This window comes from Streptomyces sp. NBC_01549 (assembly GCF_026339955.1).
Taxonomy (GTDB): Bacteria; Actinomycetota; Actinomycetes; order Streptomycetales; family Streptomycetaceae; genus Streptomyces.
Genome location: NZ_JAPEPW010000001.1, coordinates 7,385,421 through 7,441,853, shown reverse-complemented (window position 1 = coordinate 7,441,853; position 56,433 = coordinate 7,385,421). Strand labels below are relative to the sequence as shown.

Annotated in this window: 49 protein-coding genes and 2 pseudogenes (2 of these 51 running past the window's edge); 17 read left to right on the top strand and 34 right to left on the bottom strand. The window is 71.6% G+C overall.

Going from position 1 to position 56,433, the window contains the following annotated elements:
- Nucleotides 1–373: pseudogene (locus tag OG819_RS33300) on the bottom strand (CBS domain-containing protein) (its annotated part extends 8 nt beyond the left edge of the window); the annotation flags it as partial.
- A 148-nt stretch (nucleotides 374–521) separates the two neighbouring features.
- Between OG819_RS33300 and OG819_RS33295 the strand changes: the two are divergent.
- Nucleotides 522–1,463: a pyridoxamine 5'-phosphate oxidase family protein gene (locus OG819_RS33295; protein WP_266638583.1), complete on the top strand. Its 942-nt coding sequence runs from the start codon at nucleotides 522–524 to the stop codon at nucleotides 1,461–1,463.
- A gap of 164 nt (nucleotides 1,464–1,627) precedes the next feature.
- Nucleotides 1,628–2,551, top strand: a complete 924-nt coding sequence (locus OG819_RS33290) for a nitroreductase family protein (RefSeq protein WP_266638778.1) — start codon at nucleotides 1,628–1,630, stop codon at nucleotides 2,549–2,551.
- 56 nt (nucleotides 2,552–2,607) lie between these two features.
- On the opposite strand, the gene OG819_RS33285 is transcribed toward OG819_RS33290, so the two are convergent.
- From OG819_RS33285 to OG819_RS33245, 9 genes are read right to left on the bottom strand one after another with little or no spacing between them, the layout of a single operon-like run.
- The gene (locus OG819_RS33285; RefSeq protein ID WP_266652319.1) at nucleotides 2,608–3,279 is read right to left on the bottom strand and encodes a V-type ATP synthase subunit D; all 672 of its coding nucleotides are present in this window, start codon (nucleotides 3,277–3,279) and stop codon (nucleotides 2,608–2,610) included.
- A gap of 5 nt (nucleotides 3,280–3,284) precedes the next feature.
- Nucleotides 3,285–4,667, bottom strand: a complete 1,383-nt coding sequence (locus tag OG819_RS33280; protein ID WP_266638585.1) for a V-type ATP synthase subunit B — start codon at nucleotides 4,665–4,667, stop codon at nucleotides 3,285–3,287.
- Nucleotides 4,664–6,487 carry a V-type ATP synthase subunit A gene (locus OG819_RS33275; protein ID WP_266652317.1) on the bottom strand — a complete coding sequence of 608 codons (1,824 nt, stop codon included), beginning with the start codon at nucleotides 6,485–6,487 and terminating at the stop codon, nucleotides 4,664–4,666. The genes OG819_RS33280 and OG819_RS33275 overlap by 4 nt, the downstream gene beginning before the upstream one ends.
- Nucleotides 6,484–7,008, bottom strand: a complete 525-nt coding sequence (locus OG819_RS33270; protein WP_266652315.1) for a V-type ATP synthase subunit E — start codon at nucleotides 7,006–7,008, stop codon at nucleotides 6,484–6,486. The genes OG819_RS33275 and OG819_RS33270 overlap by 4 nt, the downstream gene beginning before the upstream one ends.
- Entirely contained in the window at nucleotides 7,005–7,217 is a 213-nt protein-coding gene (locus OG819_RS33265) for a V-type ATP synthase subunit F (protein ID WP_266652313.1), read from the bottom strand. The genes OG819_RS33270 and OG819_RS33265 overlap by 4 nt, the downstream gene beginning before the upstream one ends.
- A gap of 11 nt (nucleotides 7,218–7,228) precedes the next feature.
- Nucleotides 7,229–7,651, bottom strand: coding sequence for an ATP synthase subunit C (locus OG819_RS33260; RefSeq protein ID WP_266638589.1), 423 nt, complete (start codon nucleotides 7,649–7,651; stop codon nucleotides 7,229–7,231).
- Nucleotides 7,648–9,069, bottom strand: a complete 1,422-nt coding sequence (locus tag OG819_RS33255; RefSeq protein WP_266652311.1) for a V-type ATPase 116kDa subunit family protein — start codon at nucleotides 9,067–9,069, stop codon at nucleotides 7,648–7,650. Before OG819_RS33255 ends, OG819_RS33260 begins: the two co-directional genes overlap by 4 nt.
- Nucleotides 9,056–9,964, bottom strand: a complete 909-nt coding sequence (locus tag OG819_RS33250; protein ID WP_266652309.1) for a hypothetical protein — start codon at nucleotides 9,962–9,964, stop codon at nucleotides 9,056–9,058. Before OG819_RS33250 ends, OG819_RS33255 begins: the two co-directional genes overlap by 14 nt.
- Before the next feature lie 5 nt (nucleotides 9,965–9,969).
- Nucleotides 9,970–10,425, bottom strand: a complete 456-nt coding sequence (locus OG819_RS33245) for a hypothetical protein (RefSeq protein ID WP_266652307.1) — start codon at nucleotides 10,423–10,425, stop codon at nucleotides 9,970–9,972.
- 207 nt (nucleotides 10,426–10,632) lie between these two features.
- On the opposite strand from OG819_RS33245, the gene OG819_RS33240 reads away from it, so the two are divergent.
- Both OG819_RS33240 and OG819_RS33235 read left to right on the top strand, forming a co-directional pair.
- The gene (locus OG819_RS33240; RefSeq protein WP_266652305.1) at nucleotides 10,633–11,478 is read left to right on the top strand and encodes a CBS domain-containing protein; all 846 of its coding nucleotides are present in this window, start codon (nucleotides 10,633–10,635) and stop codon (nucleotides 11,476–11,478) included.
- An 18-nt stretch (nucleotides 11,479–11,496) separates the two neighbouring features.
- On the top strand, nucleotides 11,497–12,648 hold the full coding sequence (locus OG819_RS33235; protein WP_266652303.1) for a site-2 protease family protein: 1,152 nt from the start codon (nucleotides 11,497–11,499) through the stop codon (nucleotides 12,646–12,648).
- A 234-nt stretch (nucleotides 12,649–12,882) separates the two neighbouring features.
- On the opposite strand, the gene OG819_RS33230 is transcribed toward OG819_RS33235, so the two are convergent.
- From OG819_RS33230 to OG819_RS33215, 4 genes are all read right to left on the bottom strand, one after another.
- Entirely contained in the window at nucleotides 12,883–13,764 is an 882-nt protein-coding gene (locus tag OG819_RS33230; RefSeq protein ID WP_266652301.1) for a universal stress protein, read from the bottom strand.
- 129 nt (nucleotides 13,765–13,893) lie between these two features.
- A complete protein-coding gene (locus OG819_RS33225; RefSeq protein WP_266652299.1) occupies nucleotides 13,894–14,718 on the bottom strand; it encodes a universal stress protein in 825 nt (274 codons plus the stop codon).
- A gap of 28 nt (nucleotides 14,719–14,746) precedes the next feature.
- A complete protein-coding gene (ppdK, locus tag OG819_RS33220; protein ID WP_266652297.1) occupies nucleotides 14,747–17,377 on the bottom strand; it encodes a pyruvate, phosphate dikinase in 2,631 nt (876 codons plus the stop codon).
- Between the two features lie 22 nt (nucleotides 17,378–17,399).
- Nucleotides 17,400–18,308, bottom strand: a complete 909-nt coding sequence (locus tag OG819_RS33215; RefSeq protein ID WP_266652295.1) for a universal stress protein — start codon at nucleotides 18,306–18,308, stop codon at nucleotides 17,400–17,402.
- 198 nt (nucleotides 18,309–18,506) lie between these two features.
- On the opposite strand from OG819_RS33215, the gene OG819_RS33210 reads away from it, so the two are divergent.
- From OG819_RS33210 to OG819_RS33200, 3 genes are all read left to right on the top strand, one after another.
- A complete protein-coding gene (locus OG819_RS33210) occupies nucleotides 18,507–18,971 on the top strand; it encodes a Crp/Fnr family transcriptional regulator (RefSeq protein ID WP_266638598.1) in 465 nt (154 codons plus the stop codon).
- Nucleotides 18,972–18,999: 28 nt separating this feature from the next.
- Nucleotides 19,000–19,698 (top strand): CBS domain-containing protein, encoded by a 699-nt coding sequence (locus OG819_RS33205; RefSeq protein ID WP_266638599.1) that lies wholly within the window; start codon nucleotides 19,000–19,002, stop codon nucleotides 19,696–19,698.
- 131 nt (nucleotides 19,699–19,829) lie between these two features.
- On the top strand, nucleotides 19,830–20,531 hold the full coding sequence (locus OG819_RS33200; RefSeq protein ID WP_266638600.1) for a response regulator transcription factor: 702 nt from the start codon (nucleotides 19,830–19,832) through the stop codon (nucleotides 20,529–20,531).
- A gap of 95 nt (nucleotides 20,532–20,626) precedes the next feature.
- Here OG819_RS33200 and OG819_RS33195 read toward each other — a convergent pair whose 3' ends face one another.
- From OG819_RS33195 to OG819_RS33180, 4 genes are all read right to left on the bottom strand, one after another.
- Nucleotides 20,627–22,387, bottom strand: coding sequence for a GAF domain-containing protein (locus OG819_RS33195; protein ID WP_266652293.1), 1,761 nt, complete (start codon nucleotides 22,385–22,387; stop codon nucleotides 20,627–20,629).
- Nucleotides 22,388–22,621: 234 nt separating this feature from the next.
- Nucleotides 22,622–23,131, bottom strand: coding sequence for a flavodoxin domain-containing protein (locus OG819_RS33190; RefSeq protein WP_266652291.1), 510 nt, complete (start codon nucleotides 23,129–23,131; stop codon nucleotides 22,622–22,624).
- 22 nt (nucleotides 23,132–23,153) lie between these two features.
- On the bottom strand, nucleotides 23,154–23,885 hold the full coding sequence (locus tag OG819_RS33185) for a CBS domain-containing protein (protein WP_266652286.1): 732 nt from the start codon (nucleotides 23,883–23,885) through the stop codon (nucleotides 23,154–23,156).
- 12 nt (nucleotides 23,886–23,897) lie between these two features.
- Complete coding sequence (locus OG819_RS33180) at nucleotides 23,898–26,591, bottom strand: bifunctional GNAT family N-acetyltransferase/acetate--CoA ligase family protein (protein WP_266652284.1); 2,694 nt, start codon at nucleotides 26,589–26,591, stop codon at nucleotides 23,898–23,900.
- A 170-nt stretch (nucleotides 26,592–26,761) separates the two neighbouring features.
- Here OG819_RS33180 and OG819_RS33175 point away from each other — a divergent pair, with 170 nt between their 5' ends.
- Nucleotides 26,762–27,493 carry a universal stress protein gene (locus tag OG819_RS33175; RefSeq protein WP_266638605.1) on the top strand — a complete coding sequence of 244 codons (732 nt, stop codon included), beginning with the start codon at nucleotides 26,762–26,764 and terminating at the stop codon, nucleotides 27,491–27,493.
- Between the two features lie 15 nt (nucleotides 27,494–27,508).
- Here OG819_RS33175 and OG819_RS33170 read toward each other — a convergent pair whose 3' ends face one another.
- From OG819_RS33170 to OG819_RS33155, 4 genes are read right to left on the bottom strand one after another with little or no spacing between them, the layout of a single operon-like run.
- The gene (locus OG819_RS33170) at nucleotides 27,509–29,887 is read right to left on the bottom strand and encodes a glycosyl hydrolase family 65 protein (RefSeq protein WP_266652920.1); all 2,379 of its coding nucleotides are present in this window, start codon (nucleotides 29,885–29,887) and stop codon (nucleotides 27,509–27,511) included.
- A 2-nt stretch (nucleotides 29,888–29,889) separates the two neighbouring features.
- The gene (locus tag OG819_RS33165; protein ID WP_266652282.1) at nucleotides 29,890–30,633 is read right to left on the bottom strand and encodes an HAD-IA family hydrolase; all 744 of its coding nucleotides are present in this window, start codon (nucleotides 30,631–30,633) and stop codon (nucleotides 29,890–29,892) included.
- Nucleotides 30,630–31,646: a type I glyceraldehyde-3-phosphate dehydrogenase gene (gene gap / locus OG819_RS33160; RefSeq protein ID WP_266638607.1), complete on the bottom strand. Its 1,017-nt coding sequence runs from the start codon at nucleotides 31,644–31,646 to the stop codon at nucleotides 30,630–30,632. Before gap ends, OG819_RS33165 begins: the two co-directional genes overlap by 4 nt.
- 53 nt (nucleotides 31,647–31,699) lie before the next feature.
- The gene (locus OG819_RS33155) at nucleotides 31,700–34,099 is read right to left on the bottom strand and encodes a phosphoketolase family protein (protein ID WP_266652280.1); all 2,400 of its coding nucleotides are present in this window, start codon (nucleotides 34,097–34,099) and stop codon (nucleotides 31,700–31,702) included.
- Nucleotides 34,100–34,196: 97 nt separating this feature from the next.
- On the opposite strand from OG819_RS33155, the gene ppk2 reads away from it, so the two are divergent.
- On the top strand, nucleotides 34,197–35,000 hold the full coding sequence (gene ppk2, locus OG819_RS33150; protein WP_266638609.1) for a polyphosphate kinase 2: 804 nt from the start codon (nucleotides 34,197–34,199) through the stop codon (nucleotides 34,998–35,000).
- Between the two features lie 5 nt (nucleotides 35,001–35,005).
- On the opposite strand, the gene OG819_RS33145 is transcribed toward ppk2, so the two are convergent.
- The 5 genes from OG819_RS33145 to OG819_RS33125 form a co-directional block, all read right to left on the bottom strand.
- Nucleotides 35,006–35,887, bottom strand: coding sequence for a universal stress protein (locus OG819_RS33145; protein WP_266638610.1), 882 nt, complete (start codon nucleotides 35,885–35,887; stop codon nucleotides 35,006–35,008).
- Nucleotides 35,888–35,892: 5 nt separating this feature from the next.
- Nucleotides 35,893–36,927, bottom strand: coding sequence for a zinc-dependent alcohol dehydrogenase (locus OG819_RS33140; protein ID WP_266638611.1), 1,035 nt, complete (start codon nucleotides 36,925–36,927; stop codon nucleotides 35,893–35,895).
- A 54-nt stretch (nucleotides 36,928–36,981) separates the two neighbouring features.
- Nucleotides 36,982–37,902, bottom strand: a complete 921-nt coding sequence (locus OG819_RS33135; RefSeq protein ID WP_266652278.1) for a universal stress protein — start codon at nucleotides 37,900–37,902, stop codon at nucleotides 36,982–36,984.
- 195 nt (nucleotides 37,903–38,097) lie between these two features.
- Complete coding sequence (locus OG819_RS33130; RefSeq protein ID WP_266638613.1) at nucleotides 38,098–38,727, bottom strand: hypothetical protein; 630 nt, start codon at nucleotides 38,725–38,727, stop codon at nucleotides 38,098–38,100.
- 493 nt (nucleotides 38,728–39,220) lie between these two features.
- A complete protein-coding gene (locus tag OG819_RS33125) occupies nucleotides 39,221–40,960 on the bottom strand; it encodes a SulP family inorganic anion transporter (RefSeq protein ID WP_266638614.1) in 1,740 nt (579 codons plus the stop codon).
- Nucleotides 40,961–41,254: 294 nt separating this feature from the next.
- On the opposite strand from OG819_RS33125, the gene OG819_RS33120 reads away from it, so the two are divergent.
- The 5 genes and pseudogenes from OG819_RS33120 (at nucleotide 41,255) to OG819_RS33100 (ending at nucleotide 47,810) form a co-directional block, all read left to right on the top strand.
- Nucleotides 41,255–41,527: a DUF1876 domain-containing protein gene (locus OG819_RS33120; RefSeq protein ID WP_266418646.1), complete on the top strand. Its 273-nt coding sequence runs from the start codon at nucleotides 41,255–41,257 to the stop codon at nucleotides 41,525–41,527.
- 68 nt (nucleotides 41,528–41,595) lie between these two features.
- Nucleotides 41,596–41,764 (top strand): annotated as a pseudogene (locus tag OG819_RS33115) (CBS domain-containing protein); the annotation flags it as partial.
- 201 nt (nucleotides 41,765–41,965) lie between these two features.
- Nucleotides 41,966–42,667, top strand: coding sequence for a CBS domain-containing protein (locus tag OG819_RS33110; RefSeq protein WP_266638780.1), 702 nt, complete (start codon nucleotides 41,966–41,968; stop codon nucleotides 42,665–42,667).
- Nucleotides 42,668–42,846: 179 nt separating this feature from the next.
- Entirely contained in the window at nucleotides 42,847–45,294 is a 2,448-nt protein-coding gene (locus OG819_RS33105) for a SpoIIE family protein phosphatase (RefSeq protein ID WP_266652276.1), read from the top strand.
- A 257-nt stretch (nucleotides 45,295–45,551) separates the two neighbouring features.
- A complete protein-coding gene (locus OG819_RS33100; protein ID WP_266638781.1) occupies nucleotides 45,552–47,810 on the top strand; it encodes a PAS domain S-box protein in 2,259 nt (752 codons plus the stop codon).
- Nucleotides 47,811–47,856: 46 nt separating this feature from the next.
- On the opposite strand, the gene OG819_RS33095 is transcribed toward OG819_RS33100, so the two are convergent.
- The 5 genes from OG819_RS33095 to OG819_RS33075 form a co-directional block, all read right to left on the bottom strand.
- On the bottom strand, nucleotides 47,857–48,312 hold the full coding sequence (locus tag OG819_RS33095) for an SHOCT domain-containing protein (protein ID WP_266638616.1): 456 nt from the start codon (nucleotides 48,310–48,312) through the stop codon (nucleotides 47,857–47,859).
- 116 nt (nucleotides 48,313–48,428) lie between these two features.
- Nucleotides 48,429–49,091, bottom strand: coding sequence for a DUF308 domain-containing protein (locus OG819_RS33090; RefSeq protein ID WP_266652274.1), 663 nt, complete (start codon nucleotides 49,089–49,091; stop codon nucleotides 48,429–48,431).
- A 151-nt stretch (nucleotides 49,092–49,242) separates the two neighbouring features.
- Complete coding sequence (locus tag OG819_RS33085) at nucleotides 49,243–49,440, bottom strand: hypothetical protein (protein ID WP_266418638.1); 198 nt, start codon at nucleotides 49,438–49,440, stop codon at nucleotides 49,243–49,245.
- 22 nt (nucleotides 49,441–49,462) lie between these two features.
- Entirely contained in the window at nucleotides 49,463–49,981 is a 519-nt protein-coding gene (locus OG819_RS33080; RefSeq protein WP_266579363.1) for a hypothetical protein, read from the bottom strand.
- Between the two features lie 260 nt (nucleotides 49,982–50,241).
- Nucleotides 50,242–52,914 carry a LuxR C-terminal-related transcriptional regulator gene (locus tag OG819_RS33075; RefSeq protein ID WP_266652271.1) on the bottom strand — a complete coding sequence of 891 codons (2,673 nt, stop codon included), beginning with the start codon at nucleotides 52,912–52,914 and terminating at the stop codon, nucleotides 50,242–50,244.
- 676 nt (nucleotides 52,915–53,590) lie between these two features.
- Here OG819_RS33075 and OG819_RS33070 point away from each other — a divergent pair.
- On the top strand, nucleotides 53,591–53,938 hold the full coding sequence (locus OG819_RS33070) for a hypothetical protein (RefSeq protein ID WP_266638620.1): 348 nt from the start codon (nucleotides 53,591–53,593) through the stop codon (nucleotides 53,936–53,938).
- 63 nt (nucleotides 53,939–54,001) lie between these two features.
- Here the strand turns inward: OG819_RS33070 and OG819_RS33065 are convergent, their stop codons facing one another.
- Nucleotides 54,002–54,139 carry a hypothetical protein gene (locus OG819_RS33065; protein WP_266638621.1) on the bottom strand — a complete coding sequence of 46 codons (138 nt, stop codon included), beginning with the start codon at nucleotides 54,137–54,139 and terminating at the stop codon, nucleotides 54,002–54,004.
- 96 nt (nucleotides 54,140–54,235) lie between these two features.
- Here OG819_RS33065 and OG819_RS33060 point away from each other — a divergent pair, with 96 nt between their 5' ends.
- Nucleotides 54,236–54,508, top strand: a complete 273-nt coding sequence (locus OG819_RS33060; RefSeq protein ID WP_266638622.1) for a molybdopterin cofactor-binding domain-containing protein — start codon at nucleotides 54,236–54,238, stop codon at nucleotides 54,506–54,508.
- On the opposite strand, the gene OG819_RS33055 is transcribed toward OG819_RS33060, so the two are convergent.
- Nucleotides 54,481–55,170, bottom strand: a complete 690-nt coding sequence (locus OG819_RS33055) for a M24 family metallopeptidase (protein ID WP_266652269.1) — start codon at nucleotides 55,168–55,170, stop codon at nucleotides 54,481–54,483. The two genes, OG819_RS33060 and OG819_RS33055, sit on opposite strands and share 28 nt — an antisense overlap.
- 288 nt (nucleotides 55,171–55,458) lie before the next feature.
- Between OG819_RS33055 and OG819_RS33050 the strand changes: the two genes are divergently transcribed.
- Nucleotides 55,459–56,433, top strand: partial view of a cytochrome c oxidase assembly protein gene (locus OG819_RS33050; RefSeq protein WP_266652267.1) — the 5' portion only. 3 nt of this gene lie beyond the right edge of the window; the window shows 975 of its 978 coding nt (coding positions 1–975); it begins with the start codon at nucleotides 55,459–55,461; its stop codon lies beyond the right edge, outside the window.

The window sequence follows — 56,433 nt, the reverse complement described above, 5'->3', positions numbered from 1 at the left end:
CGTCCACCACGGGCAGTCGCTTGACGTTCTGGACCGCCATGAGACGGGCGGCCTCGACCACCGTCCACTCCGGACGGGCGCACACCCCGGGAGCCGACATCAGCTCCTCGGCCCTGGCCCCTTCGGCCTTGGCCCGCTCCCACGCCTCCAGGTGCGGGAGCGGGATCCGGCCGCAGGGATCGGCCTGGGTGGAGGCCTTGCGCAGCAGATCGGCCTCCGACACGACACCCATGGGGCGGTCCAGTTCGTCGACCACGGGGACGGCGGTGACATGGTTCTGCGCCAACAGTCTGACGATCTCCTTGAACGGCATGTCACGCGGCGCCCGGACGACCTCCCGGGTCATGAGCTCTTCGACCGTACGGTGGTGCATGTCGCCTCTCCCGTCCGAGCTGTTGAGGGGCCGGTCGGCCGGAGAACGGTCCGTTCGGCACCCCTGGTTCGGGCTGCCCGGGCCATGCGGCGGCGCTGTGCGCGTGGCACGTTGGGTACAGCACCATTCTGAGGAAGGGGCGGCGACCATGCGAGCTCACCTCGGCGATCAGATCGTTGTCGAAAGCCCGGCCACCGGCGCCACCAGGCGCGACGGCGAGATCGTGGGGCTCCATCACGAGGACGGAACCCCTCCCTACGACGTGCACTGGTCGGACACGGACGAGGTGACGCTCGTGTTCCCCGGGCCCGACGCGCACATCCATCACCTCGAACACAGGTCAGGAGAGAGCCCTGACCTGGTTTCCCCGCCGAGGACGGACGAGGCACGTCAGCAGACGGGGGCCCTGTCCGGCACACCACCACCGGACAGGGCGTCCCACCCTGGTGACATCGGCCGCCGCGTGGCTGCCGAACGCCGGCGGCAGGGACTGACCCGGGCGGAGACAGCCCGGCGCGCCAAGATGGCGCCGCAGTACCTGGCCTACCTCGAAGAGCGGTCGGCCGACCCGAGCCTGGCGACTCTCATCAGGCTGGCCGCCGCGCTCGGTACCTCCGTCGCCGCCCTGCGCGGGGGCGGAATCGATCTCCCGCCCGGCCAGGGCCAGGCACTCCTCGATCCCCAGCTGCGAGACCTCAGCCCGGAGGAATGTCGCGCCCGGCTCTCCACACACGGTCTGGGGCGGGTCTCGGTGTCGACTGCGGGCGGACCGGCGGTCGTTCCGGTGAACTACGAAGTCGTCGACGACGCGATCGTCTTCCGGACCGCGCCGGACTCAGCCCCGGCGGCGGCTGTGGGAACGGACGTCGCCTTCGAGGTCGACCATGTGGACGAGGCCATGAGTCAGGGCTGGAGTGTGCTGGCCGTCGGCCCCGCCCGGGCGGTCACCGAGCCCGACGCGGTGCGGCGGCTGGCCGGTCGCGCCCACAGCAAGCCATGGGCGGGCGGCGCACGCGAGCTGTGGGTGTCGATCAGGCCCACCCAGCTCACGGGCCGTCGTATCAGTCCGCCCGATCACAGCGGGCACTGACTGCGCTTCCCGGCGGGCATTCCACCGCGAGGATCCGCGACAACCGAGGAGCGGGCTCCGTCCAAGGGTTCGCCGACTCGTGAAGGGAGGCTCCGGTGAGCCAACGAGCACTCTCCCCGGAGCATGTGGCGACCCTGGTCCACGACGCCACGGCCGCGCCGTCGATGCACAACGCGCAGCCGTGGCGCTTCCGATACTTCCAGGGCAGCCGAACGTTCCATGTGCGCGCCGATCTCGGCCGAGCCATGCCCCACGCCGACCCCGACACCCGTGCCCTCCACCTCGGCTGCGGCGCCGCCCTGCTCAACCTGCGGGCCGCGGTTGCCCACGGAGGCTGGTACCCGGTGACGCGGCTGCTGCCCGACCTCGCCGACCCCGCTCTGCTCGCGACCGTGCAACTGACCGGGTTCGGAAGCGGCGAGAGCGACCTCGCCACGCTGTATCCGGCGATTCACCGGCGGCACAGCAGTCGTTTCCCGTTCGAGGAGACGGAGATACCCGAGTCCGTGCGGACGGCGCTCGGCGACGCCGCCCATCTGGAGGGGGCGTCACTGTCCTTCGCCACCGCATGGCATCTACAGGAGGTGCTGGAACTCGTCGAGGAGGCCGAGGCACGCAATCGGACCGACCGGGGCAGCGACGAGGACCTGGCCGCCTGGACCCGTATCGGCTCCCCGTCGGTGATGTCGGCCCCTGACGGGGTCCCGGAGTACGCGTTCGGGCCGCGCAAGCACGGCGGCAAGGCTCCGGTGCGCGACTTCGCTGGTACCAGATCAGTGTCGGGCCGCACCGCGACAACTTTCGAACGCTCCCCTCAACTCGCCCTCCTCGGCACATCTCGCGACCGCCCGGAGGACTGGCTGCGCGCCGGTCAGGCCATGGAGCACGTGCTGCTGCTGGCCACCATCGAAGGCCTGTCCAGCTCGTTCGTCACTCAGGCCCTGGAGTGGCCGGACCTGCGCTGGCCACTGCGGGACCCGCTGTCGAGCACCGCCCATGTGCAGATGGTGCTTCGCCTCGGCTACGGGCCCAAGGGCCCCGGCACACCACGCCGCCCAGTACCGGAGGTACTCGACATCGAGCCCTGAAAGGTGGCACTCGACGTCCATGACACGCTCCATGGCATGGACGAGGCACGCGGCGTTCAGCGCCGGGCACTCCGGTCTGCGGACGGCCCGTCCCGCTCGGCCGGCCGTTCCACCTCTTTCAGGACCTGAGCGGCCCACCGCCGCCGGACCGAGTCCTCGTGCTCGCTCTGTTCCAGAGCGAAGGCCGCGTGGGCGAGTGCTTCCTGCAGGCGCGGGATCCAGTGGCGCCGGAGCGCGCGGACCCGCCTGCTCGTGCTCGTCACCTCCGCGCCGACGATGCGGGCGGCGGTACGGGCGCAGGCATGGTCGGCGGCGGCCCGCACCGCCTGCTGGTAGGCGGCCTCGGCGTGGACCAGGGCGGTGTTGCCCGGTGTGGCGGCGCTCGGCGCGCGTGCGGGGACCGTGCACGAGACCCCCGAGGGGCGGCGCACCCCCATGGACGCGGTCCAGCCGACGGTGACGTCCGCCGGAGCGAGACCGGCCGCCGCCGAGTACAGGGCGTGCTCCCCACTCAGGACGAGCCCGCGCGACAGCCAGGTCTCGGCCTCCCTCAGCCGCTCCCGCCAGGCGGTGGAGCAAGCCTCCTCGGCCTGCAGGAGACGCTGGTGTTCCGTGCGCAGGATGCGGAGCTTCTTCTCCAGGAGATCGGCTCCGCGCGCGGCGACCGCCAGACGGTGCAGCAGGTGCTGCCGCCCGGCACGCCCGGGCCGACTACGGATGGTGGCCACCGCGTTCACCCCCGCTCCGCGCCGTGCGCGTCCAACAGTGCGGACGGCAGCATGGCGAGCTGACCTCGGGGCAGGGTGAGCAGCACCCGCCAGGCGCTTTCCAACGTCTCGTCGAGGGTGCGCAGTTCGTCGCGCCGCTGGTCCACGAAGCGCCTCAGGAAGGCCTCGTCGAAGTCGAGGTACCGGCGGTCGGCCGGGCTCAACGCGGTCTGCCCGACCAGATCGGCGAGCTCGCGTACCTGCCGGGCGCGGGCGAGGGCGGCGAGCATCTGCGCGGCGACGTCGAGGTGGTCGGGCCGGGTACGGCCGGGACCGGCGCCCTTGCGCATCAGGCGGGAGAGCGAGGACAGGGCGTCCACCGGCGGATAGACGCCCTGAGCGTGCGTCTCGCGGGACAGCACGATCTGCCCCTCCGTGATGTAACCGGTGAGATCGGGGACCGGATGAGTGATGTCACCGGCGGGCATGGTGAGCACCGGGAGGACGGTGACGGAGCCGGGTCGGCCGCGGATGCGTCCGCAGCGCTCGTAGAGGGAGGCGAGGTCGCTGTAGAGATAGCCGGGGTAGGCGCGGCGGGCGGGGATCTCGCCGCGCGCCGCGGAGACTTCGCGCAGTGCCTCGGCGTAGCTGGTCATGTCGGTCATGACTACGAGCACGTGTCTGCCCGAGTCGAAGGCGAGGTGTTCCGCGACGGTCAGCGCGATCCTGGGGGTGAGGATCCGTTCGATGACCGGGTCGTCGGCGGTGTTGAGCAGCAGCACCAGTTCTCCGGCGGCGGACCGCTCCTCCAGGGCGTCGCGGACGAAGGACGCGTCCGCGTGGGTGAGTCCCATTCCGGCGAAGACGACGCTGAAGGCCTCTCCGGCCGCTGTGGACTGGGCCGCGATCTGCGCGGCCAGTTCCAGGTGCGGCAGGCCCGCGACGGAGAACACCGGCAGCTTCTGGCCTCGTACGAGGGTGGTGAGCGCGTCCACGGCTCCGACGCCCGTGAGCACCGGGTCCGCGGGCGGTTCACGCCGCACCGGGTTGATCGGACTGCCGCCCGCTGCCGCGGTGGCGGATCCGAAGACCGGTGGCCCGCCGTCGATCGGTTCACCGCGGCCGTTGCAGACCCGGCCCAGCCAGCCGGAACCGACCGGGATGCGCAGCGGCCCTCCGGCGAAGGCCATCCTGACCCGCGCCGGATCCATGCCCGCGGTGTCCTCCAGGACCTGCACCACGGCGAGTCCGCGGTCCACCTCCAGCACGAGGCCGTGCCGCTGCTCCCCGGAGTCGAGCGTGATCCGGACGAACTCGTCCCAACCGACCCCGGTCACCCCGTCGACGACGGCGAGCGGGCCGCGCAGTTCGCGGATCGCCGTGTATTCGACCTCGCTCCAGCCGGTCACGCCCTCTCCCCTTCCGCCCCGTCTTCCTCCCCGTCCGTCGCCGTCCCGTGAAGCGCGGTGAGCCCGGTGAGCGTGGCGAGCATGGCCTTCCGTCGAGTCGCCACGACCGCGGCGTCGTTCGGTCCGGCGTCCTCGCGGGCGCGCAGCAGCGGTCCGAAGTCCACCTCCTCCACGACCGCGGCGGGCACGCCGGCGTCGACGAGCTCTCGGCACCGGTCGACGACCGCGAGCACCGCCTCGACGAGCGCCGCGCTCTTGTCCGCACCGCAGTAGGAGTCCTGGGCGGACAGCGCGCTCTGTTGGAGGACGCCCTCACGCATCAGCCGTCCTGCGAGCACGCTGACCCGCTCCTGGTCGGGAAGCGCGGTGATGCCGATCAGGTCGACGAGGTCGGCCAGCCGGTCGGCCTCGGCCAGCAGACCGGCGGCCCTGGCACGCCGGGAGGACCAGTCGGCGTCGCCGGCCGCCGTGTGGCCCGGGGCGAGGATCTGCGCGTCGCGCGAGAAGGATCCCGCCCAGGACACCGCCGGGTAATGGCGGGCGTAGGCGAGTTCACGGTCGAGGGTCCACAAGCAGCGTACGAACCGTTCGGTGTGGGCGGTGACCGGTTCGGTCATGTCGCCGCCGGGCGGGGAGACCGCGCCGATCACGGTCACTGAACCTCGGGCGCCACCGAGCGTCGTCACCGCGCCGGCCCGTTCGTAGAAGGCGGCGATCGCCGAGGCCAGGCCCGCCGGATACCCCTCTTCCGCGGGCAGCGCGCCGGTGCGAGAGGCGAACTCGCGCAGTGCCTCGGCCCAGCGGGAGGTCGAGTCGGCGATGACCACGACGTCGAGTCCCATGTCGCGGAAGTACTCGGCGACCGTGGCGCCCGTGTAGATGCTCGCCTCGCGGGCCATCATCGGCATGTTCGAGGTGTTGGCTATGGTCACCGTGCGATCGGCGAGTCGGCCCCCGGTCCGTGGATCCCCGAGCGCGGCCAGTTCGGTGATGACGTCGGCCATCTCGTTGCCGCGCTCTCCGCAGCCGATGTAGACGATGACGTCGGCGTCGCACCATTTGGCGATCTGCTGCAGCAGCAGCGTCTTGCCGGTTCCGAAGCCACCGGGCACGGCGGCGGTACTGCCCCGGGCCACGGGAAACAGCAGGTCGATCGCGCGCTGGCCGGTGTTCAGCGGCTGCTCTGCACCCAGACGTTCACGAACCGGGCGCGGACGGCGGATGGGCCAGTCCTCGGCCATCCGCACCTCGGTGCCTCCGACGACGGCCACGACCGCGTCCTCGGGAAGCACGTCCTCGGGGGCGATCCCCTCCACCGCGCCGCCGACACTGGGCGGTACCAGAATCCGCAAGGGCACCGGCCCGGTTCCCCGGATCTCGCCCAGGGTCTCGCCCTGCGACACCTGTTCCCCTACGGCCACCCGGGGAGTGAACCGCCATCGGCGCCCTCCGTCCCCGGTCGCGCCGGCACCGGGGAGGAGCCAGTCGCCGCTGCCGGAAAGCGGGCGCAGCAGACCGTCGAAGATCCCGCCGAGCAGACCGGGGCCGAGGCGGGCGGCCAGCGGCATGCCCCGGGGCCGAGCGCTGTGCCCGGGGGCCAGGCCACCGGTGTACTCGTACGCCTGGACCGTGACCACGTCCCCTTCGATCGCCACCACCTCGCCGGGCAGCCCGGCTTCGCCGAGGGAGACGACGTCGTACATGGCGGTACCGACCGCGTACTCCATTTCGACCAGGGGGCCGGCCACCCGCAGGACGCGGCAGGGGCGCTCCCGGCCGCTGCCGGGGGTGACGGTGGCCGCGTCGGTTGCGCCCTTCACGGTGCCCACAGTGTCTCCGTCTCCGCGCCGAGCCGGTCCAGCGCACGGACGGCCAGGGCATCCAGGGTGCAGTCGGCCCGGCGGCCCGACGCCCGGGCCACGATGCCTCCCGAGGGGTGCTCGGCGACCTCGCAGTCCGGTCCGAGGAGCTGTCGGGCACGTCGGGCCAGGCGGTTGCGCATGGCCGGGTAGTCGGGCCTGTGCCGCAGTCCCCCGACCCGTTCCGCGGTGCTGCGGCCCAGCTCCTCGTAGGCCTGCCGCCGGATGTCGAGTTCGCGGGCTCGGATGGTCCTGCGGACCCGGGTGAGCTCCGCGGCACGGCCTTGAGCCGCGTCGGCCTCGCCCTGTCGGCGGGCGTCCTCAAGGATCGTGGCGGCCTGGGCCCTGGCGCCCTCCAGCAGTGCTTCGGTCTCCCGGTCCGTGCGGGCGAGCAGTTCCGCTGCGTCCACGCGGGCCGAGTGCAGCAGCCGCTCCCGCACCGGTTCGAGGGCGGACGCCGCGGCGTTGGCCGGGGGCCTCATACCGGCAGCACCGCTGTGAGCGGTCGGGCGCCGTCCAGCAGGGCGGGGCCCAGAGTGTCGGCGGCGGCCGGGGTGACGATCACCAGGGCGACATCCGGCGGCAGGTCCTGCCATGCCCGGCGTACGGACTCCGGTTCCTCGGCGACCAGCACGGTCACACCCGCCAGCACCAGTCCCGCCACCCGGGTCCGTTCTCCGATGGCTGCCACGCGTCCCACGGTCACGCCTTCCCTATGAGGATGATCGCGACGACGAGGCCGTAGATGGCGATGCCCTCCGCGAGTCCGACGATGACCATCGCCCGTCCGAACAGCTCGGGCCGTTCGCTCAGTGCCGCCAGCGCGGCGGCTCCGGTGTAGGCGACCGCGATGGCCGCGCCGATCGACGCCCCGGCCACCGCGATCGCGGCCCCGATCAGAGCCGCCGAGCCGGAACCCGAGGCCTGGGCGGCGGCCTGGCTGCCCGATGCCTGCGCGGGGGCGTCGCTCAGGGCCACGGTCAGCAGAGCCAGTGCGCCGACGAGCAGGGCCGCGTCGGCGGCGACGATCAGCCGGACGGCGGCCCGGCCGCGCCGCCGCAGCAGCAGGCGGGTGCCGAGGAAGGCCGCCGCGACGACGGGCAGGACGATGAGCCAGGCGATCACGACGCCACCTCCGTGTGCTGTACGGGTGTCTGCTGTACGGGAACCTGCCAGGGACGGAACGGGCGGCCCTGGGTCTCGAAGACCCGCGAGAACAGTTCGTAGAACTCCAGCCGTAGCGCCTGCACCCCGGCCACCAGTGCCTCCAGCGCGAAGGCGAGGACGTTGCCGACGGTGAAGACGAACACGGCCAGGAGCAGTGCCACGGGTCCCCTGCCGGCCAGCTCCGTCGTGCCGTGCCACACGATCTCGCCCAGCGCGGCGTGGGTGAGTCCGAAGGCCGCCAGCCGTGCGAAGGAGACCACGTTCGAGCCGATACGCACGACGACGTCGAAAAGCTGGACGCCGGTCTGCACGGCCCCGCCGAACCCGCCCGCGGAAGCCGTGAACAGCCCGGAACCCGCCAGCGCAAGACCGATGAGCGCGAGCACGGCGCCCCCCACCGCGTAGGCGGCGCGACCCAGGTAGGCACCGGCGAGCAGCACGGCGAGACCGATGAAGAGCGCGGCACCGGCAATGCCCGACGCCGCACACAGGGCGTGCGCGGGGCCCCCCTCCCGCCAGCGGTTCACGGTCCCCATTCCATACGCCAGCGCCAGGAGCACGGCGCCGAGCGCGACCGCGGCGACAAGCAGCCGCATCGGCTGGTCCAGTGGGTTCAGCCACAGCACCGGCAGGACACCGGTGGGACCGAAGAACTCCCCGTAGGCGATGCCCGCCAGCGTGCTGGCCAGCCCGGCTCCGGCCACGAACGGCCACAGCCGCCGCAGCGGCGCCAGCCGGCGGGGTCGGCCGAGGTACAGCAGCAGGGCGGCGAGGAGCAACAGCGCCCCGTGCCCCGCGTCGCCGAACATCACGCCGAACATCACTACGTAGACGATCCCCGCGGGCAGGGTCGGATCGACGTCCGCGTAGGCCACGGTCCCGTAGGTGCGCACCAGCGGGGTGAAGGAGCGACGCAGCGGGCCGGTGACGCGCAGCAGCGTCGGAGGGTCGGTGCCGCCGGGGGTCGGCAGCGGCACCAGGACGCCGCCGATGTCGCTGAGCCGTGCGGCTGTGGGGTGCACGTCGGCGGCGGGACACCAGCCTGCGAGCGCGGCCACGGTCCCGCGTCGGACCGCGCCGGCGATCCGTTCCTCCAGCTGTGCCTCGCCCACCAGCAGGTCGGCACGACCGGTCTGTTCGAGAGCGTCGAGGTCCGGCGGGGTCGCGCACAGAACGGCGTCGACCGACTGGGTGCGCAGTCGCTCAAGGCGGCGGGCGGCCGGCCCCGGTGCCGCGTGCGTAGGGTCGTCGAGCCAATCGATCTCGACATTGCCCGCCTCGGCGATGCGGACCAGCGTGTCGCGAAGGGTCGCCTGCGGCGCGACGATCGCCACGCGCTGCATACGGACCGGCCTCGCGACCTCAGGCCGGGGCATCGAGCACCTCCATCGATCCGCCGCCCCGCGCGGCCAGTTCGAGAGCGGCCCGTACCCTCCACGCGTCGGCCGAGAGCACGGCGACGGCGCCCACGACCGGCGAGGAATCGAGGCTGGAGCCGTGGAGCAGCTCAAGGCCGTCCTGCCGCAACCTCGACCACCACCGGGTCTCCGCCCGCCACAGATCCGCGGGGGCGTCGATGCCTTCCACCGCCCAGCGCGCCGCGGCCGGCAGGTGTCGCAGGAACTCGGCGAACGAGGCCGCTCCCACGGCCTCGGAGCCCAGCACCCGGGCGGCGCGGCGTGCGGTCGGCAGCGTCAAGGTGCGGTCGGCGAGGAACACTTCGCGGCCCACCAGCAGGGCGACCCGGCCGGCCGCCCAGCGCAACGCGGGAGGCACGGCCGCCGCGGTACGCCCGGCGGCGGCGATCCGTATGCCGATGGCGACGGCGGCCGGGGAGTCGCCTCCCGGGTCGCCCCACGCGGAGCCGACCATGGCGTCCCGCAGCTCGGCCGGTGAGCGGGTGCGGGACAGCCTCGGCCACGCGGTCGCCAACGCACCCAGTCCGTAGGGGCGCCGCGCGGGCGGGGAGGGGGTCGCGTCCGACAGCGCGCAGGCGTGGTCGTCCACGTTGGCGATCTCGAATCCGGAGGCGAGGAGCCGGACGACGGTGGCGCCCGCGCGGGGCTGCCATCCGGCGAGCACCCGCAGATGCCACAGAAGGGTCGCCGACACCGCCCGCTGTGCGTCGGCCAGGTCGGCCTCCGAGCCGAGATCGTGCCCGTACGCCGTGGCACCGAGATACCTCAGCGCGTCGTCGAGTGTCGCGGCGCCGGCCACGTCCTGGGCCCCGGCGCCCAGACACCTGGACAGCATGGCCCTGGACCGCGTCACGCCCGCTACCCACCCGGCGCCCACGGTGGCGAGCCCCCTTCCTGGCGCTCGTCGTCCGGGGCCGTCAATTCCTGGACCAGAGCGTCCACGACACGGTCCACGAGTGCGGGCGTGCGGAGTTCAACCCGGCGACGCAGGGCATCGGCATCGCGCGCGGCGGCCGCGAGCAGCTCCGTGGCCTCGGCCTTGGTGGCGTCGCGCATCAGGGCGGCGCTCTGCTGCCGTACGACCGGTGCACGGACTCGGGCCTGTTCGACGATGTCCTGGGCGGTCCGTTCGGCCGCCCGACGGCGCCGAGCCGCCTCCTCGTCCGCCTGCTCCCGTACGGCTCGCGCCTCGGCCTCGGCCTCTTCCAGGAGTACGAGCGGCGGCTCCAGCTCGGCGGCGAGCTCGGCCGACCGGTCGGCGGGCACTCCTCCTGCGGCGGCCGGACCGGGCAGCCCCACTGGCCGGAACCGCATCAGGAAATCCCGAAATCCCGCCACAGCAGCGCTCCTACGAGTCGGTCGCGTCGCTCCCAGTCCAGTGTCCACGTTAGGGAGGAACGCAGCTCGCGGAGTAGGGCCGCCCGTCCCCGGCCGGGGGCCGACCGGCCCTGTGCTCAGCCGTTCCACCGGCGTGAGACTGGTCCTGTAAAGGGTTCGGCCCCGCGCTTCAGGGAGGCTGCCATGAGTGGACTCGAACGTGGTTCCGTGGAGCGGCAGGCGCGGAAGGTCGTGCCCGGACGCGGCTGGAGGCCCGGCGAGGAGAACCGTCAGGATCTGATGCTGCGCTATCTGAGTGCCGTGGCGACCGCTTCCGCGGCGCGCGCCGGCGAGCAGCCCCCTCCCCCGAAGGCGCCGCGACCCGTCCTCGACGAGGACAAGTCGGTCCCCATCACCCCGCGTGTGCGCGAGGTGATGAGCGTGCCGGCCGTCTCCGTACGTGGCGAAACATCCTTCCTTGAGATCGTCCGGACACTGTCCCGTGAGCACCTCGGCGCCGTGCCCGTGGTCGATGCCGACGGCCGGGTGATCGGCGTGGTCTCCGAGTCCGACCTGCTGGCCAAGGCAGCGGCGCAAGTCGCGGTCCCTCACCCCGGTCCGGTTCGCCGCCTCCGGGAGCACCGCCTGTACGAGAAGGGCCGCGGGGAGACCGCGGCCGCCCTCATGACCTCCCCGGCGATCACGGTCGCTCCCGGCACGAAGGTGGCCGACGCCGCCTGGCTGGCCGCGCGTTCGCGCCTCAAGCGGCTACCGGTCATCGATCACAGGGACCGTCTGGTGGGCGTGGTGAGCCGGATCGACCTGGTACGGGCTCTGGTGCGCGACGACACGAAGATCCGCGAGGAGATCGAGACGCGGATCATCCGTCAGGGCTTGCTTCTCGACCCCGGCGCCTTCGAGGTGACCGTGGAGAACGGCGTGGTCAGCGTGAGCGGCGAGGTGGACGGATCGCTCATCCCGAAGCTGCTCGAATCCATCGAGGAGATCGACGACGTGGTCGAGGTCTCCGAACATTTCACGGCGCGCTGACCGAGGGCGGCGGCACCAATGAACGGTTCGTTCCAGATCGGCCGGGTCTTCGGGGTGCCGCTGCGCATGCACTGGAGTGTGCCGCTGCTGGTGGTTCTCATCGCATACGGACTGGGGCACGACACGCTGCCCGCGTGGCTTCCCGGCCGGTCGACCACCGTGTACACGTTCATGAGTCTGGCCGGTGCCGTGCTGCTGGTGGCGAGCCTGCTGCTGCACGAGGCCGCGCACGCGGCCACCGCCCGCAGGAACGACGTCCCGGTGGAGGACGTGACCCTGTGGGCCATGGGCGGAATGACCCGCACGGGTAAGCCGGGCAGCGCCCCGGTGGCGCTGGCGGTGGCGGCGAGCGGACCCGTGACCAGCCTGCTCATCGGTGGCGTCGTCCTCGCCGCGGGGACGGGCCTGCACAATGTCTCCGGCTGGGCGGTACTCGCGGCCCTCCTCGTCTGGCTGGGCTGGGCCAACCTGCTGCTCGGCGTGCTCAACCTGCTGCCCGCCGTGCCGCTGGACGGGGGGCGGGTGCTGCACGCCGCGCTGTGGTGGCGCACCGGGGAGCGCGAACGCGCCGAGCTGGCGGCCGACCGCGGCGGTCAGGTCGTCGGGATGCTGCTGATGGCCGTCGGCTGGCTGGCCTTGCTGCGCGGGGCGACCGGTGGTCTGTGGCTGGCCTTCGTCGGCCTGTTCATCGCCGTCACCGCCGGCGCCGAACGACAACGGGCCGTCCTCACTGCGGCGCTGCGCGGGGTGCGGGTGGTCGAGGCCATGTCCAGTCCGGTGACCACCGCATCCGACTGGCTGACCGTGGACCGGTTCATCGACGAGGTCGCGGTTCGGGCTCGTCACTCGGCGATACCGCTGCTCGACCTGGACGGCCGCCCCACCGGGATCGTCCAGATGCGCACAATCGCCACCGTGCCGGCCGGCAGCCGGGCGACGGTGCGTGTACGCGACGTGGCCACGCCACTGTCGCAACTCACCCTGGCCGCCCCGGGCGAACTGCTCAACGACGTTCTCGGACGGGTCCACACACAGGCCGGGATGCGGATCCTGGTCGTCGACGGCGGGCGCCTCGTGGGGATCGTCACCCCGCACGACCTGATGCGACTGCTCCAGCAACACACGCTGAGCGACGCCACGCGGCGCTCCCTCGGTCAGCTGCCGGGGTGACTCAGGGGTGCGGCGCCACCGGCGTGGTGGGGCTCACCGCCCGGGACCATCGCCACGGGGCAGCCCGGTGCGAAGGAGGTCGTCGCCGTGGCTCCGCTGGACCGGTGGCGGGCAGGTGGCCGCTCCATCACGCGGACTGCCCGGTGGCGGTCGTGCCTCAGAGCGGATGACAGCGGCCGGGCCGGAACGCCTGAGTCCAGGCTCGCGCACGCCTGACCGCCGCCGTGTGCCCGGTCAGGCGTGCGGGACCACCGCCACCGGGGCGGCGGCATGGTGAAGCACCGCCTGCGTCACCGGTCCGATGTGCGGGCCGACCGGCGTACGGCGGTTGCGGCGCCCGACGACGACGAGTGCCGCGTCCCGGGAGGCGTCGACCAGGTGGGAGCCCGCGCTGCCGACCACGGCCTGCTCGTTCACCTCGATGTCGGGGAACTTCTCCCGCCAGGGCCGCAGTACCTCGATCATGTTGTGCCGGACCTGCGCGCGCAGTTGCGCGTCGAGGTCGACGTCGAAGACGCCGCCGTAGCCGTAAGAGGACGGCAGGCTCCATCCGTGGACGACACGGAGGGTCCGCCCGCGCCGGGAAGCGGCTTCAAACGCGAAGCCGATCAGGGAACCGTCCGGATGCTCCAGGTCGAGGCCGAGCACGACACCGTCCTTGAGGTGGTCGTCCGCGGCACGTTCGCCGGCTCGTACGAGGACGACCGGCCGCTCGGTCCTGGCCACGACGGCGAGTGCCACGGAGCCGACGAGGAACCCGGTGACTCCGCCCAGGCCCCGGGATCCGAGCACCAGGAGATCGGCCTCCTCGGCGGCACCCAGCAGCGCGGTGACGGGCTGCTCCGGGATCCGCTCGGCGATGACGTCCAGGCTGGGGTGGCGTTCGGCAAGCCGGGCGGCGGTCTCCCGCGGCAGACGCTCGGCCCACTCGCTCCGCGGGTCGTCCGCGGGCGGCACGCAGGCGCCCGCGAGCGGGGAGTACGTGTAGGGCTGCCACTGCCAGGCGTGCACGAGGCGCAGGGGCGCGTCGCGCAGCAGCGCCTCGTGGGCGGCCCAGTCTGCGGCTGCGAGACTCTCGGGCGAACCGTCCAGACCGACGGTGACGTTGCGGGACATGTGCGGACCTCCTCAGGGGGATGTGACTCAGTCTCCGGGTGGCAGGCCCACGTCAGGAGGGGCCGCAGGTCCCGGTCTCGGGCCGAACGGCCCATCCGGCACGTGCCCCGTTGCCCCACGAAGGTCCGTTCACACGATCGCGACCGGGCAGTGGGAGTGGGAGTGGTGCAGCAGAGTGGTGGTGACCGGGCCCGGGTACGGCCCGATGCGATGGGGGCGGCCGTGGGCGCCGACGACCACGACGGCGGCTTCGCGGGTCGCCTCCAGCAGTGAGTGCGCCCGGCCGGAGTCGACCGTGCGGACCGACACCTCGACCTCGGGGTGGCTCTGTCGCAGCCCGGCAACCGCACCGCGCGGTACAGCCTGTTCGGTCGGTACTCGCACAACGGCATCGTCCCGCGCCCGATCCGTGGGACTCAGGGCCGGTGGTGCGGGCTTCGGGCGTCGAGCGGCCGCGGCGTCCAGTACGCTCAGCCGGACCCCGCGGCGCGCCGCCTCCGCGAAGGCGTATGTCGCGGCATCCGCGTCGGCGTCGCTTTCCATGCCGAACAACACCTCACCGCGGCGGGCGGACCGGTGGTTCCCGCGTACGACGAGCAGCGGACCGCGCGTCCGTGCGGCCAGCCGCAGGCTCACCGAGCCGAACAGTAAGCCGGCAACACCGCCGAGCCCTCGCGTCCCGACCACGGTGAGCTCAGCGTCCCGACCGTGCTGAACCAGCGCCTGGACCGGTCTACCCTCGAAGGCGGAGGCCGTGACGGGCAGGCCGGGGTGCCGCTCGTGTACCCGGGCAGCTGCGGACGCCACTACCGGGCCGGCCTCGTCGAGGTCGGGCACGGCGTACACGATGTCCAGCAGGGCGCCGCGCAGCACCGCTTCCTCGGCAGCCCGGTCCAGCGCCCGTACGGCGATGAGCGTGCCTTCCACGCCGACGGTCACATGACGGGTGGTCATGTCTTTCCCTCCCCTTGGCCGGTGTCGTCTAGGTGGCCGCGGACGCCCCGTCCGCCCGGTTCGCCAGCGCCGCGCGGCCCGCTTCCAGGCGGGCGACGGGTACGCGGAACGGCGAGCAGGAGACGTAGTCGAGGCCGGTGTCGTGGAAGAAGCGGATGGAGTCCGGGTCTCCGCCGTGTTCGCCGCAGACGCCGATCTTCAGGCTCGGGTTCGTCGCGCGGCCCTCCTCGACGGCGATCCGGACCAGTCGGCCGACGCCGTCCCGGTCGAGGGTCTCGAAGGGCGAGGTGACGAAGATGCCCTGGGCGAGGTAGGCGGGGAAGAAGGATGCCTCGACGTCGTCGCGGGACAGTCCCCACGCCGTCTGGGTCAGGTCGTTGGTGCCGAAGGAGAAGAAGTCGGCGGCCTCGGCGATCCGGCCGGCGGTCAGCGCGGCACGGGGCAGTTCGATCATCGTGCCGATGGGGCAGTCGACCGTGAGTCCGGAGGCCTTCGACACCTCGGTGAGTACGCGCTCCGCAGCCGCCCGTACGATCCGCAGTTCCTCGACCGCGCCGACCAGCGGCACCATGATCTCGGCCCGGGGGTCTGCCCCGTCCCGCAGCCGCTCGACGACGGCTTCGGCGATCGCCCGTACCTGCATCTCGACCAGCCCCGGAACGACGAGTCCGAGGCGCACGCCGCGCAGCCCGAGCATCGGGTTGCTCTCGTGCGTGCGCTCCACGGCGGCCAGCAGGCGCCGGTCGTGCGCGGTGGGGTGGGTGGCGACACGGACGGCGAGTTCGGTGCGGTCGGGCAGGAACTCGTGCAGCGGTGGGTCGATCAGCCGGATCGTCACCGGCAGCCCGTCCATCGCGGCCAGGATGCCGGCGAAGTCGGCCCGCTGCAGCGGCAGCAGCGCGTCCAGGGCGGCGCGCCTCCCGGTCTCGTCCTCGGCGAGAATCATCGCCTCGACCAGACTCCGCCGCTCGCCGAGGAACATGTGCTCGGTGCGGCACAGGCCGATCCCCTCGGCTCCGTAGCGGCGGGCGCGGGCCGCGTCCTCGGGGGTGTCGGCGTTGGCACGCACCCCCAGGCGGCTTACGGAGTCGGCGTGTTCGAGAGTGCGGGCCACGGCCTCGGTCAGTACCCCGTCGCGTTCCCCGGTGTCCAGGAAGCGGCCCACCGGCGAGTCGGTCAGCGGCAGTGCCCCGAGGTGGACCGTGCCCGCCGTGCCGTCCACGGAGAGCACCGTGCCTTCGGCGAGCACGGTCCGGTCGGGTGCGGTGAGCGTCCGTGCCTCGACGTCCACCGTGAGTTCCTCGGCACCGCACACGCACACCTTGCCCATGCCGCGCGCCACCACGGCCGCGTGGCTGGTCTTGCCGCCACGGCTGGTGAGCACGGCCTCGGCCGCGACCATCCCCGGCAGGTCGTCGGGGGTGGTCTCCCGGCGTACGAGGATCACCTTCTCCCCCGTCGCGGCGCGGCGCGCCGCCTCGGCCGAGTCGAAGACGATCGCTCCGACGGCGGCGCCGGGGGAGGCCGGGACGCCGTGGGCAAGCGGCCTGGTCTCGGCGTGTGCTTCGAAGCGGGGGAACATCAGGCGTGCGAGCTGCGCGCCCGAGACCCGGGCGAGCGCTTCGTCCTCGCCGATCAGTTCCTCGTCGACGAGCGCCTCGGCGATACGGAAGGCGGCCTCGGCGGTGCGCTTGCCGACCCGGGTCTGGAGCATCCAGAGCGTGCCCCGCTCGATGGTGAACTCGATGTCGCACAGGTCGCGGTAGTGGTGCTCCAACGTGTCCATGTGGCCGATGAGTTTCCGGTAGGAGGGCGGGTCAAGGCGCTCCAGTTCGGCGAGGGGCACGGCGTTGCGGATGCCGGCAACGACGTCCTCGCCCTGGGCGTCCTGCAGGTAGTCGCCGTAGACACCCCGGGCGCCGGTGGCCGGGTCGCGGGTGAAGGCGACTCCCGTGCCGGAGTCGGGACCGAGGTTGCCGAAGACCATGACCTGGATGTTCACCGCGGTGCCCAGGTCGTCGGGGATGTGTTCTCGGCGGCGGTAGAGGCGGGCGCGCTCGCTGTTCCAGGAGCGGAAGACCGCCCGGATCGAGCGGTACAGCTGCGCACCGGGGTCCTGCGGGAAGACCTCGCCCGTCGCGTCCCGGATCACCTGCTTGTAGTCCTCGACGAGCCGGGCGGGGTCGTCGGTGCTCACGCGCCGGTCGAACAGTTCCGGGGCGATGCCGAGGACCGTGCGGCCGTACATCTGGAGCAGGCGGCGGTACGAGTCCCACGCGAAGCGCTCGCTACCGGTGGCCTTGGCGAGCCCGAGGACGGATGCGTCGCCGAGGCCGATGTCCAGGATCGTCTCCATCATCCCGGGCATCGAGAACTTGCTGCCCGAACGCACGGACAGCAGCAGGGGCTTGTCACGGCCGCCCAGCTCGCGGCCGGTGCGTCGTTCCAACTCCACCAGCGCGTGCGCGACCTGGGCGGCCAGTTCCCCCGGTTCCTCACCGGTGGCCAGGTACTCCTGGCAGGCGTCGGTCGTGACGGTGAAGCCGGGCGGTACCGGCAGTCCCAGCCGGGTCATCTCCGCCAGGTTGGCTCCCTTGCCGCCGAGCAGGTCCGCCATGTCACGGCCGCCCTGGGAGAACTCATACACGTACCTGGTCATCTCTCTGATCCTCCGAGGCTGTTCAGGCATGCGGGACGACGGCGACGGGGCAGGGCGCGTGGTGCAGTACGGCGTGCGCGACGGAGCCGAGGTGGGTGCCGAGCCGGGTCTCGCGCACCCGGCGTCCCACCACGAGCAGGGCCGCGCCGGCCGATGCGTGGATCAGCTCGCCGGCCGCGCGTGCTTCGGTGACGGTCTCGGTCACGGCGACCTCGGGGAACTTCTCGCACCAGGGGCGCAGCGTCGCGACCACGGCACGCTCGTGCTCGGCGAGCAGCTCGGGGCCGTTCGCCCGAGCGAGCCTGTCGACCGCCGCGAAGGCGGGCGGAGGGCTGAAGGCATGGATCACGCGCAGCGGGGTGGCACGGCGTCGGGCGGCGTCGAAGGCGAACTCGATCAGTTCGTCGCAGGGCCGGGCCGTGTCGAGGCCGAGCACGACCTCGCGGTACGGAGTCTCTGGTATCTCGTCGGGGGAGATTCCGTCCACCGCCGAGAAGTGCTCGTCGGCGGTGCATTCCCCCGCCCGCACCAGCACCACGGGGCGTGGTGACCTGGCGACCACCCGCTGTGACACCGATCCGGTCAGGAAGCCCGCGACACCGCTGATCCCATGGGAGCCCAGGACCAGCAGATCGGCCTCTTCGGCCGCCGCGAGCAGGGCGCCGACCGGTGCGTCGGCGACCGAGTGGCTGATGACCTGCAGGCCGAAATGTGCGGCGCGCATGCTGTCCGACGCCTGCGCCATCATGTCCTCGGCCCAGGACCGCTGCGACATGTCCGCGGGGACGCTCGGGGCCGGCCGCGGCTGCCACTCCCAGGCGTGCACCAGGCGCAACGCCGTGCCTCGGCGCATGGCTTCCCTGGCCGCCCAGTGTGCGGCGGCCAGGCCTTCGGGAGAACCGTCGATCCCCGCGGCGACGTGTCGAAGCATGGTCCGCACCTCCTGCGTGCATGCCGGTGGATTCCTCTTCTCCCATCGAGCCTGATACCGGGCCGTGCTCGGGTGCAGGGGCCGGGCAGGCCCTTCCGAGGGGCCCTTCGGCCCATGGTGGAAGGGCGGCCCGGGGAAGAGATTGGAGGTGGCAGGGTCGCGCTCCTGGAAGAGGAGCTCGAGGAAGAGGACACCATCATGAACGCTTCCCCCACTTCCAGCATGCTGCGAGCGCTGCCCGCCGAGCACGGCGAGCGGCTGATGCACATCGCCCGGGAGGTGTCGTTCCCGCTGGGAACGCGTCTGTTCGAGGAGGGCCGGCGAGCGGACCGGTTCTGGATCATCCGTACCGGCACGGTGGCCCTCGACATGCGCGTGCCCGGCCGCCGTGCGACCGTCATCGAGACCGTCGGGCACAACGAACTCGTCGGCTGGTCCTGGCTGTTCGGACCGCACACTTGGCACCTGGGCGCCGAGGCCACGAGCCCGGTGCGCGCGTACGAGTTCGAGGCCGAAGTCGTACGCGCCATGTGCCAGGCCGATCCGGCGCTGGGCATGGCCGTGAGCCAGTGGGTGGGAGACACGGTCGCCCGCCGACTGCGGTCGGCCAGGACCCGGCTGTTGGACATGTACGCGCCCTACGGCAGCGGAAGTCTCAGTTGACCACGTCGCAATCCACCTAGGAGTCACCGTGCACGGCACCCCGCACATCGTCAGCGACGTGATGACCCACACCGTCGCAGCCATCGGCCGCAAGGCCAACTTCAAGGAGATCGTGCAGTTGATGGAGCAGTGGAAGGTCAGTGCGCTGCCCGTTCTGGAGGGTGAGGGCCGGGTGATCGGCGTGGTCTCCGAGGCCGACCTGCTCCCCAAGGAGGAGTTCCGCGACGGCGACCCCGACCTCCCCCGGTCTCGACACCGCTCGACCGGGGGGACCCCCATCACGCAGTTGCCGGGGCCCTCCGATCTCGCCAAGGCCGGCGCCGTGACCGCCGAGGACCTGATGACGGCCCCGGCCGTCACCGTCCAGGCGAACGCGACTCTCGCGCAGGCCGCGCGGACCATGGCGCACGCCAAGGTCAAGCGGCTCCCCGTCGTCGACGAGGTGGGCCTGCTCGAAGGCGTCGTCAGCCGCGGCGACCTTCTGAAGGTGTTCCTGCGGGACGACGAGGACATCGCCGAGGAGGTGCGCCGCGAAGTGGTGTCGTATCTGTTCCGTGCGCCGTTGTCACCTGTGCGGGTACAAGTGCACGATGGGGTCGTCACCCTCGCCGGGCGTGTCCGGGACACCTCGTTGGTGCCCGTGGCCGCGCGTCTGGTGCGGGCCGTCGAAGGTGTGGTGGACGTGGAGTTCGAGCTCACGGGGCCGTCCCGCGGACCGGAGCAGTGAGCAGCGGCCGATACGACGACGCTCAAGTTGGGCCGGTCGGCCCTAGTGTGGTCGACCCGGGAGGGTGATGATCGTCGTCACAGCCAACTCGTGGTCCACAGTCCGCCACAGAAACTGAACAAGGGATCGTCATGGCCGAGGCGCGCACCTTCACGGAACAGAACCCCATCCGTGTCTTCCTGCTGGACGACCACGAGGTGGTGCGCCGCGGTCTGACCGATCTCCTGGACGCCGAGCCGGACATCTCGGTGGTCGGCGACGCGGGCAGCGTCGAGCACGCACTGGTGCGCGGCCCGGCGCTGCGGCCGCACGTGGCCGTCCTGGACGTACGTCTGCCGGACGGCGACGGGATCAGCGTCTGCCGAGAGCTGCGCAGCCAGATGCCGGAACTGGCCTGTCTGATGTTGACGTCCTTCGACGACGAGGAAGCCCTGCTCGACGCGATCATGGCAGGAGCTTCCGGTTATGTGCTCAAGCAGATCAAGGGCTCCGACCTGGTCGCGGCGGTCCGCACGGTGGCCTCCGGTCAGTCGATGCTGGACCCCACGACGACGGCCCGGTTGATGCGGTCTCTACGCGCGGACCCCACCGAGGCCCCGGCACTCGCTCCCGAGCTCGCCAGTCTCTCGCCCCGTGAGCGTGACATCCTCGCGCTGATCGGGGACGGTCTCACCAACCGGGAGATCGGCAAGAGGCTCTATCTGTCCGAGAAGACAGTGAAGAACCACATCTCCCGGCTGCTGGCCAAACTAGGCGTCCAGCGCAGGGTCCAGGCGGCCGTCCTGGCCAGCCAGTTGGAGCACCCCGACACCGCCGACCACCAGACTCGCTGACCCCGGGCAGTGCCCCTTCAGGCCACGGTGACCTCCGCGATCAGCCCCCAACACCCGCAGCCGAAGAACACCGGACGCACAGGTCACCGGCAGTCTCAGCCATTCGCGGGGCCGGGCCCCGGCCCCGCGCCGGGTGCGCCCACCGGTACCCGCCACACCAGCCGCGTGCCACCGCCCTCGGGCCGTTCACCGAGCGTCAGTACGCCCCCGAGGGCGACGGCCCGCTCCTCCATGTTCTTCAGCCCGCTGCGCCGTACGTCACCCGACACCCCGCAGCCGTCGTCCGTCACGGTGAGCGTCAACTCGCCCCCGGCGCACTGGAGTCGGACGTCGACGGCGTGCGCTCCGGAGTGCCGGGCCGCGTTGCTCAGCGCTTCGCCGAGCACCGCGACGGCGTGGTCGGCGATGTCGCCGGGGACATCGGTCTCTACGAGACCCTCGATCCGCAGCGCGGGCGCGAACCCGAACGACGTGGTCGCGGCGGTGACCGCCTCGGAGACCCGGCCGCGCAGGCCGTTGCCCTCCCGGCCGGCCCCGCCGTGCGTCCGCAGGCCGAAGATCGTGGACCGGATGATCTTGATGGTGTCGTCGAGGTCGTCGACGGTCCGCGTCAGCCGCTCCATGCCCTCGGCGTGTTCCATGAAGCGCTGGGCGCTCTGCAGTGTCATGCCGGCCGCGAAGAGCCGCTGGATGGCGAGGTCGTGCAGGTCCCGGGCGATGCGGTCGCGGTCCTGGAGCAGCGCGATCTGTTCCGCGTCCCGCCGTCGCTCGGCGAGCTCCAGCGCCAATGCGGCCTGGTCGGCGAACCCGAGCAGCGGTCCGGTGTCCGCGTCGCCGAAGGGTGCGCCGCCCTGGACACGCCCGAGCAGCAGCACACCCCGGGCCTTCCCGCTGGTACCGAGCGGCACCGCAACGACGGGTCCGAGCCCGGCCCACTGGGCTTCGCCCTCGCCCGCGCGGGCATCGTGTGCGATGTCGGCGCTGACCACAGGCTCCGCGGAGCTCAGCGCGGCTCCGACGAAACCGTCCCGGGTCGACATCACCAGGCCGCCGCGCTGCTCCGCGCCGAGTCCGACGGCCAGCGCGGGCCGCAGCGTCTCCTCGCCCGATACGCCCTCCGCGATCATTCCCATGTCCGCGGAGACGATCTTCCGGGCCTCGTCGACGATCAGCTCCAGCACCTCCGCGCTGGGTGCGCCGGTCAGCAGGACGCTGGTGACCTTCCCGCTGGCCCGCTGCCAGCGTTCGCGGAGCCTGGTCTCCTCGTACAGCCGCGCGTTCTCGATGGCGACGCCGGCGGCCACCGCCAGCGTCGACAGGACGGACTCGTCCTCCGCGTCGAACTCCCGCTCGTTGCGCTTCTCGGTGAGGTACAGGTTCCCGAAGACCTCGTCGCGCACCCGGATCGGCACGCCGAGGAAGGAGTGCATCGGCGGGTGGTGGGCGGGGAAGCCGTACGACTCGGGGTGCTCGGAGAGTTCCGGCAGCCTCAGGGGCACCGGGTGCCGGATCAGCTCGCCGAGGAGCCCGTGCCCACTGGGCAGCGCCCCGATCTCGGACCGCCACTCGTCGTCGATGCCGACGGTGATGAACGCGGACAGCTTCCGGTCGCCGCCGATCACGCCCAGGGCCCCGTACTCGGCGTCCACCAGGACCACGGCTGCCTCGACGATGCTGCGCAGCACCTGTGGCAGGTCCAGCTCCCGTCCGACGGACAGGACGGCCTCCAGCAGGCTGTGCAGGCGGTCCCGAGTGCCACGGACGGCGTCGATGCGTACCTGCAGCTCGCCCAGCAGATCGTCGAGGCGAAGCTTGGGCAGATGCTGCTCGGATCCCCCACGCGTGTCCGCGCCCATCGCTTCCTCCGGCCCATCAAGCGGACAAGGCCGCGCACCAGTTCGCCTGCCCTCACGGTACTGCCTGGGAGGCCTCGGCAGCACCACGCGCTGCTCCGACGGCAGGAGTTCTGAACACAGTTCAGGCCATCGGGCCGTCGTCGGGGTCCCGTCCGGTCGCATCACGCTTCAGGTCGGTTTGAGGGCGCAACCGAAAAGGTTCCGGTTGCGCCCGGTCCCGAAGTGGCGCGGGGTTCAACCCGACCGCGCTCCGGACACCAGTTCGGTTCCGATGTCCGTGGCCCACGCCTCGATCTGCCCGAAGTCACGGAAGTCCCCGCCCTTCCCGGAGGAAACGCTCTTCCGGGCGACGAATCCCTTGGCCCCTTCCTCCAGGCGGCCCCCGAACGTGACATGCCCACGGACATCAAGCCGGGTCATGGCCCGACGTACGCCGGAAACGGGCGGGATGTCCTTCTCCGTGGCCGAGGCGTCGAGCGGACCGCTGCTGAAGAACCACAGCGGACGCCCGGCGAGCACACGGCCGTGCCGACGGACGAAGCGGCGGGCGTCCTTGTGCCAGCGCCCCCCGTACAGTCCACCGCCCACGACCACGGCGTCGTACGACTCGACGTCCGTCACCGAGTGAGCGGGCACCGCCTCGGCGGGCACGCCCCCCTTGCGCAGCACTTCCGCGATGGTCTCCGCGATCCGCGCGGTCGATCCGTTCGTCGTCCCATAGGCGACGAGCACCTTGGTCGGCATGGCGGTACCCCTCCCCTCGCCCTCACAGCTTGCGCAGCCATTCCTCGGTCACACCGTGCAGAGCCGGCTCTTCCGGCCGCAGGTGCGAGTCGTCAAGCCGGTAGGTCAGCCTGTCGACCACCGCGACCACTCCGTCGATCCGGTCGGTCATGGAGACGGCGATCTCCGCCTCGCTCCTGCGCTCCACATGGCCGGTCAGCGTGACGACCCCCTCGTACACGGCGACCTCGACGGTCGAAGGGCCCAGCCACAGCGTGCGGACCAGCACCTCGTCGATCACCTCGCGGCGGATCACGCCGTCCGGCTGCAGGAAGACCTGGATCAGGTCGCGGCGGGTGACGATGCCGACGACCCGGTCCTCGTCGTCCACCACCGGCAGCCGCTCCACACGGCTGCGCGCCATGGTCCGGGCGGCCTCAGCGATGGTCACGTCGGCGTGCACGGTGACCGGTGGCACGGACATCAGCTGTCCGGCGGTACGTGCGTGCCCCTTCGCGGCCTGCCGTCGGGCTCCACGGGTCAGCCCAGTGAACCGGAAGCGGCGCGGCGTCTCGTAGGGGTCCGGTATACCCGCCTGCCGCACCATGAGGTCGGTCTCGGAGATCACGCCGAGGACCTTGTCGTCCTCGTCGAGCACCGGCAGGCCGCTGATGCGGTGCTCGGTGAGCAGCCGTGCCACTTCCTTGAAGGGGGTGCCGTACCGGGCCGTGACGACCTCCGTGGCCATCACCGATCCGACCTTGTTCTGCCTCATGTCCGTTCCTCCTCAGCGCAGTCGGCGCAGATAGGGGTCCTGGGCGCGGCGCGGCAGCAGGCGGACGCGTGCGTCGAGCACGGTGACCGCGGCGGGTGTCGCCAGGACGGGGTTGAAGTCGGCCTCGGCGAGCTGCGGCAGGTCGCCCGCCATGCGGGACAGCCGCAGCAGGAGCTGTTCGAGGCCCTGGAGATCGGCCGGCCGACTGCCGTGCGCGCCCAGCAGCAGCGGCGCGCAACGCGGCGCGGTGATCAGGTCGTGCACGTCGTGGTCGGTCAGCGGGGCGAGGCGGGCGGCGTGGTCGGCGAGCACCTCGGTCGCCGTGCCGCCGAGCCCGAACAGCACCAGGGGGCCGAAGACGTCGTCCTGCGCCACGCCCGCGAACAGCTCGGTGCCGCGCGCGGCCAGCGGCTGGAGGACGACTCCGGTCATGAGTCCGGCGAACCGGGTCTCGAAGTCCCGGAAGGCGGCGCGTACTTGGGCGTCGCCCTGGAGGTCGAGATGGATCGCGTGCTGTTCGGTCTTGTGGACCAGGCCGGGCCACTGGGCCTTCATGACCACGCGGCCGTCAGCACCGCGCAGCCGTTCCGCGGCGATGACGGCGTCGTCCTCGGTCTCGGCCCAGGCCCACGGAAGTTGCGGAATGCCGTAGCAGGCGAGGAGTTCGGCGCAGGTGCGCGGGTCGAGCCAGCCGCCGTCCGGATGGGCGGCGAGGTAGGTCTCGGCGACCGTGTGCGCCCGGGCCGGGTCCACCTCCACCAGCTCCGGGATCGTGCCCGCGGGCCGGTTCAGCCAGGTCGTGCGACGGGCGGCGTGCACCAGTGCCCGTGCCGCCGCGACCGGTTCGGCGTACGAGGGGATGGCGCCGCCGTCTCGCCCGGGCAGCAGTTTGACCGGCAGGTCCTGCTCCAGGCGTACGACGGCGACCGGCCGTTCCCGCCGTCCGGGGCCGTCGGTGACGGCGCGGACGAGGTCGTCGCCGGTCGCCACGGCGACGGCGGTGGGGACGAGGGCCAGTAGCACGGTGTCGATGCCCGGGTACCGCAGGAGCCGGTCCACACAGTCCCTGAGCTGGTCCTCCGTGACGGCCGCCGTGGCGTCGACGGGGTTGCCCACGGCGGCGCCCTCGGGCAGCACCGCAAGCAGGTCGTCGATCAGTTCGGGGGTGGGGGTGGGCAGGGACAGTCCGGCCTCGGCGCAAGCGTCCGCGGCGAGGACACCCGCACCGCCGGCGTTGGTGACGATCGCCACGCGGGTCCCGGCCGGGAGTGGCTGGGCGTGCAACAGGGCGGCGGTTTCGAGGAGTTCCCCCACCGAGCGGGTTGCGGTGATGCCCGCCTGGGTGAACAGCGCCTGTCGGGTCATGGTCCGGGTCGCGGCGGCCGCGGTGTGCGAGGCGGCAGCACGGCGACCTGCCTCGGTACGGCCCGCGTCGACCGTCAGAACGGGCATCCGGCGGGTCACGCGCCGGGCGGTGCGGGAGAACGCCCGCGGGTTGCCGAAGGACTCCAGGTGCAGCAGCGCGAGGTCGGTGCGGCCGTCGCTCTCCCACCACTGGAGCATGTCGTTGCCGCTGACGTCGTACTTGTCGCCGAGCGACACGAAGGACGAGACGCCGATGCCGAGCCGGGACAGCCCGTCGAGCAGGGCGATGCCCACGCCGCCGGACTGTACGGCGACGCCCGCCGTGCCGGGGCGCGGGTGATCGGCCGCGAAGGTGGCGTCGAGGCGGAGCCTCGGCTCGGTGTTGGAGACGCCGAGACAGTTGGGGCCGACCAGCCGCATACCGTAGGTGCGGCACGCGGTCATGAGCGCTTCCGCCTGGTCGGGGTCGAGCCCGGCCGTCACCACGAGCAGCGCCCGTACGCCGGCCTTGCCGCACTCTTCGGCCGTGGCTGGCAGGGCGTCCGCGGGTATCGCGAGGACCGCGAGATCGGGGACCTTGGGCAGTGAGCTGACCGACGGATAGGAGGGCACGCCGAGGATCGAGGAGACGTGGGGGTTCACCGCGAAGAGCCGTCGGGTGAAGCCCCCCGCGTGCAGATGGTGCAGGAGGGCCCGCCCCACCGATCCGGGCCTGCGTCCGGCGCCGACCACGGCGACCGCGTCGGGGCGCAACAGCGGTTCCAGGCTGGCGACGTCGGCGGCCCGGCCGCGGGCCTCGACAGCCGCGAGATAGGTGTCGTCCTCGTCGAGCGCGATGGTGCAGCGCACCTCCGGACCCTCGAATCGGCGTCCGGCGCGCAGGCCCAGATCGGTGAAGAGCCGCAGCACCTCGTAGTTCTCGCTGAGCGCGTCGGCGGTGAACGTGGTGACACCGTCCGCACGGGCGGCGGAGACGAGGTGTTCCACCAGGAGGGTGCCGACACCCCGGTGGTGCAGCCCGTCGGCCACGGCGATCGACATCTCGGCCGTCTCGGGGTCGTCGCCGGTCTCGTACTCGGCCAGGCCGATCACCCGGCCCTGCGTCTCTGCGAGCAGCGCCCGGTAGCCGGGGCGGGCCGGCGCCGCGGCCCGGTCGGCGGCCAGGTCGGCGGAGCGGCGGCTGGCGGCGAAGAACCGCAGCCGGACGTGCTCCGGTGACATCTCCTCGTAGAGCCCTCGCAGCTGCTCGTGGTCACCGGGCCCCACGGACCGTATGCACACGGTGGTGCCGTCCGCGAGCAGAGCGTGCACGGTGGGGCGGTCGCGCTCGTCGTCCGTCATCTCGGGCCTCCTCACAACCTCTCGGCCCTTCGAGCATCCAGCGATGCGCGGCCCCGCCCCAGGGGCTGATCGGGTGCGCCGCATGGGCCGGTCGGCCCCTGTCCCGTGGGCCGGTCCACGGCGGAGGGTGGACACCCTGGAATCCCGTACGCATGGAGGGACGAACTGCCATGACCGAACCGATCGTTGTCGGGGTCGACGCCTCCGCGCCCGGCAGGGCGGCGGTCGAGTGGGCGGCGGCGGACGCGCGGCTGCGCGGGCTGCCGTTGCGGGTCGTGCGCATCGAGGGGGCCGAACCGGCCGGAGGAGTCGCCGTGGCGCTGCTCTCGCTCGGCTCGCGGGCCTCCTGCACCGTTCTCGGTCTGCACGGCGAGGACGGTGTGCCAGGGCCGGCCGTGGGTTCCGTGCCCCATGAGGTGGCGGCCCGCTCGAACCTGCCGGTGCTGCTGGTGCCGGGCGGCGGCGACGGCCGTACGGACCGTCGGTGGCGTACGGGCCAGGTGGCTCTGGGCGTGGATGCCCGCGACCCGGTGAGCGCCGTCATGGACTTCGCGTTCGACGCCGCCCGGCGTCGCGGTGCCCGGCTGCACGCCGTGCACGCCTGGCGGCTGCCCAGCTGCGCCGAGCAGTCGCTGCCGTACGCGCTGCCGGAGGAGGACCGGGGAGCGTGGGAGGACCAGGAGGCACAGCTGCTGTCGGACGCGCTGCGGCCGTGGCGGGAGCAGTACCCGCAGGTGGACGTCTACGAGGACGTCCGGCTCCAGAGCCCGTCGGCCGCCCTGGTCCGGGCGTCGGGCTCGGCGGGGCTCCTGGTGGTCGGCCGCGCGGACCGGTCGCTGGGGTCCACGCTACGGGCCGTGCTGGAGCACACCGAGTGCCCGGTGGCAGTGGTTCCGCGCTGACACGGGACCGTCAGGTCACCGGTCCGGCAGGGTGAGGGTGCAGGATTCCCCTGGCGCCACGGACACGGTGCGGTCCGCGAGGGCGACGTCGATCGGGTCCTGGTCGGACGCGGGCACGGCCATCATCAACTGGCCTGCGGACAGACGCAGTTGCACTCCGCGATGGCCACGGTAGCGGATGGCGAAGCCGTACTCGGAGAACTCCGGCAGCGGCACCGGGTCGAGCCGCAGCGCACCGCCCCGGGTCTCCAGGCCGGTCAGGCAGCGCTGGACGAGATCGAGGGTGCCGGCCATGGCGCCGAGGTGGATGCCCTCTCCTGTGGTGCCGCCTTGCAGATCGGCGATGTCCCCGGCCAGGGACTCGTGCACGAACGTCCACGCGTCGGCGCGCCGCGCCCGGGCCAGCACCCACCCGTGCACCAGGCTGCTCAGTGTCGAGCCGTGACTCGTGCGGCTCAGGTAGTGGTCGACGGTGCGCCGCCACATCGTGTCGTCCACCTCGTGCCCGAGCCTGCGGAAGAGGCCGCCGAGCTCGGCGGGCGAGAAGAGGTAACCCAGCATCAGGACGTCCGCCTGCTTGGAGGCCTGGTAGCGGTTGACGCTGTCGCCCTCGGCCTCCAGGATCCGGTCGAGCCGCCGGATGTCGCCGTACCGTGCCCGGTAGCCGTCCCAGTCCAGCTCTTCCAGTGCGCCGTAGCCGTCGAACTGGCTGATCACCCCGGCGTGGAAGGGTACGTACAGCTTCCGGGAGACCTCCTGCCAGCCGTCGAGTTCGGTCGCGTCGAGGCCGGTGCGCTCGCAGAGGTCCCGGCGCGGCAGTTCGGGCAGGTCGTGGAGGACGTCGAGGGTGCGGGCGAGCACCCAGGCCGCGGTGACGTTGGTGTACGCGTTGTCGTCGAGTCCGGGCCGCCCGGCGCCGGGGTAGGCGTCGTGATACTCGTCGGGGCCCATGACGCCGCGGATCCGGTACCGGCCGAGCGTCCCGTCGTACGCCGCGAGGTCGGCCCAGAAGCGGGCGATCTGCACGAGCATCTCGACGCCCTTGGTGTGCAGGAACTCGGTGTCGCCACTCGCCTCGCTGTACTGCCACACGTTGTACGCGATCGCCGAGCCGACGTGGTGCTGGAGCCGTGAATGGTCGGGCAGCCAGCGCCCGGAGCGCGGGTTGAGGTGCAGCTGCTGGGTCTCCTCCCGGCCGTCGCTGCCGCTCTGCCACGGGTACATCGCACCAGTGTGCCCGGCGTCGCGGGCGGCCCGGCAGGCCTGCTCGAGGCGGCGGTGGCGGTAGGTGAGCAGGGCACGGGAGACCTCGGGAAAGTGCAGGTTGAGGTACGGGAGGACGAACAGTTCGTCCCAGAAGACGTGCCCACGGTAGGCCTCGCCGTGCAGACCGCGCGCCGGGACGCCCACGTCCAACTCGGCGGTGTGCGGGGAGAGCGTCTGGAGCAGGTGGAAGAGGTGCAGCCGCAGCACCGGGCCCGCACTGTTGGGCACAGCCAACTCGGCGTTGCGCCAGAGCTGTTGCCAGGCCATGCGGTGGGAGTCCAGCAGGGTCACGAAGTCTGGAGCGCGGCCGACCCGGTCCAGGGCCGCGTGCGCCGGGTCCTTGATGGCCGCGTCGTGCGAAGTGTGCAGGGCGACGGTCTTGTCGACCGTGACCGTCCGGCCGTCGGTCAGGGAGAGCCGCAGCAACTGAGCCGCCCGCGCGTCCTCGTGTGCGTCCACGGTCCGGGTGGGCGCGTCGGCGGCCGTGCGGGCCGCCAGGCCGATCCTGATGTCGGAGGCGCTGGTCCGGCACTCCAGCCAGAGCGTGTCCGGCGCCGCGGTGCCGGTGCGGACGTCCGTGAGATGCCGGGAGGCGAGGGAGCGGTAGCGCTCCACTCCGGTGTTGGCGACCGACCCATCGAGCGCAGTCTCGATCTCGATCTCCCCGGACCAGCCCTGTGTCGTCAACTCCGTACGCAGCGCGGCGACATGGGGGTCGGCCATGTGGACCAGCCACACCTGCCGTACGGCGAGGCGACGGCCCTCCTCGTCCTCGTACCGCAGGGTGCGTTCCAGGACGCCCGCGCGCAGGTCCAGGTTCTGGCGGTGGTCGAGAAGCTTGTGGGTGTCGGGCGTGAGCCAGGCCCCGGAGGCGGTACGGAACCGGAGCGGCAGCCAGTTGGGGAGGTTGACCATGTCCTCGTTCTCGACCCGGCGTCCGGCCACCTCCGAGGTGAGCCTGTTGTAACAGCCCGCCGCGTACGTGCCCGGGTAGTGGACGGAGTCCGCCGCGCACTCGGGGGCCGCGCCCCGGGTGGCGAAGTAGCCGTTCCCGAGGGTGCACAGCGCCTCGCGCAACCGCTCCTGTCCCGGGTCGTAACCCTCGTACGTCCACGCCCAGTCGGCCACCTTCACTGTTCCTCCTGTTCGAGCAGTTCCGCGAGGTCGTCGACCACCAGGTCCGCGCCGTGCTTCAGCAACGCGGCCCGGGTGGCCGGGGTGCGGGCGCGGTCGACGCCCACGACGCGACCGAATCCGCCGCGTCGTGCGGCCTCGACTCCGGCGAGGGCGTCCTCGACCACGGCGGTGTGTTCGGCGGAGGTGCCGAGGCGGCGGGTCGCCTCCAGGAAGAGAGCGGGGTCGGGCTTCCCGGGCAGACCCAGCCGAGCGGCCTCCCCTCCGTCCACCAGCGCGTCGAAGAGACCGCGTACTCCCGCCTGCTCGAGGAGTTCGGCCGCGTGCCGGGAGGCGGAGGCGGCGGCCAGGGGGATCCCGGCGGACCGCAGGGCGCGCAGCAGGCGGACCGTACCCGGGTAGGGGTCGACACCCCCGGCGCGCAGCCGCTCGGTGAACAGCCGCTCCTTGTGGGCGGCGACGGCCCGGACCTCGGCATCGGAGGGCCGCAGCCCCCGGGCTTCGAGAAACGCCGCGGCGCCATCGAGGCGCGACTTGCCGTCGACGTAGCGCAGATAGTCCTCGCGCGGGTCGAAGGGGCGCTCGCCGCGTGGGCTCAGAAAGGCGTCGAAGGCCGTCTTCCACGCGGCGGCGTGCACCCGCGCGGAGTCCGTGATGACGCCGTCGGTGTCGAGGACCACGGCCCGCGTCCCCCGCAGCGCACGGGGTACGCGGGCCGTGCCGCTCCGCTCCGCGCTCATCGGTCGTCGGCCACCAGTGCGGTGAGGTCGAGGAGCCGGTTGGTGTAGCCCCACTCGTTGTCGTACCAGCCGAAGACCTTCACCAGGGTGCCGTTGGCCTGGGTCAGGGCCGGGTCGAAGACGCAGGAGGCGGGATCGCCGATGACGTCGCGGGAGACGATCGGCGCCTTCGAGACGCGCAGGATGCCGTTCAGCGGTCCCTCCGATGCCTCGGCGAAGGCGGCGTTGATCTCCTCCGCCGTCGCCGCCGTCCGCAGAACCACCGTGAGGTCGGTGAGCGAGCCGTCCTCGACGGGCACGCGCACCGCGATGCCGTCCAGTGCGCCGGCCAGTTCCGGTACCACCAGCCCGACGGCGCGGGCGGCTCCCGTGCTGGTCGGGATGATACTCAGGGCCGCCGACCTGGCCCGGCGCAGGTCCTTGTGCGGGCCGTCCAGCAGGGACTGGTCGTTGGTGTAGCCGTGGATGGTGGTCATCACGCCGCGCTCGATACCGAAGGACTCGTGGAGCACCTTGACCATGGGCGCGACGCAGTTGGTGGTGCAGGACGCGGCGGACACGATCCGGTCGTTGTGCGGGTCGTAGGTGTCGTCGTTGACCCCCATGACGATGGTGGTGTCCGCGTTCTTGCCGGGCGCCGAGAGCAGCACCGTGTGGGCGCCGCCCTTCAGGTGCAGGGCCGCGGCGTCGCGGTCACGGAAGCGGCCGGTGGACTCGATGACGATGTCGGCGCCGTAGTCGGACCACTGGAGGGCCGCCGGGTCGCGCTCGGCGGAGACGGCGACGCGCCGGCCGTCGACGGTGATCGAGCTGTCGTCGTGCAGGACCTCGCGCCCGATGTGCCCGAACGTCGAGTCGTACTCCAGCAGGTGGGCCAAGGTGGCGGGCGGCGCGATGTCGTTGACGGCGACCACCTCGACGTCCTGGGTGCCCGCCTCCGCCCGGTCGAGTGCCGCGCGCAGATACGTGCGGCCGATGCGGCCGAAGCCGTTGATGCCGACGCGTACGGTCATGGCGATGAACTCCTTTGCGGTGTGAGGGATCTCAGCCGGTGTGGGGTGGGCGATCAGCCGGTCCAGGTCCAGTCGGCGACTTCGGGCAGGTCGGTGCCATATTCGCGGATCCAGGCGTGGTGGCGGGTGCGGGCGTCGGCCATCTGCTGGCGGACGGCGGCGGCGCGCACGCCGAGGCCGGGGACACGGTCGATCACGTCCATGACGAGGCGGTAGCGGTCCATGTCGTTGCGGACGACCATGTCGAACGGGGTCGTGGTGGTGCCCATCTCCTTGTAGCCGCGTACGTGAAGGTTGGCGTGGCCGGTGCGGCGGTAGGCGAGCCGGTGGATCAGCCAGGGGTAGCCGTGGTACGCGAAGATCACCGGCTTGTCGGTGGTGAACAGCCCGTCGTACTCGAAGTCGCCCATTCCATGCGGGTGTTCGTCGCGCGGCAGCAGCCGGGTCATGTCGACGACGTTGACGACGCGGACGGCGAGCTCGGGCAGATGGCGTCGCAGCAGGTCGGAGGCGGCCAGGATCTCCTGGGTGGGGACGTCACCCGCGCAGGCGAGGACGACGTCCGGTTCGCGATCCCCGTTCGCCGAGCCCGCCCACTCCCAGATCCCGGCGCCGCGGGTGCAGTGGTCGCGGGCCTGGTCCATGGAGAGCCAGTCGAAGCAGGGCTGCTTGCCCGCGACGACGACGTTGACGTAGTCGCGGCTGCGCAGCACGTGGTCCGCCACCGACAGCAGGGTGTTGGCGTCCGGCGGCAGATAGACCCGTACGACCTCGGGGCTCTTGTTGAGGACGTGGTCGACGAAGCCGGGGTCCTGGTGCGAGAAGCCGTTGTGGTCCTGACGCCAGACGTGCGAGGTGAGCAGGTAGTTGAGGGACGCGATCGGGGCACGCCACGCCAGCTCCCTCGACGTCTTGAGCCACTTGATGTGCTGGTTGACCATCGAGTCGACGATGTGCACGAACGCCTCGTAGCAGGAGAACAATCCGTGCCGGCCGGTCAGCGTGTAGCCCTCCAACCAGCCCTGGCAGAGGTGTTCGGAAAGGATCTCCACCACTCGGCCATGCCGGTCCAGGTGCTCGTCCACCTGGAGGGTCTGGGCCTGCCAGGCCTTGCCGCTGGCACCGAAGACAGCTCCCAACCGGTTGGAGGCGGTCTCGTCGGGGCCCACCAGGCGGAAGTCCCGGCGTTGGGAGGTGTCCTTCATGACCTGTTCGAGGAGGTCGCCGAGGACCCGGGTGGGCTCGTGCAGAGTGGCGCCCGGTTTGTCGACGGGGACGGCGTAGCGGTCGAGGGACGGGATGGGCAGGTCACGGACGAGCAGGCCGCCGTTGGCGTGCGGGGTGCCGCCCAGTCGCTTCGAGCCGTCGGGTACGCAGGCGAGGACGTCGGCGACGGGGCGCCCCTCGGCGTCGAAGAGTTCCTCGGGACGGTACGAGCGCAGCCAGGTCTCCAACTGCCGCAGGTGTTCCGGGTTTTCGCGGACCGCGGCCAGCGGCACCTGGTGGGCGCGCCAGGTGCCCTCGACGGGCACGCCGTCGACCTCCGCCGGTCCCGTCCAGCCCTTCGGGGTGCGCAGCACGATCATGGGCCAGCGAACCCGCTCGGCCACACCGTCCTCGCGGGCGGTGCGCTGCATCAGCGCGATGTGGTCCAGGGCCCGGTCGAAGGCGCCCGCCATCGCGCGGTGGACCTCGTGCGGGTCGTCGCCGGTGACGTGGATCGGGTCATGGCCGTAGCCGCGCAGCAGCTCGTCGAGTTCGGCCTCCGGGATCCGGGACAGGACGGTCGGGTTGGCGATCTTGTAACCGTTGAGGTGCAGAATCGGCAGCACGGCGCCGTCGTGGACCGGGTCGAGGAACTTGTTGGAGTGCCAGGACGCGGCCAACGGCCCGGTCTCCGCCTCGCCGTCGCCGATGACGCAGGCGACCAGCAGGTCCGGGTTGTCGAAGGCGGCCCCATAGGCGTGCGCCAGCGAGTAGCCGAGCTCACCGCCCTCGTGGATCGAGCCCGGTGTCTCCGGCGCGACATGGCTGGGCACCCCGCCGGGGAACGAGAACTGCCTGAACAGCCTCTCCATGCCGGCCGCGTCCCGCGAGACGCTCGGGTACGTCTCGCTGTAGGTCCCCTCCAGCCAGGAGTTGGCGAGGACCGCGGGCCCGCCGTGACCGGGGCCCCACACGCACAGCGCGTCCAGACCACGGGCCTTGATCACCCGGTTGAGGTGCGTGTGCACCAGGTTGAGGCCGGGTGAGGTGCCCCAGTGGCCCAACAGTCGCGGCTTGATGTGGGCGGGGGTCAGGGGCTCGGTCAGCAGCGGGTTGGCGAGCAGGTAGATCTGGCCCACGGCAAGGTAGTTGGCGGCTCGCCAGTGGGCGTCCAGGGTGCGCAGTTCGTCGTCGGTCAGTACGGTGCTGTCCTGGTGTTCGACCTTGGGCGGTTCGACCTTGGGCATGGTGACTCCGTAAGTCATCGAGATGCGTCACGGGGTGTGTCGCAGGGCGTGTCGCGGGGCGTGGCATCGGTGTGCGTGATCGAGCGGAGGAGGCGGCATGGCCGGCGAGAAGACGGCGAGAGTGCCGGTAGAGGCGTACGAGCGGGAGCTGCTGCGCCTGCAGACGGAGCTGGTGAAGCTTCAGGAGTGGGTGCGCACCGAGGGCGCCCGGCTCGTGGTGGTCTTCGAGGGCCGGGACGCGGCGGGCAAGGGCGGCACGATCAAGCGGGTGTCGGAGCTCCTCAATCCGCGCGTCGCACGGACCGTGGCGCTGCCCAAGCCGACCGAGCGCCAGCGCACCCAGTGGTACTTCCAGCGGTATGTCGAGCATCTGCCCGCCGCCGGGGAGATCGTGCTGTTCGACCGGAGCTGGTACAACCGCGCCGGCGTCGAGCACGTCATGGGCTTCTGCACGAAGGAGGAGCACCAGCTCTTCCTCCGCCAGTGCCCGATCTTCGAACGGATGCTGGTCGAGGAGGGGATCCTGCTGCGCAAGTACTGGTTCTCGGTGAGCGACGCGGAGCAGCAGAGGCGGTTCCGGCGCCGGCTGAAGGATCCGACGCGACGCTGGAAGCTCTCCCCGATGGACCTGGAGTCGATCACCCGCTGGGAGGCGTACTCCCGGGCCAAGGACGAGATGCTGGTGCACACGGACGTCTCGGAGGCTCCGTGGTACGTCGTGGAGAGCGACGACAAGCGCCGGGCCCGCCTGAACATGATCGCCCACCTGCTCGGCTCCGTTCCGTACCACGAGGTGAAGCCGCCGGTTCTCGAACTGCCGCCCCGGCCGCCGTCGACGGGCTATGTGCGCCCGCCGCGCGATCTGCAGACGTACGTCCCCGACCACGCGGCGACCCTCTGAGCCGCTCATCCCCGTTGCGGTACGACGGCGACCGGGCAGGCGGAGTGGTGCAGGAGCGTGTGGGCGACCCTGCCGAGCTGGAGTCCGGCGAGTCCGTGGTGGCGCCGGACTCCGACGACCAGCAGGTCGGCGTTGTCCGAGGCGTCCAGCAGGACCCGGCGGACGCTGCCCTCGGCGGTCCTGCGGCGCAGTTCGACGATCGGGTGCTCGGCCGCGGCCTCGCTCAGCGCCGACTCCAGGATCTCCGCGGCCCGCTGCTCGTGCAGACGGGCCGGTTCACCCGCGAGCAGGGGGTCGTCGGTGCTCTCGTACGCCGGGCAGCGCCATGCCCGTACGGAGTCCAGGGCGGCCTTGCGGACCTCGGCCTCCTCGAAGGCGAACCGCGTGGCCGCCGTGCCGTGCGGTCCCTCCCCGACTCCGAGGACCACGCGCCGGTGCGTCCCGGCCCTTGCCTGGTTGTCCCGGTTGCCGCGCAACACGATCACCGGGCAGGCGGCGCGGCCGGCGACCGTGAGGCTGACCGAGCCGAGCAGCAGTTCGGTGAGGCCGCTGCGGCCGCGCGACCCGACGACCAGTGCGGCGGCCGTGTGCGCCTCGTTCAGCAGCACGCTCACCGCGTCGTCCGGCAGGACGTCGGTGGTGACCTTCACCTCGGGGGCCCGCCGGTGGGCGCGCTGTGCGGCGGCCTCCATGACGTTGTCGGCCATCACCTGCTCCGGGGACCTGTCGAGGCCCTCGACGAGCGCAGCGCCCTCGTAGCGCTCCCACAGCGAGGCGTACACCAGGCGCAGCGGTACGCCGCGCAGCGCGGCCTCGTCCGTCGCCCAGTCCACGGCGCGCAGGCTGGACTCCGAGCCGTCGACGCCCACGACCAGCGGCAGTTCCACCGTCCTCACCGTCCTTCACCGAAGTCTGCACCGAAATCGAAGACGATCCGGGCCTTGACCTGTCCGCGCAGCACCGCGTCGATCGACTCGTTGACGGAGACGAGGGGCCGGGACTCGCGGATGACCCGGGTGCGGCCCGCCGCGTGCAGCTCGAAGACCTCGGCCAGATCCTGCCGGGTACCCACGATCGAGCCGATCACCGACGTGCCGTTCAGCACGGTGTCGAAGATCGGGACCTGGATGGTCCCGTGCGCGGGCAGTGCCACCATCACGAGCTTCCCGCCGCGCCGGAGTCCCCCGTACACGGCGGCGAACGCGGCCTCGTTCACCGCGAGCGCGATCGCCGCGTGCGCGCCGCCGAACCGCTTGAGCACCTCGGCCGGGTCGTGTGTACGGGCGTCGATGACGAGGTCGGCGCCGAGTTCTGAGGCGAGTTCGAGCTTCTCGTCGGTGACGTCGATCGCCGCCACCGTCGCCCCGGCGATCTTCGCGTACTGGACCGCCAGATGGCCCAGTCCGCCGACGCCCGAGATGGCGACCAGCTGGGCGGGGCCGACACCGGCGACTTTGAGCGCCTTGTACGTCGTGACCCCGGCGCAGGTGAGCGGGGCGGCGTCGAGCGGGGAGATCCCGTCCGGCACCGGCTGGGCGAAGTCGGCCCGGGCGAGCATCTTCTCGGCGTAACCGCCGTCGCACCCGTAGCCGGTGTTGACCTGCTGCTCGCAGAGCGTCTCCCAGCCGGACAGGCAGTGCTCGCACCGTCCGCAGGCCGAGCCGAGCCAGGGCACCGCGACACGCCGGCCGAGCGCGAGGTGCGTGACACCGTCACCCAGGGCCTCGACCAGCCCGACGCCCTCGTGACCGGGGACGAAGGGCGGGTTCGGCTTCACCGGCCAGTCACCGTGCGCGGCGTGGATGTCGGTGTGGCACAGCCCGGAGGCCTCCACCCGGATGCGGACCTGGCCGGGGCCGGGCTCGGGGTCGGGGCGCTCCTCTATGACCAGGGGCTCGCCGAACGCTCGTACGACTGCCGCTTTCATGGGGGTCTCTCCTCGGATGGTGAGGCGCGTCTTGTGGTGAGTCGTGCAGGGTGATCAGTCGTGCGGGACCACGGCGACGGGGGCGGTGGCGTGGTGCAGTACGGCGTGGGTGACGGGCCCGATGTGGGCGCCGAGCGCCGCACGGCGGATGCGGCGGCCGACGACGACCAAGGAGGCCTCGCTGGAGGCGTCCACCAGGTGATCGGCCGCCTTCCCGGACAGCGAGTCCTCGACGATCTGAAGGTCCGGGAACTTCCGCTTCCAGGGACGTAGCGCCTCAGTCAGGGCGGCACCCTGTTCCGCGGCGATCTGGGCGTTGAGTTCGAAATCCGGGGCCATACCGTGCACGATGTAGGGCGGCGCGTCCCAACCGTGGACGACACGCAGCGAGGTACCGCGCAGGAAGGCCGCTTCGAAGGCGAAGCCGATCAGGGTGTCGTCGGGAGCCCTGGTGTCGAGCCCGAGCACGACGGGCCGCGAGGGTGGCACGTCGGAGTCGGTGCCCGAGGTGTCTCCTTCGGCCCGTACGAGGACGACCGGACGCTCGGCGTGTGCCACGACGGCCAGGCCGACGGAGCCGACCATGAATCCGCCCACCCCGCTCAGGCCGCGGGATCCGAGCACCAGCAGCTCGGCGTCCGTCGCGGCGTCCGCCAGCACCTCGGCCGGCCGCCCGGTGACCTGCTCGATGAGCACGTCGACCTCCGGGTGGGCCGCCCGCAGTTCCTCGGCCGCTTCGCGCGGTATGCTCCCCCAGCCTTCGGCCGGGGGTACCCCCATCTCGCTTCGCTCGCTCCAGTGCTGGTGGGTCTCGGGGCCGAGCAGCGGGGCCTGGGCGATGGGTTCAGGGACGGGCTCCCAGACGTTGACCAGCTTCAACGGCAGCCCGCGGAGCTTCGCCTCACGGGCCGCCCAATCGGCGGCGGCACGACTCTCGGACGAGCCGTCGAGGCCTACGGTGACGGTGCAGGGCATGATCTCCACCTCCTGAACCGGGATCCCGGGATCCCGGTTCCAGCGTCGTGTCGTGGGGGTTCGCGGTGCAGGGGCCGCAGGTCCTCGGAAGGGGCCGATCGGCCCTATGGACCCACTGGATCCGCAGTACGGGCGGGACGGGCGGGACGGGCGTGGGAGGACGGCCCCTTCCGGGCGCCGCCCTCCCCTTCGCGGTCAGCGCAGCCAGCCGTGGTCACGGACGATCGGCAGCTTGGCCCAGAGCTTGCCGACGCCCAAGGTGTCGCCGGCGGCGGCCAGTGCCAGGGCGATGAGGACGACGGCGTAGACGAGGTGGTAGTCCGCGAACGGGTTGGTGGACATGCTCGCCGTGCCGTCGGACAGGTGCCTGGCAGGCGGCCACTCGGCGACCCACATCAGCGCCATCATCGCGGTGCCCGCGACCGCCGCCAGGCGCAGCGCGATCCCGCCGATCAGGGCGAGCCCGATGCCGAGCAGTCCGGCCATGAACAGCCAGTCCGCCCAGGTGTCGCCCGCCCAGGAGTGGAAGGTGGACTCCATAGGCCCTGCGGCGACGCCGCTGAGAAAGCCCTTGGTCGGCGAGCCGCCGTCGATCCAGCCCTTCCCGGAGGGGGTGGCGTAGCCGAACCCGAAGGTCTTGTCGAGGAACGCCCACAGGAAGACGAATCCGGTCAGCAGGCGCAGCGAGGCCAAGGAGTAGGCCCGCAGGGTGTGCGTGTCGGTGCTCGCCGACACGGCGGACTCATAGGTGGACGCGGCCCGGTTCCTGCGGAAGGACGGCAGGTGGAACCCCGGGCTCCGGTGAGGGTGCTCGTGCACGGCCATGGTGATGATCCCTTCGGGGAATCGGAGTGTGTCGGACCGGTGCCCGACAGCGACCACTCTGGTGGCGTGGGACGATCGGTACCGGATGCCGAAAGGCCGTCACCATGGGGCTGAACGGCCCTATCCGCGGGGGCTGTTGGGCTTGCCGTACGGGATCTTGGCGGCACTGCGCGCGCAAGCGGCCCCGGGGCGGTCGCCCCAGGTCGCGGCTCACCTGTCCGCACGATCGCGCGGACGGGGGCCGTTCGTCCCCTGCCGACGTACGGTCACAGCGGTGTGATGGAGAGGGAGGCCAGCGGAAAGCACCCGCCGCCGCCAGATTCGAGGGCACACCATGGACCGGCGTATCCGGTGGGAACTGTTCCGCCGCCCCTCCACCCTCCGAACGGACTCTGGAGGCCGCGGCCCCGCGGCGCGCCTCGCACGACCTGCGCGCCTGTATGTACGGCCTGCACGGCGTCCTACGCCTGCACTTCACCCAAGAGGAGGAGAACTACTTCTCGTTCGCCCCTTGACCGCCTTCGCGTCCCCGCCACGCCTGGTAGGCGGACATGGTCGTGGGCAGGGTCGGGAAGATCCGGTCGGTGCCGATGGTCTCGGTCAGCCCGAAGGCGTCGAGGTCGTCGCGCAGGTCCTGCTTGACGCGTGCGAGCGCGAAGACGATGTGACGTTGCTCGAATTCCTGGCGCAGCGCGTCGACCGCGTCCAGCGCGGTGATGTCCACCTCGACGATTGCCTCGGTGTTGAGGACGAACCAGTCGACAGGACCTTCGTGTTGGTCGACCGCCGCCAGCGCCCGCCGCTTGAAGTCCTCGGCGTTGGCGAAGAACAGGGGGGAATCGTAGCGGTAGACGAGCAGGCCGGGGACCGTGTGGGCCTGCGGATAGTCGTCCACGTCGTGCATCCCGGCCAGGCCCGGCACCACGCCCTCGATCGCGTCGTGCGGGCGGGCCACCCGGGTGAGCAGTTCCGCGACGGAGAGCCCCACGGCCACGAGCACGCCGTACAGGATGTCCAGGGCCAGCACTCCGGCCAGACAGCCCAGAGCCAGCAGCAACTCACGGCGCCGGAAGGCGGCCAGCCGGCGGAACCCGGCCAGATCCATCATGCGGACCGCGGCATAGACGACCAGGGCGCCCAGCACGGTCGACGGCGTGTGTGAGAGGAGGGGGCTGAGGAACAGCAGTACGGAGAGGACCGCGGCACCGGCGACGAGAGAGTACGCCTGGGTGCGGCCCCCGGCCGAGTGCGCGAGGGCGGTGCGACTGGCGCTGCTGCTCACCGGGAAGCCGTGCAGCACGCCTGCGCCCAGGTTCGCGGCCCCCAGGGCCAACAGTTCCTGGTTGGGGTCGAGTTCGTCGCCGCGGGCCGAGAAGGCGCGCGCGGTGAGGATGACATCGGTGTATCCGACCAGGAGCACGCCGAGCGCCGGCAGTACCAGCTGCGGCAGGTCGCCCGGCATCGGGAGGCCGGGGCTCGGCAGCCCGGCCGGTACCGCGCCGATGACGGCGATGCCGTGATCGTCCAGTCCGAGGACCGCGACGGCCGCCGTGCCGAGCACCAGGGCCAGCAGGGGGCCCGGGACGCCGGGGAAGATCCTCGCGACCGCGAAGAGGAAGGCTATCGCCACCGCGGAGAAGATCACCGTGGCGGGTTGAGCTTCTCCCAGGTGCCTCACGAAGGAGACCAGTTGGGGAAAGAACTCGGATCCCGAGGTGCTGACACCGGTCAGTCTGGGGAGCTGGTCGACGATGATGATGAGCGCCACGCCCGTCATGTAGCCGACCAGGATCGGCCGCGACAGAAGGTCGGCCAGGAAGCCCAGCCGCGCCACCCAGGCCACCAGGAACATCGACCCGACCACGATCGCGAGCCCGGCGGCGAGCGCTGCGTACCGGTCCGGGTCACCCGCGGCGAGTGGCCCCACCACGGTGGCCGTCATCACCGCGGTGGTCGACTCGGGCCCGACGGACAGCAGCCGCGACGACCCCAGCAGCGTGTACAGCAGCAGGGCGGGGAGAATCGCCCACAGCCCTGCGACCGGTGGCAGTCCCGCGAGGCCCGCATAGGCCATGACCTGCGGAACGAGATACGCCGCGACGGTCACTCCGGCCAGCAGGTCACCGCGTAACCACGAGCGGCGGTAGCCGGCCAGTACGGCGAGACCGGGAGCCGCCCGCCGCACGAGACCACGTCGGCCGTCCCCGGCGGTCGGATCCAGGCGCTCGGACATGGGGCTCCCTTCGTCGCCGTTCTCAGCATCTTCCCCCGGGCGTCCCGCCGCGAGCGCCGGTCGGCCCTCGCGGCGGGACGACTCGGAGGCGACCCGGACCGTTGCTCGTACCGCGTCAAGACACCTTCGGTGCCGGGGCCAGACTCCTTCGCGCTGGACCGGCCGGACGGTACGGCGCAGGCTGAGAAGGAGCGAGGGACACCACCGCCGCCCGCCCGGGGCGGCTCAGCGTGGGCAGCGCCCCACCCGACGCAGCTGGGCCCCGCCCCTGTCCTCCGCGCAGGAGTGATCAAAATGGAAGCCAAGCAGTGGTCCGTTCAGATCTACATCTCCGAGGAGGGTGACGACACCCACGCCCGTGCCGTCCTCACCACCCGGGACACAGCGACAATCACCGGCAGGGGCGTGGCCCGACGCAATCCGATCGATCGCCCCATCCCGGAGATCGGAGACGAGCTCGCCGCCAGCCGCGCCCTGGAGGATCTGGCCATCCGGCTGCACGACGTCGCCTCCGACGACATCGTGCAGCTGACCGGACCCGCCGATCCGTCTCCGGCCGGCTGGTGAGAACAGCCGAGGGGGATACGGCCCGAGCAGGAGACCATGCACGGCAGCCCACACCCGTGAGCGACGTGATGACCCACACCGTCGTCGCCGTCAGTCGCGAGGCCCCGTTCAAGAAGATCGTCAAGGCCATGGACGAGTGGAAAGTCAGCGTTGTACCGGTACTGGAGGGCGACGGTCCGGGTGATCGGCGTCGTCTCCGAGGCCGATCTTCTGCCCAAGGAAGAGTTCCGTGACAGCGTCCCCGGCCTCCCCCGGTCCCGGTTCGGGGCGACCCCTTCCACCCGACCGAGTGGCCTGATCGACCTCGCGAAGGCGGAAGCCGTGACCGCCGCCCCCGGGGGACCGGTCGGCCATGGCCGGGGCCGACCGGCCCATGGGACGGCGGCCCGGAGCGCCGCACAGTGGGAGGCAAGGCACGTGACGAAGGAGGCGGAAGTCATGCAGCACCGCATGGTGAGCGATCTGATGACGACTTCGGTCGTACGAGTGCGGGAGGACGTCGGCTTCAAGGAGATCGCCAAACTTCTGGCCGAGTACGACATCACGGCGGTACCGGTCGTGGACGGCGACGACCGGCCCATGGGCGTCGTCTCCGAGGCGGATCTGCTGCGCAAAGAGGCGGGCCTGGTGGACCCCGCGGGCCTGCTGCCGGTCCTGCATCCGCGCCCCGTCGACCAGGCCAAACAGGAGGCGATCAGCGCCCGAGGACTGATGAACAGCCCTGCCATCACGGCCCGGCCCCAGTGGACGGTGGTGGAGGCCGCGCAGGTGATGGAGCGCTACCGCGTCAAGCGGCTGCCGGTGGTGGACGAAGCCGACCGGCTGGTCGGGCTGATCAGTCGCGCCGACCTGCTGCGGGTGTTCCTGCGCGGTGACAGTGCCATCCGCGAGGAGATCTCCGGGGACGTACTGGTCCGCACGCTGGGCATCGCGCCCGACTCGGTGACCGTGCGTGTCGTGGACGGACGGGTCTCCTTGAAGGGGACCGTCGCACGGAAGTCCCTCATCCCCGTCGCCGTGCGGCTGTGCCAAGGCGTTGACGGAGTGGTGGACGTCACCGAACAGCTGAGCCACCGGACGGACGACACCTCCGAGACCCTGTATGCCGACTCTCCGCGCCACGCCCAACTGTCGCCTTGACGGTGCGGTGCGGCGGCACCTTCGCGCGCGGCGGAGTCGGCCGCCGACCTGCGTGTGCGCTCAGGGGGAGATACAAGTGAGGGAGGGGCCGACGCGACGGGACGCGACGTTTCGCCGACCCGCGGCCCTGCTGTGTCTCCCCAGGATCCGAGAGACCCGGGGAGCAGGATGGGCGATGAATGGACATGGAGCATGCCAGCCCCCTGGGAAACGGCCTCGGTCAGCTCCCGGATCCGGTCACCTCGGCCACGGCAGTCGTCGACGTGCGAGGGACCGTGACGGGGTGGAGCACTGGCGCACAGCGGTTGCTCGGTTACCCGTACGAGGACGTCGTAGGGCGTCCCGCGGCACGTCTGCTGTGCTGCACCGCCGACGCCCCGGTGGATTTCTCCGCGATCCTCGAGGGACGGAGCGGGGCGACCCGTCTGCGACACCGCGACGGCCACCGCATGGAAGCCGAGCTGCGGGCGTACGCGTCACTCGACCGCGAGGGCGGAACACAGTGGCTCGTCGTGGCCACGCCGCCACACCAGTCGCGTCCGTGTCAGAAACCGCATCCGGACAAGGACGACGTGACGACGGAGGCAGCCTTCGCGCAGTGCCACCTGCCCGTGATGATCTACGACGCCCAGTTGCGGGTCCTGCGGGGCAGCGCCGGCGCGGCCCACCAACTGGGTCTCACGGAGCGGCAGATGCGCGGTCGGCGGGCCGCCGACATCCTGCCTCCCCATATCTGCACCACGATCGAAGCCGGTATGCGCCGGGTGTTCGACACGGGGAAACCGGAGTTCTTCCACGTACACGGCCCACCCCGGCCCGGAGGCCAGGGACGGTTCTGGGCCGTCACTCTGTCCCCCGTCAAAAACCCCGCGGGAAAGGTGCGACACGTACAGCTCATCGCGCTCGACGACACCGAACAGCACCGGGCCCGAGAGCGACTCGCCCTGCTGAACGACATCAGCACACAGGTCGGCAAAACTCTCGATGTGACGCGCACGGCTCAGGAAATGGCCGACGTGGCGGTGGGCCGGCTCGCCGACTTCATCAGTATCGACCTGCTGGACTCACTGCTCCGCGGCTTCGAGCCCGGGCCGCTCTGCGAGGACGCCATCGGTCTACGCCGCGCCGCGCAGCAGTCCGTCCTTCCCGGCGTCCCCGAGTCGGTGATCAGGCCGGGAGACGTGGACTACTACCCGGAATCCTCGCCACCCGCCCGCTGCCTCCTCACGGGGCTCTCCTCGCTGCACCGCACCCTGGACGAAGCCGTCGAGAGCTGGCAGGCGGCCGATCCCAGGCGCGCGGTGAAGGTCCGCGCCTTCGGAATGCACTCGATCATGGTTGTCCCGCTGAGCGCCCGAAGCCTCACGCTCGGGGTGGCCGTGCTCATCCGCCACCGGCGCCAGGACCCCTTCACCGAGGACGATCTGCTCCTCGCGGAGGAGATCGCCGCACGCGCCGCCGTGTCCGTGGACAACGCCCGCCGCTTCACCCGCGAGCGGAACACCGCCCTGGCCCTGCAACGAAGTCTGCTTCCGCAGCGGCTCGCCGCCCAGGAGGCCGTGGAGGTGGCGTACCGCTACCTGCCGGCTCGTTCCCGGGCCGGGCTGGGTGGCGACTGGTTCGATGTGATCCCTCTGTCGGGCGCCCGCGTCGCCTTGGTCGTCGGAGACGTGGTGGGCCACGGTCTGCGTGCCTCCGCCACCATGGGGCGGCTGCGGACCGCGGTACGCACTCTGGCGGACGTCGACCTGCCTCCCGAGGAACTCCTCGTCCACCTGGACGACCTGATCGCCCACCTCGGGACGGAGGACGGTATCGTCACGGACTCGGAACTCGATGTCGTCACCGATTTCATCGCCACCTGCCTGTACGTGGTCTACGACCCGGTCTCGCGCCGCTGTACGGCCGCCGCGGCAGGTCATCCCCCGCCCGCCGTGGTGACGCCCGACGGCACGGCTGACTTCATCGACCTGCCCGTCGGCCCTCCACTGGGAGTGGGCGGGCTGCCGTTCGAAGCAGTCGAATGGGAGGTGCCCCGAGGCAGTCTGCTCGCGCTGTACACGGACGGCCTCCTCGAGGTCCCCGAACACGACCTCGACAAGGGGATGGCGCTGCTGCGCCGGCGCCTGGAGCGGCCCGCTCGCTCGCTGGAGGCCCAGTGCGACGACCTGATCGAGACCCTGCTCCCCTCGCAGCCGTCGGACGACGTCGCCCTGCTCCTCGCGCGCACCCGCGCCCTCGACGAGGGCCGGGTCGCCAGCTGGGACCTGGCTCCCGACCCGGCCGCCGTGGCGGGCGCGCGCGACGAGGTCTCCCGCCGCCTGGCGGAGTGGGGACTGCACGAGGTCTCCTACACCGCCGAACTGGTGGTGAGCGAGCTGGTCACCAACGCGATCCGCTACGGCGGTCCTCCCATTCAGCTGCGTCTGATCCGCGACAACGTGCTCATCTGCGAGGTCTCCGACGGCAGCAGTACCGCCCCGCACATGCGGCGAGCGCGCATCTTCGACGAGGGCGGGCGAGGATTGCTGCTCGTGGCCCAGTTCGCCGAGCGTTGGGGCACGCGCCAGCTGCCCGGAGGGAAGTCGATCTGGGCGGAGATCGGCGTCCAGGGGCAGACGGGCTGATCCGCTCGCCGAACGCGATGCACGCCGGCGGGGCGACTCACGACCGAAGATGTCTGTAGTCGGACGTTGCCCGCGCTCACGGCAGACACGATCGACCGCAGTGCGGCCAGAATGAGACATGCCCGAGTGATCGTGGCCCAAGTGCGCTGAGATGGCCCGAGCGACCCCATGCAGCGGGTCCGTGGGGGGCGGCGAACGTGGGAGAGACGATCAGCACGGCTTCGGCCGCACCGAACTCAGTCTCGGGCTGCGCTGCGGTGGCCTGCTGTGCCGGGGAGTGCGCCACCGGTTCGGGAGGCGCCGAGGACAGATTTCGGGGGCTCCTCGAAGCGGCACCCGACGCCATGATCATCGTGGACGACACCGGGACGATCAGACTCGTCAACGCCCAGACCGAGGCGCTCTTCGGCTACGGCCGTAAGGAACTCCTCGGCCGCTCAGTGGACTTACTGGTACCCGACCGCTTCCGAGCCCACCACACCGCGCACCGCACCAGCTACGCCGACAACCGCCAGGTACGCCCCATGGGCGCCGGTCTCGAACTGCACGGCCTGCGCAAGAACGGCACCGAGTTCCCCGTCGAGATCAGCCTCAGCCCCCTGGAGACCACCGACGGCCTCCTCGTCTCCGCCGCCGTCCGCGACGTCAGCGACCGCAAGGCCGCCGAAGAACGGTTCCGGGGATTGCTGGAGGCGGCGCCGGACGCCATGGTGATCGTGGACGACACCGGGACGATCAGACTCGTCAACGCCCAGACCGAGGCGCTCTTCGGCTACGGCCGTAAGGAACTCCTCGGCCGCTCAGTGGACTTACTGGTACCCGACCGCTTCCGAGCCCACCACACCGCGCACCGCACCAGCTACGCCGACAACCGCCAGGTACGCCCCATGGGCGCCGGTCTCGAACTGCACGGCCTGCGCAAGAACGGCACCGAGTTCCCCGTCGAGATCAGCCTCAGCCCCCTGGAGACCACCGACGGCCTCCTCGTCTCCGCCGCCGTCCGCGACGTCAGCGACCGCAAGGCCGCCGAAGAACGCATCAACGAGCTGGCCGCGCTCGTGGAGTCCTCCCAGGACGCGATCCTCGCCAAGACCCTCGACGGCCACATCACCTACTGGAACGCCGCCGCCCAACGCCTCTACGGATACACGCGGACCCAGGTCATGGGCCGGCACGTGTCCCTCCTGGCCCCGCCCGACTGCAGCCACGAGATCGACGCCCTGATGAACCAGTTGCGCGACGGGGAGAAGGTCGAGCACTTCGAGACACTACGGGTCACCCGGTACGGCGACTTGCTCGACGTCGACATCACGCTGTGGCCCACCCGCGCCCCCGACGGCAAGGTCATCGGCGCGTGTGCCATCGTCCGCGACATCAGCGATCGCAAGCGGGCCGAAGCCGAGCTGACTGTCCTGTACGAACAACAACGGCACATCGCCCTGACCTTGCAGCGCAGTCTGATGGGCACTCCGCCCGCCATCCCCGGTCTCACGACCGCCAGCCGCTACCGGCCCGCCACCCAGGGCGCCGGGGTGGGCGGAGACTGGTTCGACCTGGTCCCGCTGGGTGCCGGCCGCGTCGGCGTCCTGATCGGCGACGTGATGGGACGCGGGCTGGAAGCCGCCGCCGTCATGGGCCAGTTGCGTTCCGCCGCGCACGCCCTGGCCAAGACCGGAATGCAGCCGCGCCAGCTCATGCAGGCCCTCGACGCCGCCGTCGCCGACCTCGACGTCCCGGACCAACTGGTCACCTGCTGCTACCTGGTGATCGCGGCCGACGCTGGCGAGGTGACGATCTGCTCCGCCGGACATCTGCCCACTCTGGTGGCCACTTCGGGCGAGGGCGCCCGTGCGTTGCCCGCGCCCGTCAACGCGCCCCTCGGCGTGGGCGGTGTCCTCTACCAGCAGTGCAGCGCGGTCATGCCGCCCGGCGCCACCCTCGTGCTCTACACCGACGGGCTGATCGAAACCCCCGGCAGCGACATCGAGGACCAGCTCTGCCGGCTCACCACCACACTGAGCGAGCTGTTCACCACCGCTCCCGACCTGGAAGTGGCCGCCGACCACCTCCTGACCACCTTGCTGCCGGACGCCGAAGGTCACAACGACGACGTCACCCTGCTGCTGACCCGGCTGCCCGACGCGCCTCTGGCCGCCGTCACCGTCGACCTTCCGGCGGTCCCCGACTCCGTCCCCGAGGGCCGGGCCTTCCTCAGCAAGGCCCTCACCTCCTGGGGCTGCACCACAAGAGCCGACGACGCGCGGCTGCTGCTGTCCGAAGTCCTCACCAACGCCGTCCAACACGCCCAGGGCCCCATCGGGCTGCACCTGTGCCGGACGACCACGGATCTCACCGTCGAAGTCGGCGACCACAGCCCGCAGTTGCCCCAACCCCGCTTCGCGGCCGACGACGACGAATCCGGGCGCGGGCTGATCCTCGTCCGCGCGCTCGCCGACAACTGGGGTGTACGGCCCACCGACGACGGCAAGACCACCTGGTTCACCCTCGCACTGTGAGCGAACCCGCCGTCATCGTGCTGCCCGGCGTCGTCTCGTCCGGCGCTCAGTGGCCGGAGGTGGCGGTGCCCGAGCCGCTGGACGGACCGTGACCGCTCAGGACGAGTTCCTTGGCCCTGCGGAACTCGTCGTCCGTGATGTCGCCGCGGGCCCGGATCTCGGACAGCTTGGCGAGTTCGTCGACACTGCTGATTCCGCCGCCCGCCGCCTGCCGGATGTAGGAGTCGAAGGCCTCCTGCTGCGCGCGGGCCTGGTTCACCTCTCGGCGACCCATGTTCTTGCCTCGGGCGATCACGTAGACGAGGACACCCAGGAAGGGCAGGAGGATGACGAACAGGAGCCAGCCGGCCTTGGCCCAACCGCTCAGCTCGTCGTCACGGAAGATGTCGACGATGATCCGGAAGAGCAGGATGAACCACATGATCCACAGGAAGAACCACAGCATGCTCCAGAAGACGCTCAGCAGCGGGTAGTCGTACGCCAGGTACATCTGTGTGCTCATGTCACTCCTCCATTCCGGGCGTTCGCCCGGCGGTCGTGCCTGCCGTTTCACCATGCGCACGGCAAGGGTCGTGCAGCCTCACCCGAGGCGGGTGAGGTGAGCGTTCGTGCGCGGTCTCAGCGCGGCTGGGCGGAGCCGTACGGGTCCACCGCGCGTGCGCGGCGGAGTGCGGCCCGCCAGGCGAAGGCGAGGACGAGTTCGATCAGGCCGAGCAGCACGAGCCAGAGGCCGAGCAGCCGGGTCAGGGCACGGGCGGACTCGGTCGGCAGGGCCAGCACCACGACCCCCGCGACGATGCCGAGCGCCGCTGCGCAGAAGACGACGCCACGGTGCGGGAGGTCCGTCATGGCCATGGCCGTGTAGGCGGTCAACATGCCGGACACGAGCCAGACGACGCCGACGATCAGCGAGAGCGCGGCGATGGTCTGCAGCGGGTTCCTCAGGCACAGCACCCCCGCCAGGACGAACAGCACCGAAACCAGCAGCCCGGGGAGCCGCTCGCCGTGCCCCTGCCGGCCGAAGAGCGCCACGAAGCGGAACGCCCCGGTCACGATCAGATACAGACCGATGAGTACCGCGAGAATGTGCAGGGTCTCCTCCGGCCACACCAGGACCAGGACGCCCGGCACCAGCGTCGAGATCGCCGAACCCAGGATCCAGGTCCATGAGCGGCCGAGTCCCGACAGCAGTTCCTCGGGGTCGGCGGGTGGCGCGGAGGCCGCCCCCTCGGGCCTGGGCCCCGGTTCGGTACCTGGTGCCGGACCACGCGACTGGGTCATGGCTCCTCCTCACGCGGTCGAGCGGGTCGTCGCCGGACCGCCGACGGGACGGTGTGCGGGGATGTCACCGGGTCAGCGTCCCGCACGCCGTCGGCTGCCGGGTCACCCCCGGCGGGTGATCGTCCGTATCCCGGGGACGGCGTACGTCCGGTCACTCCGGTAGTCGGCGCATCTCCACGATGTGCAGTCCCAGCGACTGGCAGCGGGCCAGCAGCCCGTACAGCTGTGCCTCGTCGACGACGGGGCCGAACAGGACGGTCTGACCGGACATCACCACGTGATCCATCTCCGGAAACGCCTTGGTCAGCGTCTCCGACATATGTCCGTCGACACGGATCTCGTAGCGCATGAGCTGCTCCCATGGGCGCGATTCAATGGGTCAGGAAGACCTTGAACGAGATGATCAGCAGGCCGAGCAGCAGATTGATCAAGGCAGTGACGGCCGTGAGGGACCAGGAGGCCCCGGCACGACGTGCCGCGGCCGCCGACCAGCCCACCTGCCCGGCCACGGCGACGGCGAGCGCCAGCCAGAAGGTGCCCTGCAGGCCGAGGCCCAGGAGTGGGCTGACGGCCACGGCCACGGTCGGCGGGACGGCGGCCTTGACGATCGGCCACTCCGCGCGGCACACCTCGATGACGGTCCGCCGGTCCAGGGACTGCCGCGCCAGACGCGCCCCGAACAGCTGCGCGTGCACATGCGCGATCCAGAACGCCACACCGGTGCCCAACAGCAGCACCGCGAGCTCCAGGTGGGGGAACGAGCCCAGCGTGCCGGTGCCGATCACCACCGATGCGGCGAGCATGGACCCGTAGACACCACCGGTGTAGTCGGCTTGTGCCCGGTGGTCGGCGTCGGCCGCCGAGGCCGCGGCAGGTTCGGTCCGGGACATCAGGGCCTTCTCTCCGATTCAGCGCACCGGGCCCAGGGCATCGGCAGCATCGCCCGATTCGGGATGCTTCGGACGACCCGCCCGTCCGGTCGGCAGGTGGCCCAGCACGGTGAAGGACGGGTTCCGGGCACCGAGTCGGCCCGGGCAGCCGTCGATCCGGCCGGGCAGCGGCCCGCATGCTCGGCCGCCACTCCTATCGCATCCGAACGGTTCGCCCCGCGCCTCACCCGTGACGGGCGAGGGTGCTCACCGGCACGGGCTCACAGCAGCCGCAGCTCGCGCGCCCGGCGCACCGCTTCGTTGCGCCGGTTCACCGCCAGTTTCCGGTAGACGCTCTTGAGGTGGGTCTTGACCGTGTTCACCGACACGCAGAGGTCGGCCGCGATCTCCTCCGTCGACATCATCTGGGCCAGTCGCTGGAGAACGTCGCGCTCGCGTCCGCTCAACTCCTGCACGACGAGCGGCGCGGGCGCCTCGGGCCGGGGCGGCTCGCCGGTCGTGAACCAGCCCGCGGCCAGTGGCCGCAGCGGCGCCGTCCCCAGGAGGCGTCGGATCCACGGTCCGGCCTCGATGAAGGGGCGCCGCAGTCGCTCACGCCGGGCCTCCAGGAGCGCCTGGCCGACAAGCTTGCCCGCGGCGGCGAAGTCCCCGGCCTCCAATACGGCCTGCGCGCGTACCAGCGTGGCCCGCACGGTCACCGCCGGACCGGCCGCGCCCTCGGTGCGCAGACGGTCGAGCAGGTCGAGCGCGGCACCGGGGCGGCCCGCCGCGAGCTGGGCCCGCGCCGCCTGCACCACACAGGCCGGCTGGCCGTCCGTCACCTGTCGCAACACCTCGGCGGCCATGTCCGGCCGGCCCTCGGCCAGGTGCGCGACGGAGGCGACCAGGGCGGCATGAGCCCGCGCCCAGGGTGACGCCACGTCCGCGACGACCGCCGGATCCACCGCTGCCAGGGCGGCTCGCGTCTTGCCTCGAGCCAGCAGCAGACGTGCCGTCACCATGGACCGGGCAGCGGCCGTCACCGGGTCCCGTACCGCAAGGCGCGAGCCGACCGCCTCGTCGAGAAGGGCCCGGGCCTGAGCGAGTTCGTCGCGGTCGACAGCCACGGCGGCCAGGACCAGCCGCCCGATGCCCGAGCCGGACGGCCCGCACAGACCGAACCGCTCGGAATCGGTCACCGCCGCCGATGCCTTGTGCTCCGCCCTGCCGAGCCAGCCGTTCAGGTAGTCGATCAGCGCCAGGAGACCCAAGGACTCCTCTCGCACAAGCGCCGTCGAGGCCCCGCCGGAACATCCCGCCGCCGCGGACAGCGCGGTGCGCGCACCCTCGAAGCGCCCGGCCCACAGACGCGTCGAGCCCAGATGGGTCAACAGAAGTGCGGTGAGTTCGGGATGCTGCTCCAAGAGGTGGGCAGGAACCACCCGTCTCAGTTCCTCGGCCGCCTCCGCGGCCGTTTCCGCCTGGTCCAGGGAGCCGGCTATACGGGCCGCCAGGGCTTCCAGCAGCGCACAGCTCAGCATTGCCGCCGCCGGGCCGGGCGCGTCGTCGGCCGGGTCGGGCACGTCCGTGGCCAGCCTCGCCTCGGCGTGGTGCAGACGGGCCAGGCCCCGGTCGAGGTCGCACCGGGACAGGTCCCCGGCCGCTCGGACGATGTCGGTCGCGGGGCTCGTGGCCTCGGGTCCCATCCGGGAGAACAGCCCGGTCAGCTCGTCGCGGCGCAGCCCGGTGAAGAGCTGCCCGATCGCCAGGTCGTCGACGAAGGCACCGGCCGTGAACTCCCAGTCGCCCGCGGCGGCGCCATGGACGATCGTCTCCGGGAGGGATCCGGAGCGCAGCAGCCACCGGGCGGCCCGCCGGTGGAGTTCGGGCTCCAGCCCAGGACAGCGCACCCGCAGATGGGCCCGGAGGATCTCCCTGAACAGGGGGTGGAGGCGGTACCACGAGTGACCGAGGTCCTCGACGAACGCGTTCTCGCGGTGCAACTGGGCCAGAACGGGCTCGGCGTCGGTACGCTCCGTCAGCGCGTCGGCCAGACCGGGGCAGAGGCGCTCCAGGACGCTGACACGCAGCAGGAGGTCCTGCGTCTCGGCCGTTCGGCTCTTGAGCACCTCGGCCAGGAGGTAGTCGGCGACCGTACTCCGCCCTGCCTCGAACTCCTTCAGATACGTCTGCGGATCCGGGCTCTCCCGTGCGGCCAGGGCGCACAGCCGCAGGCCGGCCGCCCACCCCCCGGTGCGATCCACGAGTGCCCCCACGGCGTGCGCGGGCAGGCGCAGGCCGTGCAGCTCCAGGAGTAAGGCCGCCTCCTCCGGCGTGAAAGCCAGTTCCGCGTTCCGGATCTCCGTCAGATCGCCGGCCGCCCGGTAACGGTGCACCGGCAGCAGCGGCTCGGTGCGGGTGACGAGGATGAGGCGCATCCCCGGTCCGGCATGACGCAGGACGAACTCCAGCTGCTCCGCGATCTCCGGCGCGCTCACGCGGTCGTATTCGTCGAGCACGACGAGCGCGGGCCGGTCGCGTCCGCTGAGCTCGGCGGCGAGCCGTGCCAGCAGCTTGCGGTCCACCCGGCTCGCGTCGGCGGGACAGCGGATCTCGCCGGGGACCGGCACGCCCGAGGCCCGCAGCGCCTGAAGCACGTACGCCCAGAACATTCCGGGCCGCTGATCCCCGGCGTCGGCGGTGAACCAGGCGACCGGCCGCCCCAGCCCCGTGACCCAGTCGGCGACCAGCAGGGTCTTCCCCGCCCCTGCCGCGCCGTTGACCACCGTTAACGGTGTCAGCAGAGCCTGGTCGAGGTGTCCGACCAGCCGCTCCCGCCGCAGGAACGTGGCCGGCCTCGTCGGCAGGGCGAACCGCGTGCGCAGAAACGGGTCGCCCATGGGATCGACCCATGCGACGGTCGCCCCCTGGCCGCTCTCCTCGATCCCAGCCATGACGCTCACCATTATCCGGTCGGATCACGAGCGGCGCTCTTCTCACTCCCGTCCCGCCTGGTCCGAGCCGAGCGCGGGGCAGCGAGGACGGTCGGACGACCTACCGAGGGCCCACGGTCGAGAAGGGACCCGAGCGCACAGCGCTCACGAATGAACTCACCCACCCATGACAGCCCGGGCCGCACAGGTCCACGATCCACGGCCGACAGATCATGGCTGGAGTCCCAGCAGGGCGGACCCGCCCGCGTCGGCGGAAACGACCCGGACAGCCCCATCCCCCCACGCTCGTCCACACGGGCTCGCCCATCCCCCTCGACCTGACGCTCGCTGGGTGGCGTACCCACGGGAATCGCCGTCGGCCACAACGGCCGCGTCCTCGGCCACAACGGCCTGTACGTCCTGGACGGCGCCCGGATCCCAGGCTCCACCGGCGCCTGCAACCCATCCATGTCCCTGCCCAGCCGCCCGAACTCGCGTCTGTCGACATCACGTTGACACGGCCAGTTGCCGAGCGTTGACTGACAGCACGGTGCGGAGCACGTGCCACTCCGGTGGCACACTCCACCGACCATGGCAGCCGTGATCGCCGACGGGTGAAGCACCCTTCGGACCTGCGCAAGACGCGGCCCCGCCCAGGGCGCCCCGGCCGGCACGACGTACAGGAAAGTGGCACACGATGATGTACGACCAGTCACGCGCCCAGCAGCCTCCGGACAAACAGCCCGGTTCCACCGAGCGTCGTACGCCGGGCCCGGAGCCGCTGCTCCCCTCGGACGCGCGGGCCGAGCTCGCCCAGCACCTTCAACACGCCCTCAACACCTTCGCCGACAGCCCGCTGGAGGCGTTGGAAGAGGCCGAGACCGCATTCGACGAGGTCACCGCCCAGCTGATGAGCGTCCTCGCGGAACGGCGGCGTGACCTCCACGCGGGCTGGCAGGACCAGGACCCCGAGACACACGCCGACGAACTCAGGCACGCGCTGAGGCAGTACAGGGAGATCACGCAACGGCTGCTGCGTATCTAGGCCCTGGCCCACGGCGGGGCACTCAGCGCGTGCAGCCAAGTACCGCCTGTCAAGAGTGGCCCGTCAGGCGGTCTCGCCCTCGTGGGTCCGGTCGGCGGGGGTCCTGCTGATGTCGAGCCAGGAGCGGAGCGGGCCGGCTGCGTGCGAGGCGTCGATCGTGAGATGCGGTCGCGCCCCGTCCTCGATCGGCCCCCGGGACAACTCCGCTGCTCGTCTCCGGCGAACAGGAAACGGAGGTGTCGGTGGCGCCAACCGATGCAGCGCGGGCGGGAGTACGGCCCGAAGACGGTCCGCGTCATGTCCGCGACCTTCGAATCAGCCCTGCCGCGGCGTGAACCCGTCACCGCCGACCGGGCCCGCCCCGACGTCACCGTCGAGCGCATCACCGTCCGCCAGTCCGACACCGACGTCGTCAAGCACGACACCGGCGCCTTCGCCTCCACCGGCGTGGTCGTCGCGGGCAACGCCACCCTGCGGCAGTGCCGCGGCCAGGTCGAAGGCGGAGTGGCCCAGGCCCTCGGCGCGGCAGGGGTGACGGCGGCTCAGCCGAGGTCGAGCAGCTCCTCGTAGAAGCCTCCGAACCCCCTTGCACGGTCCACGAGATGGATCTCGAGGATCCAGTGGCAGCGGCGCCCGGCCTTGTCGGTGCGCCGCAGAGGGGTGTCGTTGCCCGGCGCGATGTACGACTCCACGTCCGCGCCGTCGATGGTCTCGTGCGGGAACTCGCCGACCAGGTGCCCGGCGTGCCAGCCGCCCAGCTCCCACCCGGCGTCCGCCGCCAGCCGCTCGACCTCGGCGTACAGCTGCTTGCCGGTGATCTCCGGGTCGCTCTCGAAGAAGCGGCGCCCTGCCGCGAAGACCTCGGGCAGGTCGTCGCGCAGCCGCCGCTTGACCGGATCGTCGCCGAGCACGAACGTCCGCCCGAAGTCGGCCTCGTACTCCTCGAAGATCGGCCCGAAGTCGGCGAACACGATGTCGTCGGCGCCGATCACCCGGTCCGGCGGATTCTCCTTGTACGGCACCAGTGTGTTCGGCCCCGAGCGCACGATCCGCTTGTGCCAGTGCCGGGTCGTGCCGAACAGTTCGTTCGCCAGATCGCGGATCCGGTCGCTGACCGCCCGCTCGCCCTCCCCACGGGCGACCAGCCCGCGCGACTCGATCTCCGCGAACAGCTCGGCCGCCCTCGCCTGAGCCCCCAGCAACCGCGCCGCGCGCGTCGATTCACCGTCCATACGGCTGACCGTAGGTGCCCGGCCCACAGCCCGGCAACCGTATTCGTACGCCCCCGCCCCAGGTCAAGGCCGCAGGATTCGCGCCCTTACGTCCGCCCCGGAAACTGGTGAAGACCGGACCCGAGCGCCTGAACGTCGCGCGGATGGCCGTCGGCACGTCGTGCTCGGTGTGGGTTGGGTATGAGCTCGGTGTGACGGCGGCGAGTCCGGTGTGTGCGCGGGCCGGGGCCGGTCGTGCGCGGCATAGAGTGCCACGGCAGATCTGGCATGCCGTGGAGGTAGAACGCGATGGAGAATCCGCCACAGCCCACCGTGGGGCGGCTCTTCGCCTCATGGCAGCTGGACGTGCCCGCGCTCTTGCTGGTCGTCGCCCTGGGCGCACTGTACGGCTGGGGCGTGCTGCGGCTGAAACGCCGGGGTGAACCCTGGCCCATGGCGCACGTCGCCGCCTTCGCGCTGCTCGGCCTGGGCACCCTCGTCGTGGCCACGATGTCCGCGCTGGCCGTGTACGACCACGCGCTGTTCTGGCCGGCCGCCGTCCAGAACGTCCTCCTCGACCTGGTCGCACCGCTCGGGCTGGCCCTGGGCGATCCACTGCGGCTGGCACTGCGTTCCCTGCCCGAGCACGCCGCCGAACGTGTGCAGCGGGCGCTGACCGGACGGCTGCTACGCCTGCTCACTTTCCCGCTGGTGAGCACGGCTCTGGTCCTCACGACGGAGCTGACGGTGTACTTCACGCCGTACTTCGAGACCGCCCTGGGCCACGACTGGCTGCATGAGGTGATGTATCTGCACCTGCTGCTCGCCGGAAGCCTGTTCGTCCTGCCGATGCTCACCCGCGAAGAGGCGCTGCCGGGGTGGTGTTCACATCCGGTCCGGGCGGCGCTGGTGTTCCTCGACGGGATCATCGACGCCGTACCGGGCATCGTGGTGATGACACACGGCACGCTCATCGCCGGGGCCTGGTACCTCCGTCACGCACCGTCCTGGGCACCGGACGTGCTCCATGACCAGCAGCTCGGCGGTGGCGCGATGATCGGCATCGCCGAGTTGGTGGCGCTGCCCTTCCTCCTCGCGATCCTGGCGCAGTGGGCCCGTACCGAACGCGCCGAGACCGTCGCACTGGACCGCCGTCTGGAGGCGGAGCTGGTCCCGGCGGCGCGCACACCCGGAGCGGCACAGGCGTCGGAACTCGTACGTCCGTGGTGGGAGACCGAGAACAGCGAAGTCGCCCAGCGCATCCGGCACCAGCGGCCGGGTCGT

Excerpts from the sequence above, each read along its gene's own strand:
- OG819_RS33245 (WP_266652307.1), bottom strand. The coding sequence starts at position 10,425 with ATGCGGTTCCGGCCAGTGGGGCTGCCCGGTCCGGCCGCCGCAGGAGGA.
- OG819_RS33270 (WP_266652315.1), bottom strand. The coding sequence starts at position 7,008 with ATGAGGCCCCCGGCCAACGCCGCGGCGTCCGCCCTCGAACCGGTGCGG.
- OG819_RS33155 (WP_266652280.1), bottom strand. The coding sequence starts at position 34,099 with ATGCCCAAGGTCGAACCGCCCAAGGTCGAACACCAGGACAGCACCGTA.
- OG819_RS33105 (WP_266652276.1), top strand. The coding sequence starts at position 42,847 with ATGGACATGGAGCATGCCAGCCCCCTGGGAAACGGCCTCGGTCAGCTC.
- OG819_RS33200 (WP_266638600.1), top strand. The coding sequence starts at position 19,830 with ATGGCCGAGGCGCGCACCTTCACGGAACAGAACCCCATCCGTGTCTTC.
- OG819_RS33240 (WP_266652305.1), top strand. The coding sequence starts at position 10,633 with ATGAGTGGACTCGAACGTGGTTCCGTGGAGCGGCAGGCGCGGAAGGTC.
- ppk2 (WP_266638609.1), top strand. The coding sequence starts at position 34,197 with ATGGCCGGCGAGAAGACGGCGAGAGTGCCGGTAGAGGCGTACGAGCGG.
- OG819_RS33130 (WP_266638613.1), bottom strand. The coding sequence starts at position 38,727 with ATGGCCGTGCACGAGCACCCTCACCGGAGCCCGGGGTTCCACCTGCCG.
- gap (WP_266638607.1), bottom strand. The coding sequence starts at position 31,646 with ATGACCGTACGCGTCGGCATCAACGGCTTCGGCCGCATCGGCCGCACG.
- OG819_RS33085 (WP_266418638.1), bottom strand. The coding sequence starts at position 49,440 with ATGCGCTACGAGATCCGTGTCGACGGACATATGTCGGAGACGCTGACC.
- OG819_RS33195 (WP_266652293.1), bottom strand. The coding sequence starts at position 22,387 with ATGGGCGCGGACACGCGTGGGGGATCCGAGCAGCATCTGCCCAAGCTT.
- OG819_RS33120 (WP_266418646.1), top strand. The coding sequence starts at position 41,255 with ATGGAAGCCAAGCAGTGGTCCGTTCAGATCTACATCTCCGAGGAGGGT.
- OG819_RS33135 (WP_266652278.1), bottom strand. The coding sequence starts at position 37,902 with ATGCCCTGCACCGTCACCGTAGGCCTCGACGGCTCGTCCGAGAGTCGT.
- OG819_RS33255 (WP_266652311.1), bottom strand. The coding sequence starts at position 9,069 with ATGCCCCGGCCTGAGGTCGCGAGGCCGGTCCGTATGCAGCGCGTGGCG.
- OG819_RS33180 (WP_266652284.1), bottom strand. The coding sequence starts at position 26,591 with ATGACGGACGACGAGCGCGACCGCCCCACCGTGCACGCTCTGCTCGCG.
- OG819_RS33290 (WP_266638778.1), top strand. The coding sequence starts at position 1,628 with ATGCACAACGCGCAGCCGTGGCGCTTCCGATACTTCCAGGGCAGCCGA.
- OG819_RS33215 (WP_266652295.1), bottom strand. The coding sequence starts at position 18,308 with ATGCTTCGACACGTCGCCGCGGGGATCGACGGTTCTCCCGAAGGCCTG.
- OG819_RS33295 (WP_266638583.1), top strand. The coding sequence starts at position 522 with ATGCGAGCTCACCTCGGCGATCAGATCGTTGTCGAAAGCCCGGCCACC.
- OG819_RS33080 (WP_266579363.1), bottom strand. The coding sequence starts at position 49,981 with ATGTCCCGGACCGAACCTGCCGCGGCCTCGGCGGCCGACGCCGACCAC.
- OG819_RS33165 (WP_266652282.1), bottom strand. The coding sequence starts at position 30,633 with ATGAGCGCGGAGCGGAGCGGCACGGCCCGCGTACCCCGTGCGCTGCGG.
- OG819_RS33075 (WP_266652271.1), bottom strand. The coding sequence starts at position 52,914 with ATGGCTGGGATCGAGGAGAGCGGCCAGGGGGCGACCGTCGCATGGGTC.
- OG819_RS33190 (WP_266652291.1), bottom strand. The coding sequence starts at position 23,131 with ATGCCGACCAAGGTGCTCGTCGCCTATGGGACGACGAACGGATCGACC.
- OG819_RS33125 (WP_266638614.1), bottom strand. The coding sequence starts at position 40,960 with ATGTCCGAGCGCCTGGATCCGACCGCCGGGGACGGCCGACGTGGTCTC.
- ppdK (WP_266652297.1), bottom strand. The coding sequence starts at position 17,377 with ATGACCAGGTACGTGTATGAGTTCTCCCAGGGCGGCCGTGACATGGCG.
- OG819_RS33060 (WP_266638622.1), top strand. The coding sequence starts at position 54,236 with ATGTCCGCGACCTTCGAATCAGCCCTGCCGCGGCGTGAACCCGTCACC.
- OG819_RS33185 (WP_266652286.1), bottom strand. The coding sequence starts at position 23,885 with ATGAGGCAGAACAAGGTCGGATCGGTGATGGCCACGGAGGTCGTCACG.
- OG819_RS33230 (WP_266652301.1), bottom strand. The coding sequence starts at position 13,764 with ATGTCCCGCAACGTCACCGTCGGTCTGGACGGTTCGCCCGAGAGTCTC.
- OG819_RS33055 (WP_266652269.1), bottom strand. The coding sequence starts at position 55,170 with ATGGACGGTGAATCGACGCGCGCGGCGCGGTTGCTGGGGGCTCAGGCG.
- OG819_RS33175 (WP_266638605.1), top strand. The coding sequence starts at position 26,762 with ATGACCGAACCGATCGTTGTCGGGGTCGACGCCTCCGCGCCCGGCAGG.
- OG819_RS33110 (WP_266638780.1), top strand. The coding sequence starts at position 41,966 with ATGCAGCACCGCATGGTGAGCGATCTGATGACGACTTCGGTCGTACGA.
- OG819_RS33090 (WP_266652274.1), bottom strand. The coding sequence starts at position 49,091 with ATGACCCAGTCGCGTGGTCCGGCACCAGGTACCGAACCGGGGCCCAGG.
- OG819_RS33070 (WP_266638620.1), top strand. The coding sequence starts at position 53,591 with ATGATGTACGACCAGTCACGCGCCCAGCAGCCTCCGGACAAACAGCCC.
- OG819_RS33235 (WP_266652303.1), top strand. The coding sequence starts at position 11,497 with ATGAACGGTTCGTTCCAGATCGGCCGGGTCTTCGGGGTGCCGCTGCGC.
- OG819_RS33210 (WP_266638598.1), top strand. The coding sequence starts at position 18,507 with ATGAACGCTTCCCCCACTTCCAGCATGCTGCGAGCGCTGCCCGCCGAG.
- OG819_RS33140 (WP_266638611.1), bottom strand. The coding sequence starts at position 36,927 with ATGAAAGCGGCAGTCGTACGAGCGTTCGGCGAGCCCCTGGTCATAGAG.
- OG819_RS33225 (WP_266652299.1), bottom strand. The coding sequence starts at position 14,718 with ATGACCACCCGTCATGTGACCGTCGGCGTGGAAGGCACGCTCATCGCC.
- OG819_RS33095 (WP_266638616.1), bottom strand. The coding sequence starts at position 48,312 with ATGAGCACACAGATGTACCTGGCGTACGACTACCCGCTGCTGAGCGTC.